Origin of the sequence: Pseudomonas sp. SbOxS1 (genome assembly GCF_013416725.1) — a bacterium.
Classification (GTDB): Bacteria; Pseudomonadota; Gammaproteobacteria; order Pseudomonadales; family Pseudomonadaceae; genus Aquipseudomonas.
On the sequence record NZ_JAAVXC010000015.1, the window covers coordinates 56,032 to 112,154 of the forward strand.

Sequence of the window (56,123 nt, forward strand, 5' to 3'; positions counted from 1 at the left end):
ACACCTGTAGCTCGCCGCGCTTGAGCCGCTGTTCGGCGTCCAGGCGAAACTCCTTGGCCAGGCTGCCGTGGTGGGCGGCCACGGCGCCCTTGCCCAGGCGCTCGCTAAGATGCCGGCTCAGGCGTTCGGCCAGGCGCCGGGTGTTGACGAAAATCAGCGTGGTGCGGTGTTCGCGGGCGAGGGCGGCAAGACGGTCGTAGACCAGTTCCCAGACATCGTTGGCCATCACCGCCGAGAGCGGCACGGGCGGTACTTCGATGCCCAGGTCCCGTGGGCGGGCGTGGCCGATATCGACGATCTCGCAAGGGCGCTCGTGGCCCACCAGGAAGCGCGACACCGCCTCGATGGGTTTTTGCGTGGCCGACAGGCCGATGCGCACCAGCGGTTCGGCGCACAGTGCCTGCAAGCGTTCCAGGCTCAGGGCCAGGTGGCTGCCGCGCTTGCTGGCGGCGATGGCGTGTATTTCGTCGACGATCACCGTGCGTGCGGTGCCGAGCATTTTTCGGCCTGAATCGGAGCCGAGCAGCACGTAAAGCGATTCCGGGGTGGTGACCAGGATGTGCGGCGCGGTCTTGCGCATCGCCGAGCGGTCTTTTTGCGGGGTATCGCCGGTGCGCAAGGCGGTGTTGATCCGCAGCTCGGGCAGGCCCATCACCCGCAACTGTTCGGTGATGCCGGCCAACGGGTCTTGCAGGTTGATCTGGATGTCGTTGGACAGCGCCTTGAGCGGCGAGACGTACACCACCAGGGTTTCGTCCGGCAGGCCTTCAGTGGTTTCCAGGCCACGGTGGACCAGGTCGTCGATGACGGCGAGGAAAGCGGTGAGGGTCTTGCCGGAACCGGTGGGCGCGGCAATCAAGGTCGAGCGGCGCTGGCGGATCAGCGGCCACGCCCGGGCCTGGGCGGCGGTGACCGTCGCGAAAGTCTTGCTGAACCAGGCGCTGACGGCGGGGTGGAAGCCGCTCAGGGCACTGTCTGCGGGGATGGGCAGGTTCATGTTCTGATTTATGCGGGTGACTCAGTGAAGATGCAAGTACCGCTCAGGATCTCCGTTGACTGGCAAGGCCTCTTCGCTGGCAAGCCAGCTCCTACAGGGCCGGCGGTGCTCTTGTAGGAGCTGGCTTGCCAGCGAAGGGGCCAGTAGCAGCACTACAAAACCGGGACATCTACACTTTACGGATGACGGTTGCGCACTAAACCCGCAAAATGCAACGATTCCGGCAACTATCGACGACATCGCCCGCGGGCGCTGTCGATAAAGCCATCGTTCCAATCAGACTGGGCCTGCTGACTCTATGCGAATGCGCCTTATGTTACTGGGCGGCGGAAATGCCCTTGGGCAGGCGCTGATTCGCCTCGGTGCGGAGGAAGACATCGGTTTCCTCGCCCCCCGCCCACCGCAAGACGGCTGGGATGCCGCGAGCCTGACGCAACTGCTCGACGACACCCGTCCGGACGCGTTGATCAACCTTGCCTACTACTTCGACTGGTTCCAGGCGGAGGCGGTCAGCGAACAGCGCCTGGCCGGGCAGGAGCGGGCGATCGAGCGCCTGGCCGAACTGTGCCAGCATCACAACATCGTTTTGCTGCAACCCTCGAGTTATCGCGTGTTCGACGGCTCCCGGGCCACGGCCTACAGCGAAAAAGACGAGCCAATGCCGCTGGGCCTGCGTGGCCAGGCCTTGTGGCGAATCGAGAAAAGCGTGCGCGCCACCTGCCCGCAACACGTGTTGTTGCGATTCGGCTGGCTGCTCGATGACAGTCCCGACGGCACCCTCGGGCGCTTCCTTGGTCGCGCCGAGCAGGCCCAGGAACTGTTGATGGCCGACGACCGCCGGGGCAATCCGACACCGGTGGACGACGCGGCTCGCGTGATCATTTCGGTGCTCAAGCAACTGGACTGCAGCGCGCCGCTGTGGGGCACCTACCACTACGCCGGGCACGAGGCGACCACGCCGCTGGCCCTGGGGCAGGCGATTCTCACTGAAGCCCGCGCCCTGCACCCGCTAGCCATCGAAGCGCCGACCGCCCAGGCTCACGCCACGCGACCGGACGCCGCGGAAGAACCGCAGCACGCGGTACTGGCCTGCAAGAAAATTCTGCACACCTTCGGAATCAAGCCACGCGCCTGGCGTGCGGCCCTTCCGAGTCTTCTGGACAGGTTCTATCGTCATGGCTGATCGCCCCGTTTTGATTACCGGGGGTGCCGGCTTCATCGGCTCCCATCTCACCGATGCCTTGCTCGCCAAGGGCTATTCGGTACGGATTCTCGATGATCTGTCTTCCGGTAAACGCAGCAACCTGCCGCTGGACAATCCCAAGGTCGAGCTGATCGTCGGCGACGTGGCCGATGCCGCCTTGGTCGCCCGTGCGATGGCCGGTTGCAGCGCCGTGGCGCACCTGGCGGCAGTGGCGTCGGTACAGGCATCGGTGGACGACCCGGTGAAGACCCACCAGAGCAACTTCATCGGCTCGCTGAATGTCTGCGAAGCCATGCGCCAGACGGGCGTCAAGCGCGTGCTGTTCGCCTCCAGTGCCGCGGTCTACGGCAACAATGGCGAAGGCGAGTCGATCGATGAAGACACGCCCAAGGCACCGTTGACCCCCTACGCGTCGGACAAGCTGGCGAGCGAGCAATACTTCGACTTCTACCGGCGCGAGCATGGGCTGGAACCGGTGATTTTTCGCTTCTTCAACATCTTCGGCCCACGTCAGGATCCGTCATCGCCGTACTCCGGGGTGATCAGCATTTTCAGCGAGCGCGCCCAGAAAGGCCTGCCGATCACCGTGTTTGGCGACGGTGAGCAGACGCGGGACTTTCTCTACGTCGAGGATCTGGTCGATTGGCTGGTGCAGGCCATCGAGAAACCACAGGTGGAGGATGGCGCGGTAAACGTCGGCTGGAACCAGGCGACCAGTCTCAAGCAAATGCTTGCAGCCCTCGAGGTGGTCGTTGGCAAGCTGCCACCGGTGAGCTACGGCCCGGCGCGCTCCGGTGACATTCGTCATTCACGGGCTAACAACCAGCGTTTGCTTGCGCGCTTCAGAGCGCCCGAGCCGACACCGTTGAGTGTCGGGCTGGCGCGGTTGCTGGGACAATAGAAAAAGGCGCCTGTAGAGGCGCCTTTTTTTGTTGCTGGATCGTTCCCACGCTCTGCGTGGGAATGCCTCAATGGACGCTCTGCGTCTGCTCTTTGGACGCGGAGCGTCCCTGGCTGCATTCCTTTGCTGCGCATGGGAACGATCAATTCACCACCACGTGAATATTGCTTAGAACTTGTAACCCAGACCGACCATGTAGATGAACGGATCGACATCCACGTTCACCCGTGCCCGGGTGCCCGGCGCCACGGCGTCGTTTTCCACGGTGGCGCGGGTATCGATGTCGATGTAACGCACCTGGGCGTTGAGCATGATGTGGTCGGTGATCATGTAGTCCGCACCGACCTGGAACGCCATGCCCCAGGAGTTTTCTGCCTTGAAGTTACTGAAACCGTTGGCCTGGGCTTCGCTGCCGACATGCTCGTCGTAGATCCAGGTGTAATTGATACCGGCGCCGAGATACGGCTGGAAGTCGGATTTTGCATCCAGCGGGTAGTACACGACGCTGAGGGTCGGTGGCAGGTGTTTCAGCGTACCGAGTTTGCCATTGGCTGCGCCCAGGGCGGTGCCTTTGAGTTTCACGTCATGCTCGAACGGCGTGGCCGCGAGCAGTTCGATACCCCAGTGGTTGGTGAGCATGTAGGCGACGTTGAGGCCCAATTGCGTGTCGCTGCTCATGGTCGCCTTGCCACCCAGGTCGGCGCCGCTCAGCGGGCCTTGGTCGACCTTGACCGTGGAACTGTCGGCCTTCGGGTTGACGGTGATGGCACCGGCACGAAGGATGATGTCGCCGGCTTCGTGGGCATGGGCGAACGGGGCAGCGAGCGCCAGCGCTACCAGCGAGGCGCCGAGCAAGGACTTGTTCATGGGGGCTCCAGAGGACGTTAAAAATGTTCGATGTCCAATGGTAAGCCGGCTAACGATTCGGTCTTTTGACTCAGCTCAAGGAAAGTGGGATGGAATTGGTTTTTGTAGCCGATTCCCTGTGGGAGCGAGCCTGCTCGCGATGACGATCGATCAAGCAACACATGAATACCGGACTCACTCCGGCAATTCATACAAGTAGATCTTGTCCGCCTCCATCTGGTAACCGGCATCCGCCAACTCGCTGGTGGATGGCTTGACCTGCATCGCACCCTCGATCCAGTACGGCTGATACAGCTCGTCGAGCTTCACGCCGACTGCGCTTTTGACATGCACGATCTGGTTCGACGGCGGTGGCGGAACGTGAATGCAGGCGCCGAAATACGGCACCAGCAGAAAGTCCGTGGTACGGCCTTCCTCGCTCACTTCCAGCGGCACGATGTAGCCCGGCAAGCGAATATTCTGCCCGTCGAGGGCCTTGACCACCGGCGCGTTGGGCATGTCCTGCTTCGCTGCCGGCGCCGATTCGGCGGACAGGGCATCGCTCATTTTCGACAGGTCATGCAGCGGCGTCATGTTCGGCACTTCCGGCGCCGCATCCGGCGGGATCATTTCCGACCAGGTCAGCTCTTTCGGCGCATCTGCCCACAACGGCAAGGTGACCAGCATCAACAGCGCAAAGACAGCGCGGCGCATTTCAACATCCTCATAAACGGATCGACAGGCCATCGGCCAGGGATTGGCGATAGGCGCGCCAGGCAGGCACGCTGCCCATCAGCAACGCAGCGATCAGGATGCCACCGAGTAGCGTCCATTCATATTCACTTGGCCACGCCAGTGGCAGAAACAGGCCGTAATTGGCTTGCACATAACCCTGGGCCGCCGCGATGCACACGTACAGCAGCGCCACGCCGGCCAACACGCCGGCCAGCGCCAGGGCAAACGCCTCCAGCACCAGCAGCGTCGCGACATGCCACGGCCGCGCGCCCACCGAACGAAGGATCGCCATCTCGCGCCGGCGTTCGTTGAGGCTGGTGAGAATCGCCGTGAGCATGCCGATCAACCCGGTCAGCACCACGAACAGCGACACCACGAACAAAGCTTTTTCCGCCGTGCTCATCAAACTCCACAACTCCTGCAGCGCAACGCCCGGCAGGATCGCCAGCATTGGTTCGCCACGGAATTCGTTGATTTCGCGCTGCAAGGCAAAGGTTGAAATCTTGCTGTTGAGGCCGAGCATGAACGCGGTGATCGCCTGGGGCGTCAGGTCCATGTTGCGCGCCTGATCGGCGCTGATCCGCCCGTTGCCCCGGGCCGGCACGCCGTTGTGCCAATCGATGTGAATGGCCTCCATGCCGCCGAGGCTGATGTGCAGCGTGCGGTCCACCGGGGTGCCGGTACGCTTGAGGATGCCAACCACGGTGAATGGCTTGTCGTCATGCTTGACCAGGCTGATCACGGCCACGCCGTGGGCCAGCACCAGCTTGTCGCCGAGTTTGTAGTGCAGAGCATCTGCGACTTCGGCACCGAGCACCACTTCGAACGGGTCGGTGGCGAAAGCACGGCCATCGGCCAGTTCCAGGTGTTGCTGGCGGCCGTACTGGTAGTGTTCGAAGTACGCCTCGGTGGTGCCCATCACCCGATAGCCGCGATGGGAATCGCCGAGGGACATGGGAATGGCCCACTTCACTTTCGGGTTGTTGGCGAAGTGTTCGAAGCTGTCCCAGCGGATGTTGTTGGTGGCGTTGCCGATGCGGAATACCGAGTACAGCAGCAGGTTGACCGAACCGGAACGCGCGCCGACGATCAGGTCGGTGCCGCTGATGGTGCTGGCGAAGCTGGCCTTGGCCTCGGTGCGCACCCGTTCCACGGCCAGCAGCAGGCACACCGACAGGGCAATGGCGAACGCGGTGAGGATCGCGGTGAAACGGCGGTTAGCCAGGCTGGCCATGGCAAGACGGAACAGATACATCTCAGACCTCTGCAGATGTGGCGGCGCGATTGAGTTCGGCCAGCGACAGGTGGCGATCGAACAGCGGTGCCAGGCTCTGGTCATGGCTGACGAACAACAGGCTCGAACCGGCTTCGCGGCATTCGGCGAACAGCAGGCGAATGAAGTTCTCCCGGGCGTCGTAGTCGAGGGCCGAGGTCGGCTCATCGGCGATCACCAGTTCCGGTTGACCGATCAACGCGCGCGCGGCGGCCACTCGTTGTTGCTGGCCGATGGACAGGGAGTCGGCGCGGCGAGCGAGGATATTGTCATCCTTCAAACCCAGGTGGGCGAGCAGGGTGGCGGCGGCCTGATCAATGCTGCCATGGCGCTGTTTCGCCCGCTGGGCGCGCAATTTGGAGAAGTGGCAGGGCAGCTCGACGTTCTCGCGCACTGACAGAAACGGCAACAAGTTGAACTGCTGGAAGATGTAGCCGGTGTGATCGACGCGAAAGTGATCGCGGGCGCCGGCCGAAAGTGCGGTCAGCTCCTGGCCCAGCAGGCGGATGCTGCCGCGATCGGGCTTTTGCACTCCGCCGAGCAGGCCGAGCAGGGTGGTCTTGCCGCTGCCGCTGGGGCCCTTGAGGAACAGGGTTTCCCCGGGCTCCAGGCGAAACGCCGGGATATCCAGCAAAGGCGGATGACCGGGCCAGCTAAAGCCCAGGTCGGACAGTTCGATGAGTGCTTGGGTCATGTGAAACCGGTCAGGTAGATGGTGAACTCTTGTAGGAGCGAGCTTGCTCGCGAAGGTATATCAGCTGCATTGATGTCGACTGACACACCTTCGCGAGCAAGCTCGCTCCTACAAGGGGATCTTCGGTGGATCAGAGTTTGAGGGCGGCAGCCTTCGCCGTCACTTCAACCCCTTGCTGCCCGCTCGGGCCGATCAGTTGTACCTGAATTTTCTGTGTGGCCGGGAATGTGTTGAAAATATTCGCCAGGTCCAGCGTCTTCAGCGCGCCGGGCGTGGCGCAGGTGAATCGGTAGTGGGCGTGGATTTCGCTGTGGTCGTGGTGATGTTCGTCCTTAGCGTCTTCGTCGTGATCGTCATCGGCATCCGGTTTGTCACCGAACAGCGGGCTCTCCAGTTCCTGGCTCGCGACCACGCAACCGGCGGCTTTCGCCAGGCTGAACAGCGCCAACGGCTTCTCGAGTTGAGCGCGGACTGCGGCGACCTTGGCTTTGTCTGCATCGGTGGTGGCGGCATGCTCGAACCCCACCAGGTTCATCGCCGGACTCTCCAGTTCCAGCTCCAGGGTCTGGCCGTCCAGCGCCGCGTTCAGGCGACCGACGCCATGCTCGTGGGCGCCGAGGCTGCCGTGCTCATGGTCGTGATCATGTTCGTCGGCGGCATGGGCGACAGTCAGCGGCAACAAGGCAAACGGCAGAGCGAGAAGCAGGCGACGCATGGCGAGTCTCCGAAAGACAAGATGAAAAAAATGTTATGTAATCTTATAACGTTAGTGCGCGGATTGTGACTGCCAGCTTGGCGTTGCACAAGCCCCATGGGAGCATGGGCATGAAGAAATGTTCGGGAGCTGACTCATGTTGCGAATTCGCGGAAGCATCGGCGACTGGCCGGTGGATTTGACGCTGGAGATGGATGACGCCGATTGGGCGCGGCTGGGTGCGCAGTTGCAGGTGGAAAAAACCGAGGTCAGTGCGCCGGCGGCGAAACCGCTGACTCAGGACGATGCGCTGTGGCAGGTTGCCAGGGATTTGCTGCGCAAGGCCGGGCAATTGAGCGGGCCGGATCTGCTCGATCAACTGGAAGGGCTGACCGGTAGTGCGGCGTCGGGAAAACGTCTGTTGGTGCGTTTGCGCCATAGCGCGGATGTGAAAGTCGAGAGCGGCGGCGATACGCCTATCTTTCATTGGATCACAAAACTGTAGGAGCACAGCTTGCTGGCGAAGCGATCTCAAGGACGCCATCGCCGGCAAGCCGTGCTCCTACAGGTGGTTAATCAATACAACGCAGCAAATAGCTTGCGGCGGTACGTCGTCACCAGCGGGTGATCGTTACCCAGCAATTCGAACACCTGCAGCAAGGTCTTGTGCGGCAAGCCTTCGCTATAGCTGCGGTTGCGGATGAACAGTTTGAGCAGCCCATCCAGCGCCGCGTCGTACTGCTGGCGGGCCAGTTGTTGCACGGCCAGTTGGTAGACCGCTTCATCGTCCTGCGGGTTTTTCGCCAGGCGTGCTTTCAGGTCGGCGGCATCGGGCAAATCCTTGGCCTGGCCGAGGAACTTGATCTGCGCCTTGGCGCCGGCCAGGGCGGCCTTGTGTTCATCGCTCTTGACCGCGTCGAGCACGGTTTGCGCTTCGCCCAGCTCACCACGCTCGGTGAGGCAGCGGGCGTAAAGAATCAGCGCCTTGGCGTTGGTGTTGTCTTCGCCCAGCAGCACTTTGAGCAGGGCTTCGGCATCGGCGAAGCGGCTGTCGTCGAACAAGGCCTGGGCCTGTTCGAACGGATCGGCGGCGGCCGGTGGCGGCATTTGTACATGGGGCTCGAGCAGCGCCCGTACGGCCGACTCCGGCTGCGCACCGGCAAAACCATCCACCGGCTGGCCATCCTTGAACAGCACCACGGTCGGCAGGCTGCGAATACCGAAGCGGGCGACGATGTCCTGTTCGAGGTCGCAGTTGACCTTGGCCAGCAGCAGCTCACCCTGATAGCTCTCGGCAATGGTCTGCAGCATCGGCATCAGCACCTTGCAGGGCGCACACCATTCGGCCCAGAAATCCACCAGCACCGGTTTGTGGAAGGAGTTCTCGATCACCGACTGGTCGAAATCGGCAGTCGTGGCGTCGAAGATGTACGGCGTTTGCTGACTCATGGGGGATCTCTTGGAAGCGTGAATGGGGCAACTATACGGCCTGGCGGGGGGCGGCCGGAAGTATGGGCAGTCTGAGAGAATGCCTTCGCGGGCAAGCCTCGCTCCTACAGGTCCGTTATCCGTTTTGAAATCGGCGCGGACCTGTAGGAGCGAGGCTTGCCCGCGAAGCTTCTAAGCGCGGCTTGCGTGGTAGAGGCTCACATGCCGAAACTCTTCGGGTTCACACAGATCCGGCAGGGTCATGGCCTCCAGCATTTCGATGCGCCGATACAACGGATGCCGGAAGTCCCGTACCCGTGAATCCGCCACCAAGGCTTCGCGCCCACGACTGAGGAACTCATCGAGCAGCGGCAGGTTCGCCCGGTCGTACAACACATCTGCCACCAGAATCAGATCAAAGCGATCGGCCTCGGCGAAAAAATCCGTCGAGTAAGTGAGCTCTACGTCATTGAGTTCGGCATTCGCCCGGCAGGCGGCAATTGCCAGCGGGTCAAGGTCGCAGGCCACCACTTCCAGCGCCCCGGCCTTGACCGCGGCAATCCCGGCCACGCCAGAGCCGGCTCCGAAATCCAGCACCCGCTTGCCTTCGACCCAATGCCGGTTCTGCGCCAGGTAACGGGCCACGGCCAGGCCGCTGGCCCAGCAGAAACTCCAGTACGGCGGCTCATGCAGAATGCGCCGGGTTTCTTCCGGGCTGAAGGCGCGGTCCATGTTGTCGCCATCGATCAGCCACAGCTTCAGATCAGTCTGCGGCAACCCGCAGGCGACCAGTCGCGCATCTCCGAGCAATTCACCCAACGCCTGTTGCAGGTCCAGCGGCGTCTTCATGGGGCTTTGACGAATTGCAGCTGGCCCAGCACCTGGGTGGTCGGCTGATAGATCCGCTGTGATGGCAGGTGCAGGATCAGTTGGCCCGACTGGCTGGCGCGGCCGCGCAGTTCAACACGGGCACCCGCCGGGAACGAGTCTGGGTTGAAACGCAGATGAAACGGCAATACCTGGTTGGTGCCGATCAGGTTGGAACTGGCGAGCAATTGTTGCGGGCGGTCCCTTTCGTCGATCACCAGCAGGGCCAGCTCGACTTCGGCGCCGTCCGGTACGCCTTGCAGGGTACCGCTCAATTCCCGTTGATAGGCCGGCAGCGGGCCGAGGTTGGCCGACTCCCGGGCTTTCTTCTGCGCTTGCTGTGGCGCCGGGCCTGGCGTTGGTGGCTGGGGGGCATCGCTGCTGCAAGCCACCAACAGGCTGAAAAGGCTGAGCAAAACGAGCGGTCGTAACGGCATTGGCAGCTCCGGAAGGGTGAAATCCATGGATCATGTGATCATCCCGTCTGTATACCGCAAACCCTATGGCTTGTCTTGCCACCCGGATGCGCTACCATGGCCCTCCCTTTTTTTGTTGCCTGCCACCATGCACTGTCCCTTCTGCGGTGCCAACGACACCAAGGTCATCGACTCGCGTCTGGTCGCCGAGGGCGAACAGGTGCGCCGCCGGCGTGAATGCCTGGCCTGCGGCGAACGTTTCACGACGTTCGAAACCGCTGAACTGGTGTTGCCGCGCCTGATCAAAACCGACGGCAGTCGCCAGCCGTTCGACGAAGAAAAACTCCGCGCCGGCATGCAGCGTGCGCTGGAAAAGCGCCCGGTGAGTGTCGAGCGCCTCGAATCGTCGCTGGTGCACATCAAACACAAACTGCGCGCCACCGGCGAACGCGAGGTCAAGTCCCTCGTGGTCGGTGAGCTGGTGATGGCCGAGCTGCAGAAGCTCGACGAAGTCGCCTACATCCGCTTCGCCTCGGTGTATCGCCGCTTCCAGGACCTCAATGAGTTCCGCGAAGAGATCGATCGCCTGGCCCGGGAACCGGTGAAAGAATGACCACGCCAGCAGAGCTTGCCATCCTTGACGCCCACTACATGGCCCGCGCGCTGGAGCTGGCGCGCAAAGGTCATTACACGACTCACCCCAACCCGCGGGTCGGCTGCGTGATCGTGCGCGACGGGCAGATCGTCGGTGAAGGCTGGCACGAGCGCGCCGGTGAGCCCCACGCCGAAGTCCACGCCTTGCGCGCCGCCGGTGAGCTGGCCCGTGGCGCCACCGCCTACGTGACCCTCGAGCCCTGCAGCCACCACGGTCGCACGCCACCGTGCGCCGATGCGTTGGTCAACGCCGGCGTGGCACGGGTCGTGGCGGCGATGCAGGACCCGAACCCGGAAGTGGCCGGTCGTGGCCTGCAACGCCTGGCCCAGGCCGGCATCGCCACCGAAAGTGGTGTGCTGGAGGGTGAGGCGCGCAAGCTCAATCAAGGCTTCCTCAAGCGCATGGAACAGGGCTTGCCGTTCGTGCGGGTCAAGTTGGCCATGAGCCTGGACGGTCGCACGGCGATGGAAAGCGGCGAAAGCCAATGGATCACCGGGCCCGCGGCGCGTTCGGCGGTGCAACGCCTGCGTGCCCAGGCCAGCGTGGTGCTGACCGGTGCCGACACCGTGCTGGCGGACAACGCCCGCCTGACTGTGCGTGCCGACGAGCTGGGCCTGGATGCCGAGCAAACCGCTTTGGTGATGAGCCGTCCGCCACTGCGCGTACTGGTCGACGGGCGTTTGCGCGTGCCGCTCGATGCCCCGTTCTTCAAGGCCGGCCCGGCGCTGGTTGCCACCTGTGTGGCGGTGGAGGAGCAATACGCCAATGGCCCGGAATGCTTGATCGTGCCCGGTTACGATGGCCAGGTCGATCTGCGTCAGCTACTGGTCGAGCTCGCCAACCGTGGTGTCAACGAGGTGCTGGTGGAGGCCGGTCCGCGGTTGGCCGGTGCTTTCGCTCAACTCGGTTTAGTGGATGAGTTCCAGATTTTCATTGCCGGCAAGTTTTTGGGCTCTTCGGCACGGCCGCTGCTGGACTGGCCGCTCGCGCAGATGAAGGATGCACCCGAGCTCAAAATCACCGAAATTCGCGCGGTGGGCGATGACTGGCGAGTCACTGCCATTCCTTCACCGGCAGCGAGCGTATAATTTCCGGCCATCGCTATAGCGCTGGCCCTGTTCTCGAGGAGAACCCCATGTTCACCGGCATCATCGAATCCATCGGCAGTATTCGTGCATTGACCCCTAAAGGCGGAGATGTGCGGGTCCACGTCGAAACCGGCAAGCTCGACCTGAGCGACGTCAAACTGGGCGACAGCATTGCGGTCAACGGCGTGTGCCTGACCGCTGTTGAACTGCCGGGCAATGGCTTTGCGGCTGACGTCAGTCGCGAAACCCTCGACTGCACCGCCATGAATGACCTCAAAAGCGGCAGCCCGGTCAACCTGGAAAAAGCCCTGACCCCGACCACTCGCCTTGGCGGGCACCTGGTCAGTGGCCATGTGGATGGCGTGGGCGAAGTGGTTGCCCGCACCGAAAACGCCCGTGCCGTGGAATTTCGCATCCGCGCGCCCAAGGAGCTGGCCAAGTACATCGCCCATAAAGGTTCGATCACCGTCGACGGCACCAGCCTGACCGTGAACGCGGTCGATGGCGCCGAGTTCCTGTTGACGATCATTCCGCACACCCTGAGCGAAACCATCATGGCGTCGTACCAGCCAGGTCGCCGGGTGAACCTGGAAGTGGACTTGCTGGCCCGTTATCTGGAGCGCCTGCTGCTGGGCGACAAGGCCGCTGAGCCTACCTCCAGCAACATTACTGAAAGCTTTCTGGCCGCCAACGGCTACCTCAAATCCTGAAACTCAATTTTTAAAAGAATGGGGGTGCCTTGTGGCGCTCAATAGCATCGAAGAACTGGTTGAAGACATCCGCCAAGGCAAGATGGTCATCCTCATGGATGACGAAGACCGCGAGAACGAAGGCGACCTGATCATGGCCGCCGAGTGCTGCCAGGCCGAACACATCAACTTCATGGCCAAGCACGCCCGTGGCCTGATCTGCATGCCGATGAGCCGCGAGCGCTGCGAACTGCTCAAGCTGCCGCTGATGGCCCCGCGCAACGGTTCCGGTTTCGGCACCAAGTTCACCGTATCGATCGAAGCGGCCACCGGTGTGACCACCGGCATCTCTGCCGCCGACCGCGCGCGCACCGTGCAAGCGGCTGCCGCCCGTGATGCCAAGGCTGAAGACATCGTCAGCCCCGGCCACATCTTCCCGCTGATGGCCCAGGCCGGCGGCACCCTGGCCCGTGCCGGCCACACCGAAGCCGCGTGTGACCTGGCGCGCATGGCCGGTTTCGAGCCGAGCGGCGTGATCTGCGAAGTGATGAACGACGACGGCACCATGTCCCGTCGCGCCGAGCTGGAAGCTTTCGCCGCTGAACACAACATCAAGATCGGCACCATCGCCGACCTGATTCACTACCGGATGATCCACGAACGTACCGTTCAGCGGATTGCCGAGCAGCCTCTGGACAGCGAACTGGGCCAATTCAACCTGGTGACCTATCGTGATTCCGTGGAAGGCGACGTGCACATGGCCCTGACCCTGGGCACTGTCTGCGCCGAAGTACCGACCTTGGTGCGCGTGCACAACATGGACCCGCTGCGCGACCTGCTGATGGTCAAGCAACCGGGCCGCTGGAGCCTGCGCGCCGCCATGTCCGCGGTTGCCGAGGCCGGCAGCGGTGTGGTGCTGTTGCTCGGCCACCCACTGGATGGCGATGTATTGCTGGCGCACATTCGCGAAACCGCCGACCACCTGGCGGTGAAAAAGCCGACCACCTACAGCACTGTGGGTGCCGGTTCGCAGATCCTGCGCGACCTCGGTGTGCGCAAAATGCGCCTGATGTCGGCACCGATGAAATTTAATGCGATATCCGGTTTCGATCTGGAAGTTGTAGAATACGTGCCCTCCGAATAATGACCGGTCGTTTCCGGACTTGAATTCGCGGCAAATAAATCACCGAGGGACGCGTACGAGACGCGTCCCGGCTCTTTAAGAGATCTATCGAATGACCCTGAAGACCATCGAAGGTACCTTCATCGCCCCTAAAGGCCGCTACGCTCTGGTAGTGGGCCGTTTCAACAGCTTCGTCGTTGAAAGCCTGGTCAGCGGTGCAGTTGATGCCCTGGTTCGCCACGGCGTGAGCGAAAGCGACATCACCATCATCCGCGCACCTGGCGCCTTCGAAATTCCGCTGGTTGCGCAGAAAGTCGCCCAGAAAGGCGAGTTCGCGGCAATCATCGCCCTGGGCGCGGTCATTCGTGGCGGCACTCCGCACTTCGAATACGTGGCTGGCGAGTGCACCAAGGGCCTGGCCCAGGTGTCCATGGAGTTCGGCGTTCCGGTCGCTTTCGGCGTCCTGACCGTTGATTCCATCGAGCAAGCCATCGAACGTTCCGGCACCAAGGCCGGGAACAAAGGTGCCGAAGCTGCCCTGTCCGCTCTGGAAATGGTCAGCCTGCTGGCGCAGTTGGAGGCCAAGTGATTAGCGACGAAAGCGATCGTTTCAACCCGCGCGATCCAAAACCTGCGGATGCTGGCAAGCCATCGAAAAGCGTTAAGCGTCGCGAAGCCCGTCAGCTCGCGACCCAGGCGCTGTACCAATGGCACATGGCCAAGCAGTCGCTGAACGAGATCGAAGCGCAGTTCCGGGTCGATAACGATTTCACCGATGTCGATGGTGCGTACTTCCGCGAAATCCTCCACGGGGTTCCGCAGTTCAAGACTGAAATCGACACCGCGCTCAAGCCTTGCCTGGACTTGACCATCGAAGAGCTGGACCCGGTTGAGCTGGCGGTTCTGCGCCTGTCCACCTGGGAACTGCTCAAGCGCGTCGACGTACCGTACCGCGTTGTGATCAACGAAGGGATCGAACTGGCCAAGGTCTTCGGTTCCACCGACGGCCACAAGTTCGTCAACGGCGTGCTTGACAAGCTGGCCCCGCGCCTGCGTGAAGCTGAAGTTAAGGCGTTCAAGCGCTGATCGGCGCTTGAACACTTTGTCTCAGCCATGGGCGAGTTTGAGCTGATCCGCAATTTCTTCGCCGCCGCGCCTTGTGCGCAGGGCGGCGAAGGCGTTGCCCTCGGAATTGGCGATGACTGCGCCTTGCTGGCTGTTCCTCCCGGGGAGCAGTTGGCGATTTCCACCGACACCCTGGTGGCCGGCGTGCATTTCGCCGACCCCTGCGATCCGTTTCTGCTCGGTCAGCGCTCGCTGGCCGTGGCCGTCAGCGACCTGGCTGCCATGGGCGCCACACCCGTTGCCTTTACCCTTGCCCTGACCTTGCCGACGGTGACCGCCGAATGGTTGCAAGCCTATGCCCGTGGTTTGAACCTGATGGCGCAAAGCTGCGGCGTGGCACTGGTCGGCGGCGACACCACCCGTGGGCCCCTGAGCCTGACCATGACCGTGTTCGGGCGCGTGCCGGGCGGTCTGGCGCTGACCCGTAGCGGTGCGCAACCGGGCGATCTGCTGTGTGTGGGCGGCGATCTGGGCAATGCCGCCGGTGCCTTGCCATTGGTGCTCGGCCAGCGCACGGCCCAGGCGCGCATTGCCGAGCCGCTGCTGGCGCATTACTGGTTTCCGCAACCGCAGCTCGGCTTGGGCCAGGCGCTGCGTGGCAAGGCCACGTCGGCCATGGATATCTCCGATGGCCTGCTCGCTGATTGCGGGCATATCGCGCTGGCCTCGAAGGTCGGAATCGAAGTCGAGCGGGATCGTTTGCCGCTGTCGCAGAGCCTGGTCGATTTTCTCGGCCAAGCGAACGCGCAGGTTGCGGCCCTGAGCGGCGGCGACGATTACGTCCTGGCCTTCACCCTACCGTCCGTCGAGTTACCACTGTTGCTGGCCGACGGCTGGCCGATTCATGTGATTGGGCGGGTGGTGACGGGGCAGGGCGTGACGCTGCTGGACGCCGAGGGCAAGGACATCACCCCGCAAACCCGGGGCTATCAACATTTTCGGGAGACACCGTGACAGATCACCCCAAACAGGTTCCGGCGGAGTTCGTACCGCCTTCGGTCTGGCGCAATCCCTGGCATTTCCTCGCGTTTGGCTTTGGCTCGGGCACCTTGCCAAAGGCTCCGGGCACCTGGGGGTCGCTGGTTGCGCTACCCTTTATCCCGTTATGGCAGATGTTGCCCGACTGGGGTTACTGGTTGATGCTGGGCATCACCATGCTGTTCGGCTTCTGGCTGTGCGGCAAGGTGGCCGATGATTTGCGGGTGCATGACCACGAAGGCATCGTCTGGGACGAGATGGTCGGCATGTGGATCACCCTGTGGCTGGTGCCGGAAGGTTGGCAATGGCTGCTGGCGGGATTCCTGATGTTCCGCTTCTTCGATATCCTCAAGCCGTGGCCGATTCACTGGGTTGACCGGCATGTGCATGGAGGCGTCGGCATCATGCTCGATGATGTGTTGGCCGGGGTGTTTGCGTGGTTGGCGATGCAGGGGCTGGTATGGATTTTCGCCTGAGGGATTAATTGGGAGAACTAGGGATGGCTCGACGCTGGTTGGTAGCGATGGTGTTTGCGGTGTTCGGTGCACTCGCCCAGGCGGAGGAAGCAACCACCGCGCCGTCGGTGATTCATCTGGCCAGCGAAGACTGGGAAGACTATACCGCTGCCGACGGCCACGGCCTGGGTTGGGACGTATTACGCAAAGTCTTCGAGCCGGCGGGGGTCAAGCTGGACATCCGCAGCGAACCCTATGTGCGCTCGATGGGCCTGGCCGAACGGGGTGAAGTCGACGCCTGTGTCGGCTCCTACCATGAAGAATCCAGCGATGTGCTGTATCCGCGCTGGAACTTCGATACCGATCATATCTATGCCCTGGGCCTGGCCAGCAGTCCGCAGCCGACCCCGCAAACCCTGGGTAATTACCGCCTGGCGTGGGTACGTGGCTACGACTATCAGGATTATCTGCCAAATATTCGCCGCTACAACGAAGTGTTAAGGCGGACCGGCATCGTTTCGATGCTGACGCAGAACCGCGCCGACTTCTACATCGACGCACTGACCGAAGTCGATTGGGTGCTCAGTCGGGCCAAGGATCCTTCCCAGTTCCGCCGCACGCATATCGCCGAATTACCGCTGTACCTGTGCTTTGCCAAGACCCCGGCGGCCCGCAGCCTGATGGCGTTGTTCGACCAGCGCATGGCGCAATTGGTGAAAAGCGGTGAGCTCAGGCCGATCTTCGAACGCTGGAAGCAACCCTACCCATTCGATGAGAATGAGCAGCTGAGCGGCCAGTAATCAAACTTTTTGATAGTTATGGCCGATAATTCAGCCTAAGCGTCGGTTGGAACCTGCTGTTACAATGCCGGCCTGCGAATCTTCAGACTTTTAGATCAGGAGCACACCGGTGCCTGTCGTTTTTGTCGCCGCTTCCAAGCTGCCAACGCCTTTTGCGCAATTCATCATGCACGGCTTTCTCGATGAGGCCACCGGTCGCGAGCACGTCGTGCTGAGCCTGGGTGAGATCGCCGACGGTGCCCCGGTACTCGGTCGGTTGCACTCCGAATGCCTGACGGGCGATGCCTTGTTCAGCCAGCGTTGCGACTGCGGCTCGCAACTTGAGGCCGCGCTGCAGGCCATCGCCCGTGAAGGTCGGGGCGTATTGCTGTATTTGCGTCAGGAAGGCCGTGGCATTGGCCTGCTGAACAAGATCCGCGCCTACGAGCTTCAGGACGGCGGTGCCGACACCGTTGAAGCCAACGAGCGCCTGGGCTTTGCCGCCGACCAGCGTGATTACGCCATGTGCCTGCCAATGCTGGAGCACCTGGGGGTGAAATCCCTGCGCCTGATGACCAACAACCCACGCAAGGTCAAAGCCTTGACCGACATGGGCATCGCGGTTGCCGAGCGCGTGCCGCTGCACACAGGCCACAACCCGCACAACAAGCTCTACCTGGCGACCAAGGCCAGCAAACTCGACCACATGATGGGCAACGAACATCAGGGCGAGGTAGGCCGGGCGTGACCCGCGGTCAGGTACGGCGGCGACTGTCCGTCAACTGGTGGCAATACCTGGCGTTGGCCTTGTTGCCGCTGTTCGTGATCAACGCCGTGTTCGGCCAGGGTGAAGCCATCCTGCCGGTGCTGGCGATGCCGTTGTTCATCGCCGGTGTTGCCTCGATGTTTGTCAGCCTGAAATTTTTTGGCGGCTACAAACATGCGCTGATCGCCACCCAGAAAGCCCTCGATACCCCTGAAGAACCTGGCGCATGGATCCACCTGGCGGCCAAGCGGCGCACGGCGTTCCTCGCGGCTGGCCTGCCGGCCTGGATCGGTGCACTGGCGGTGTTCGTCGGCCTCGAAGCGGTGCCGCTGATGCTGCTGGCGCTGTCGACCGCGGTGCTGTTCTACCTCTACCGTATTCCGCGTCAGCTCGGTTGATGCGTCTTGCCTGGCTGGCGCTGTTGCTGCTGGCCACCAGCGGCTCGATCGGGGCGGTGGAACGGGTTGTCAGCCTTGCCCCGTCCCTCACTGAAATGGTTGTTGAACTGGGTTCGGCCGACTTGCTGGTCGGCGTGCTAGACGCCGGTGAGCGTCCTGCCGAACTCAAGGACTTGCCCTCCGTGGGCCGCTACGGTCAGCTGGACATGGAGCGCTTGCTCAGCCTCCAGCCTGATTTGCTGCTGCTCTGGCCCGGCAGTGTCGGCCCGGCCCAGCGTGAGCAACTCAAGCGCTTGAACATCCCGACCTACGTCGCCGAACCCCACGATTTCCAACAACTCACCGCGCAGATCGAAGCGATCGCCTTGCAGCTTGGCCGGCCTGAGCGTGGGGTCGCCTTGGCTGGCGGTTTGCGCCAGCGGTTGGCTGAGCTGCGCAAGCGTTACCGGCGCGACCAGCCGTTGCGGGTGTTCTATCAGGTCTGGGATCGGCCGCTCTATACCGTGGGCGGTGGGCAGATCATCAGTGCTGCGCTTGACGTCTGTGGGGCGCAAAACGTGTTTGCCGATCTGGCGCTGCCGGCACCGCAAGTCAGCGTTGAAGCGGTGTTGCAGCGCAATCCCGAGGTGATCCTGGCCGGCGATCAGGCGCAGCTGAATGCGTGGAAGGCGTGGCCGCAGGTGGCGGCGGTGCGGCAGGGGCAGTTGCGATTGGTGGCTGACAAGGGCCTGGAGCGGCCGAGCGGGCAGATGGTCGAGGCGACGGCCAAGTTGTGCCAATTGATCGCGCCCGAGCGCTGAGACCGAGGTGCATTCATCGCGGGCAAGCCCGCTCCCACAGGAATCACTCTGACCCTGTGGGAGCGGGCTTGCCCGCGATGAGGCCGGCCCAAACACCGGAATTCTTGGTCAGATCTCCGGGGTCCAGGTCACCCCAAACATCCACGCCCGACCTTCCTCGCGATACCCGTACTGGCTGCCTTCATGGCTGTACAGCGCCCGGCTGTACCCCTTGTCCAGCAAGTTATCGACCTTCAGCTCCAGGCTGACCTCAGGGTTGAGCGCCCAACTGCTGCGCAATCCCAGCAACCCATAACCACCCAATGGCTGTTGATTCTTCAAGTCGTCATAGCTGCTGCTCACCGCTTGCCAGCTGGCGCCCAGGCCCAGGCGGTCGAACTGTCGATCCAGGTCCCAGCTCAACGTACGACGTGCACGACGAGCCAGGGTATGCCCCGTGTCGCGGTCCCGGGGGTCGATAATCGCCACGCCGAGGTTGCTCTGCCAGCCGAACAGTTGCTGTTTCAACGCCGCTTCAAAGCCGTTGATGCGTGCCGAGGCCACGTTTTCGGGCCGGTAGTTACTGCCGGGGATGATCGCGTCTTCGAGGTCCGTGCGGTACAGCGAGGCCTCCAGGCGACTGCTCTCGGTCAATTGGCTGCGCCATTGCAGTTCATAGCTCTTCGAGGTCTCGGGTTTCAAGTCCGGGTTGCTGAAGTCCGGGTAGTACAGGTCGTTGAAGGTCGGTGCACGGAAACCTTCGCTGTAGGTTAGCAGCACATCGTTGTCCGGGTTCAGCGGCAGGGTGAAGGTGCCGCTCCAGCTGTTCTGGCCGCCGAACTGCTGGTTCTGGTCGCGCCGCAGGCCCAGTTCGGTAGAGAAGCTATCAGCCTGGTAGCGATGCTGGATAAATGCCGCGCGGTTCCAGCGACTGTCCTCGTCGAACGGCGTGCTGCTGTTGACCCGGTCTTCGTACCAGTCGCCGCCGAGGATCAGGCTGTTGCGCTCGTTGAGCGTCAGGTCGTTCTGCCAGTTCACCGAGTTGCGGTAGGTGTTGAACACGCTGCGCTCATCGCTGAGCTTGTCGAACGTCTTCTCGCGGTTTTCGCTGTGGCCGAACTCGACGCGGGTTTTCCACAGGTCGTTGACCCGTGCGTCGACGTAGTTGCTGACACTGCTCACGTCGAATTCGTTGTAGGGCTGCTGCTGAAAGGGGCCGAACGGATTGTCGAATTCGCTTTTGCCACGGTTATCCAGCAGGTTGGCGCCGATCTCGACGTCGTCGGTGAGGGCGTGACTCAGGCTCAGGCTCAGGGACTTATTGCGGTACGCGTCGTGATCGCCGTCGCTGGGATACGACTCATGGGTGCGATCGATCCCGGCGGTTTCGTCCAGGCTGGCGCCAAGGTTGAAGCGGGTCTGCTCATCGCCGCCGGACACGCCGAGGCTGCGTTCCCAGGTCTGGTTACTGCCAAACCCCATATGCAACCTCGGTTGCAGGCCGGGCTCGCTGCCACGTCGGGTGAAGATCTGGATCACCCCGCCAATCGCATCGCTGCCGTAGATCACCGAACGGGAGCCGCGCAGCACTTCCACGCGCTCGACCTGGTCGATGTTGATGTGTTGCAGGTTGCTGTCGCCGGAGGACGAGTTGCCGATCCGTTGGCCGTCCACCAGCACCAGGCTCTGGGCCGATTGCGTGCCGCGAATGTAAATCCCCGGCAGGCTGCCACGCCCACCCAATTGTGCCACTTGCACCCCCGGTACACGGCGCAGCAGATCAGTGATGCTATTGGGTTGCAGTCGGTCGATGTCTTCGCGGGTGAAGACCGTGTTGGCGGCGCTGCTGTCGTTGCGCGCCTCGACCTGGCGGTTGGCGCTGATCAACACGTCGGGCAGCTTCAGGGCCTGGTCGCGTTCGAAAGTGTCGGCCAGCAGCGGGCCGGCTGGCAGCAGGGTCAGCGTCAGGGCCAGGCGAGTGAAGTTCATGGTCAATTCTTGTGTATCAAGGACGGTGCGGTCCTTGTAGGAGCTGGCTTGCCAGCGAAGCTTCTGGCGTCCATGAGGGCGCCTTCGCCGGCAAGCCGGCTCCTACAGGGGATGGTATTTAGATGGCGAGCAGTTGCAGGCGTTCGCGAATCGAAGCCTCGATCCCGGCTTCATCCAGGCCACACTCAGCCAGCATCTGCGCAGGCTTGGCGTGTTCGACGTAAATGTCCGGCAAGCCCAGGTGCAGCACCGACTTGAGGATGTTTTCGCGAGCGAGGAATTCGCTGACCGCACCGCCGGCACCGCCCATGATGGCGTTTTCTTCGACGGTCACCAGCAGGTCGTGGCTGGCGGCAATCTCGCGAACCAGTGCTTCATCCAGCGGTTTGACGAAACGCATGTCGACCACGGTCGCGTCCAGCGTCTCGGCAACCTTCAGCGCCTCGGCCAGTTGCACGCCGAACACCAGCAGGGCGACCTTGCTGCCCTGGCGGCGAACCACGCCCTTGCCGATTTCGATCGGCTCGAGGTCTTTCTCGATGGTCGCATTCGGGCCGTTGCCGCGCGGATAGCGCACGGCTGCCGGGCCTTCGTACAGATGGCCGGTGGTGAGCATCTTGCGCAGTTCGTTTTCGTCGCTCGGGGTCATCACCAGCATGCCCGGGATGCACCGCAGGAACGACAGGTCGAAGCTGCCCGCGTGGGTCGGACCGTCTTCGCCGACCAGGCCGGCACGATCGATAGCGAACAGCACGTCGAGGTTTTGCACCGCGACGTCATGCACCAACTGGTCGTAACCACGTTGCAGGAAGGTCGAATAGATCGCCACCACCGGCTTCGCGCCTTCGCAGGCCATACCGGCCGCCAGGGTCACGGCGTGTTGCTCGGCAATCGCCACGTCGAAGTAGCGCAGCGGGAAACGCTCGCTGAAGGCCACCAGGTCCGAGCCTTCCTTCATCGCCGGGGTGATCCCGACCAGGCGCGGGTCGGCAGCCGCCATGTCGCACAGCCATTCACCGAACACGCCGGAGTACTTCGGCCCGCTGGCCTTTTTCGGCGCAGCGGCCGGAGCGTCCAGGGGTTCGAGCTTGGTGATGGCGTGGTAACCGATCGGGTCGACTTCCGCCGGGGCGAAGCCTTTGCCTTTCTTGGTGACGATGTGCAGGAACTGCGGGCCCTTGAGATCGCGCATGTTGCGCAGGGTGGCGATCAGGGTTGGTAGGTCGTGGCCATCGATCGGGCCGATATAGTTCCAGCCCAGCTCTTCGAACAGGGTGCCGGGTACCAGCATGCCTTTTGCGTATTCTTCGGTACGACGGGCGATTTCCCAGGCGCCGGGCAGGCGCGACAGGACTTTCTTGCTGCCCTCGCGCATGCTCGCGTAGGTGCGGCTGGAAAGGATCTTCGCCAGGTAGTTCGACAAGCCGCCGACGTTGCGCGAGATCGACATGTCGTTGTCGTTGAGGATCACCAGCATGTTGGCGTCCACTTCCGGCGCATGGTTCAGCGCTTCGAACGCCATGCCGGCCGTCAGGGCGCCGTCGCCGATCACGGCAATCGCCTTGCGATCACTGTTTTGCAGGCGGGCGGCAATGGCCATGCCCAGGGCTGCGCTGATCGACGTGCTGGAATGGCCGACGCCAAAGGTGTCGTATTCGCTCTCGGAACGGCGCGGGAAGGCGGCAACGCCGTCCTTCTGGCGCAGGGTGCCCATGCGCTCGCGACGACCGGTGAGGATCTTGTGCGGATAAGCCTGATGACCCACGTCCCACACCAGCCGGTCGTCCGGGGTGTCGAAAACGTAATGCAACGCGATGGTCAGCTCGATGACGCCCAGACCTGCACCGAAATGCCCACCGGTCTGACCGACCGTGTAGAGCAATTCCAGGCGCAACTCATCGGCCAGGGTTTCCAGCTCGGCTTCGCCTAACCGGCGCAGGCCGTCCGGCGTGTTCGCGCGGTCGAGCAGGGGCGTGGTCGGGCGCTTGCGGGGAATCTCATGAAACGTCGTGGGCATCAGGCGAATCGTTATAGGTATAAAAGATGCGGCAGTTTACCTGATGCATCGGCCCCTGCCCACGCGTTGGTCTTTTTTGGCGCATACGCCGTCAGCTACGTCGCTCGACGATGTAGCGGGCCAGTTCACGCAATGGCTCGGCAGCCGCGTCAAACGGTCGCAGCGCATGCAGCGCCTGATCGCGCAGTTCCAGGGCGTAGGCCTTGGCGGCGTCGAGGCCGAGCAGGGCCGGGTAGGTTGGCTTGTCGCGGGCAATGTCGGCGCCCTGGCGTTTACCGAGGGTTTCGGTATCGCTTTCGACGTCGAGAATGTCGTCCTGGACCTGGAAGGCCAGGCCGATGGCCTGTGCATAAGTCTGGAGGGACTTGAGTTCGTCCTTCTCGGCGTGGCCACTGGCCAGGGCGCCAAGCTTGACGCTGACTTCGATCAGCGCGCCGGTCTTGTGCCGGTGCATGTATTCGAGGGCTTTCTGGTCGAGCTTCAGGCCGACGGAGCCAAGGTCGATGGCCTGGCCGCCAACCATGCCCGCCGGACCTGCCGCCAATGCCAGCGCACTGACCATTTGCAGGCGGATCTCTGCGTCGGCATTGCTCAGGCGTGGGTCGAGCAGGGCGCTGAACGCCAGGCTCTGCAAGCCATCGCCAGCGAGGATCGCGCAGGCTTCATCGAATTTCTTGTGGGTAGTCGGCTGGCCGCGACGCAGATCGTCGTCGTCCATGGCCGGCAAATCGTCGTGCACCAGCGAATAGGCGTGGATCAGCTCCACCGCACAGGCCGCGCCATTGGCTTGCTCGGCCTTACCGCCCAGCGCTTCGCAGGCGGCGTAGGCCAGCAGCGGGCGCACGCGTTTACCGCCGTTCATCACGCTATAGCGCATGGCTTCGTACAAGCGCGCCAGCTCAGGGCCAGGCGCGACAAACAGGGTTTCCATGGCGGCGTTGACGCGGGCCTGGCTGGTCGCCGAATACGCTGCAATCATTCTGGTTGATCCGCGTCGAAGGGTTCCTCGGCCAACTCGCCATCACGCTCGAGCAGCACCTGAACCTTTTGCTCGGCCTGGGCCAGCGCCGCCTGGCAATCGCGGGTCAGGCCGATGCCTTGCTCGAAAGCGGCCAGCGAGTCTTCCAGCGATAATTCGCCATTCTCCAGACGCTCTACCAGCGTTTGCAGGTCAGCGAGGGACTGTTCGAAATCCAGTGCAGCTTTTTTGCGGGCCATGGCGGCGATTTCCGGTTGACGTTAAACCGGCGCGACACTAGCAGATAGGGGGTTTATGGGCAAATGAGCGGGGTGCTCGGAACCATGGATTCGGGGTTCAGGTGAGCGCGTCATCGGGGTGTCTGATCCGATACCGGGTGCTGCGCCCGCCGCCGGGCAGGCGCTGCAGGCAGCCCTTTTCCAGCAGTTCAGCCAGATGGCGAGTCGCGGTGGCTTTGGATACTTTCGCCACAGTTTGATATTGCGCGGCGCTGATCCCGCCTTCGAATCCACGCTCCCCACCATCGAGCAAGCGATTGAGCACCTTGGTCTGCTCGGCCAACAGCCCGGATTGCCGGTGCGCCTGCCAGAAGCGGGCCTTGCCCAGCACCGACTCGATCCGCGTCATGGCCTGCTGCAAACTGCGCAACAAGGTCTGGAGAAACCACGCCAGCCATTCGGTGATGTCGAGGGTGGCTTTCTGGCTGTTTTCCAACACGCGGTAATAGCCAGACCGATCTTCCAGGATGCTCGCCGACATGGCGTAGAAACGAATCGCCTGAGCCTCGCCCTGAGCCAGTGCTAGGTCGGTAATGGTTCGAGTCAGTCGGCCATTGCCGTCATCAAAAGGGTGAAGCGTGACGAACCAGAAATGCGCGACCCCGGCCCGCAGTAACGGGTCGAGTCCCGTCTGATTCCGGCTGCTTTCAAACCAGTCGAGGAAACTGTCGACCTGGCGCTCGAGGCCATGGCGTGGTGGCGCTTCGAAGTGAACGGTCGGCCTGTCGAGGCGGCCGGACACCACTTGCATTGGATCATCTCCGCGCAATGTACCAACACGCATGCTCCGGGTGGCGAGGGCGGTATCCTGATCAGGAAACAACCACGCATGCCAATCCAGCAATCGTTCCAGTGTGAGTGGTTCCTCGAAGTGCTGTGTAGCATCGAGCATCAATTGCGCCAGGCCTTCGCTGCGTTGGCTGACATGATTGCCATCAAGCTGCTCCAGCCCTAGGCGCCGCGCCAATGAAGAGCGCACCGAGCCAACATTCAGCTGCTCACCTTCAATCGCGGACGAGGTGACGATATTTTGCAGCAACGCATCCAGTTCGCTCTGCGCACTGAGCGAGGCGCCCACGGAACTGGCCATGCCCATCAATCGACCTTGTGCCTGGACGCACTCGCGCAGCAACGGCGCCAAATGCTCGGCATTCCAGGAAAAATTCGGCCAATCGGGCTGTTGCCAGATCCAGAAAGGTGCCATGAACTCGCTACTCTTGGGGGGTGTGAGCCGATTAGAGAGGCTAATCGGCTCATGTTATGAGCCGAATATGATCGTTATTCGGCTCATCGTCCAGCCATGTGCGTGATTCCCACCGCATTTTCAGACAGATCTGATTGTTAGGCGCTGACTGAGCGTCTAACCTTCGCGCCATCTACGACCCGAACGTCATGGGTCTTTCAGACGAAACGCAGTATCCCCATCTGTAACGCGCCGAGGATCAGGCGCAAGGTTTCGTCATGCATGGCAGGAGGCGTCACATGCGCTCATTTCTTTTGCTGCTGATCGGGTGGGTCTGTGCGCCCGCCCTGGCCGCGCCGAGTGCCGAGTTGTCGGACCCGGTGGGCGGCTGGCGTTTCAACGGTTTGTTGGACCGCACGGAAAACCCGCAAGTCGCCTATCCCACGCCGCCCATCGACCGCGGTGTGCAGCGCAATCGCACGATGATCCAGGGCCAGCTCAAGGCCATCGGCACGCAACGTGGACCCCACACGTTGGCGGTCAACGGAAATCCTCTGAACCTGTACACCGACGACCAGGGTCGTTTCGCCCGGCCGTATGCGTTCGGCGCTGGTTCCAACAGCGTGGAAGTGCGCAGTGCCGAGGGCCAGTCGCTCAAGCGTGTGCAGTTCTATGAAGCCAACAACCTGCGCACCCCGGCGCGGATTCGCGTGGTGCTGGGCTGGGATGATCCGAAAGCCGAACTCGACCTGCACATCGTGACCCCCGACGGCCAGCACGCGTTCTGGGCACGGCCGGCGATGAGCAATGGCGGTGGCCTGGACCCGGACGGCGTCGATGGCCCCGGTCCGGAAATGTTCACCATGACCGCGCCGCTGCATGGCACCTATCTGGTTTACGTCAACTATTGGGGCAACTTCGGTAGCGGCGGCTATAACTTCGATGAGACCAGCAACCAGAACGAGGTCATCACCTCGCAGATCAACCTGGTGCTGAACGAAAACACCGTCGACGAAAAACGCGAAACCTTCATCGTGCCCCTGCGCGCAATCGGTGACCTGCTGCTGGTCAAGACTTTCAACTATTAAGCATCCCGCTCCACGGATGACTTCGGGTTTTGTGAAATGAGCGATAACACTGTTTCCCCAGCCGCCGACACACCGAGCGCCAAGCCGTCCCGCCGTTGGCCGGCCATTGTCGCGGGCTTGTGTCTGGTCGTGGGCGTGGCCGCCGGCTTGGGCTGGCTGATGCAGAAAAGCAAAGCCCCGGCACCACAACTGGCGGCGGAAAAACTCGGCATGAGTCGCCCCGATGGCTTGCTCGAAACCCACTCCCTGAGCCAGTTGCCCAAGGACCTGCTGGCGGTGCCGTTCCTCAAGGAAACCCTGACCGAAGATTTCGTCTTCTATTACGAAACCCACGCCGATCGCCTCGGACTGATCGGCAGCCTGCGGCGGATCATCTACGAGCACGACCTGAAGTTGCAGGACACGCTGATCGAGCAACTGTTCGATCAACCGGCGGATGTTGCGTTATGGCGCGGGGCGGATGGCCGGCTCAAGGATTTCCTGCTGGTGATGGATCGCGGTGGCTTGGCCAAGGTGCTGGAGCCGCTGGCCAAGGTGGCGCTGGATGATTCGCAGTTGAGCAAGCTCGCAGACGTCAAAGTCGGCAACGACGACGTGGCGCTTTATCAACTCACCTACAACGCCAGCAAGGCGCTGCTGTTTGCCTCCCATGGCGACAAACTGGTGGTGTTGTCCAATCCGGTCAAACTCTACGATCCGCAAAGCGGGGCGACGCAGGAATCGGGCAGCGTCTCGACCCAAGCCATCGCCGCGCTGCTCAACGGTGACAAACTGTTCCCCGAAGCCTTTGGCCTGCAACCACGCGCGCCAGAGGTGAAACAGCGGCTATCGGTCAATGCCAGCGTGCTGGCGATGGGGTACCAGCGCTTCATCCCGAATTTCGCCGGGCTGCGCTTCGACATGGATGACAAGGGCTGGCACAGCTTCCTGGCCATGGATGAACTGGACGACCAACCGGACTTCGATTTCAAACCGATCTGGCAAGCCATGCCCATGGGCGCCAGCGCTTGCGTGGCTCTGCCGCTGGCCGCCGAACAACAGAAACCGTTGCTGCTCAAGCTCGGTGCTGATGATACTGCGGCCCAGGCGTTGACCGAGCACATGGCCGGCGCGGCGGGCCTGTGCTGGTACGCCGATTCGCGGCTGTACACGCCATTGCTGGTGGCCAGCCTCAAGGATGAAGACAGCGCGAGCCTCGATGGCGAACTGGGCAAGCTGTTCGGCTCGATGGTCGGCGCTTATGAAAGCAAGGTCGATGAGCACGCGTTCCCGGTGGTCGAGAAGCAGCTTGGCAACAACCGCCAGTGGCAGCGTCAGGTCAGCTCCAGTTTCGGTCCCTATGCGGCCAAGGATGCCGAGAATCCCGATGCGATCACCGGCAAGGCATTCATGAACGTCAGCCTGGCGCGGCACGGTTCGACGCTGCTGTTTTCCCTCGATGACAAGCTGCTGGACAAGGCCCTTGGCACCCTCGACAAACGCTTCCCGCCGATGGCCGACGTGGTGCCCAAGGATCTGCTGATGCCGGTGTACTTCGGCCCGGACGCCATGGCGCAACTGATGCAGCGCGAAACCCTCGACAGCCTGCCACAAGACATGGAACCGGTGTTCTACAACGCGGCGCAAACCTACCTGATCCCCAAACTGCACAAGCTCGGCGGATACGGCAAGTACGCCCTGACCCTGCCCGAGGGCAGCGAGCCCGATGGCCACTGGCAATGGTTGCCGCTGCAATGGAAAGCCCTGTGAACGTATTGATCCGCAGCCTCGGCGTGCTCGTTTTGCTGTTGAGCGCGGGCGCCCGGGCGATCGAAACGCCGGCGCTCGATCCGCAGCAATCCCAGGTGTTCCGGGCCTGGTTCGTGCGCATCGCCCAGGAGCAACTGAGCCGGGGCCCAAGCCCGCGCTGGTATCAGCAGGACTGCGCGGGGCTGGTGCGTTTTGCCGCCAACGAAGCGCTGAAAGTCCATGACGACAAATGGCTGCGCAGCAATGGCCTGTCCAACCGCTACCTGCCGCCGGAGCTGCAATTGAGTGCGGCCCAGCGCGGCCTGGCCCAGCAGTGGCAACAGGGTGGCGGCAAGGTCGGACCCTACGTCAACGCAATCAAGCTGATCCAGTTCAACAGCCGGCTGGTTGGCCGCGATGTCGCACAGGCGCGCCCCGGCGACCTGATGTTTTTCGACCAAGGCGACGACCAGCACCTGATGATCTGGATGGGCCGCTACATCGCCTATCACACCGGCACCACGACTCCCACCGACAACGGCATGCGTTCGGCAAGCCTGCAACAACTCATGACATGGAAGGACACCCGATGGATACCCGATGCAGCCAACCCCAACTTCATCGGCGTCTATCGACTGAATTTTCTCTCCCAATGATGGGTGCCCGCATGCTGCGTCTTCTGCCTCTGCTGTTGGTTTTGCTGCTGCCATTTTCGACGGTCAACGCCGACGACACCGTGGAGCCCAGCGGCTACACGCCGGTGGCCGGTGAAAGTTTTTTCCTGCTGGCCGACAGCAGTTTCGCCAGCGACGAACAGGCGATGGTTCGCCTTGAAGCGCCGGGTCGCGACTACCGTCGCCTGCGCATGGAACCCTACGGCGGCGCCGACATTCGCGTGTATCGCATCGACAAGCCGCTGGACTTCCTCAAGCGCCAGAAGAACCTGCACCGGGTCGTCAGTGACGGCCAGTTCAAGGGCGAAGGCCTGTCGAATACGCTCGCCTACCTGTGGGACAACTGGTACCGAAAATCCCGTCGGGTCATGCAGCGGGCGTTTTCCTACGAGTCGCGTAAACAAGTCACCGAGGAAGTACCGGAACTGAAGATGGGTAGCGCCATGGCCGCGCCAACGCCCTACGACGCACAGCCACAATTCGCACTGATTCCGGGCCTGCCGGTGGTCAGTCAGTTTCGTTATCCGCTGTGGCAAGCCAAACCCATCCAGCCGCCTGAAGGCGTGAACCTCGCCGGGTCTTCCAGTGAGTTCGTCAGTGTTGCGCCGGGCAACGTCTACATCCCGTTGGGCAACTTGAAACCGGGGCTGTACCTGGTGGAAGCGCTGATCGGCAAGTACCGCGCAACCACCATGGTCTTTGTCTCCAACACCGTGGCGGTGAGCAAGATTGCCGGGGATGAATTGCTGGTGTGGACCGCGCGCAAACACGAGGGCAGTTCGGTGCCCAAGGTCAACGTGCTGTGGACCGATGGCCTGGGTGTGATGAGCAGCGGCGCGACCGATGCCGATGGTTTGTTGCGCCTGAAACACGTCAGTCCCGAGCGCTCGTTCGTGATTGGCGAGGACGAAGAGGGCGGCGTTTTCGTCTCGGAAAACTTCTACTACGACAGCGAAATCTACGACACCAAACTCTTTGCCTTCACTGATCGCCCGCTCTACCGGCCGGGGGATTGGGTGTCGCTGAAAATCGTCGGGCGCGAGTTCAAGAATGCCCGGGATTCAGTGCAGCCCGTCGCGGCCGACGTTAACGTGACCGTGCTGGATGCGACCGGTACGGCGCTGCAAACCCTCGATTTGAAGCTCGATTCCAAGGCCGGCACCCAAGGCCGTTTCCAGTTGCCCGACAATGCGGTGGCCGGTGGCTACGAGTTGCGTTTCAACTACAAGGACCAGGCCTACAGCAGCGCCTTTCGCGTGGCTGAATACATCAAGCCGCACTTCGAGATTTCCCTGAACCTGGCCAAGCAGGATTACCGCACTGGCGAGCCGGTCAAGGGCAACCTGGTGCTGCTCTATCCGGACGGCAAACCGGTGGCCAACGCCAGGCTGACCTTGAGCCTGCGCGCCCAGCAACTGTCGATGGTCGACAACGAGCTGCAATACCTCGGGCAATTCCCGGTGGAGCTGACCAGCACCGAACTGACCACCGACGCCAAGGGCAATGCCGTCCTCGATTTGCCGGCCGCCGAGAAACCGAGCCGCTACATGCTCACCGTGTTCGCCAGCGATGGCGCGGCGTTTCGGGTCAAGACCACGAAGGAAATCCTCATCGACCGCGGTGCGGCGAATTTTCGCTTGAGTGCTCCGCAGCGCTTCAGTGCGGTGGGCGACAAAGTTGTGTTCAGCTACGTCAATGAAAGCGAGCAGGCTGAGGCGGTCACGCCCAGCAGTTATGGCTGGGTTCGCCTGGAAGACCAGAGCACTGGCGAAAGCAGGCTCGCGGCAACCGACAAGGGCTTCACCCTGGCTTTCGAGCGCCCGGGCACCTACAACCTGACGCTCAAGGATGCCCATGGCCGAACGCTCGGCGCCACGGGGCATTCCGTCACCGGCGAGGGCGTCAAGGCGGTACCCGGAACCGTGGAAATCGTCCTCGACAAACCCGAGTACAAGGCCGGCGATGAAGCACTGGCGCTGATCACCTTCCCTGAGCCGATCAGCGATGCGCTGCTGTCGCTGGAGCGCGACAAGGTCGAGGCCACGGCGCTGCTGTCCAAGGGCGGCGACTGGCTGAAGCTGGAAAAACTCAGCGACACCCAATACCGCGCACGCATTGCGGTGCAGGACAGCTTCGCGCCGAACCTGACGTTCTCGGTGCTGTACACCAAGGGTGGTCAGTACAGTTTCCAGAACGCCGGCATCAAGGTGATCACGCCGCAGATAGACGTGGCCATCGCCACTGACAAAGAGACCTACCGACCCGGCGACACCGTGTCGGTGGACCTGACCACGCAGTTCGCCGGCAAGCCGATCCCGGCGCATCTGACGGTCAGTGTGGTCGACGAAATGGTCTACGCCTTGCAACCGGAAATCGCGCCGACCATCGACCAGTTCTTCTACCATCCGCGACGTAACAACGTGCGCACCAGCGCCAGTCTTTCGTTCATCAGCTACGACGTCGCGTTGCCCGGCAGCCCTGGCGCGCCCGGCAAAGCCAACCGCAGCGAGCGCGGTGTGAAAGTGCTGGAGCGTCCCCGTCGCGAAGACGTCGACACCGCCGCCTGGCAACCGGAGCTTGTGACCGACGCCAACGGCAAGACCCGTTTCACCTTCAGGATGCCGGACTCACTGACCCGCTGGCGCATCACCGCCCGGGCCATCGCCGATGACGGCCAGGTCGGACAGAAGAAGCAGTTCGTGCGCTCGGAGAAACCGCTGTACCTGAAGTGGAGCGGGCCGACCCGTTTCCGCGATGGCGACAAACCGGATCTCGGTGTGTTTGCTTTCAGCCAGGCGCAAAACCAGGTCAAGGCTGAGCTGGTCATTCATTACGCGGGCAGCGAACAGCGGGTTCCCGTCACGCTCGACAGCGGCATCAACTACATACCGTTGCCCGCGTTCGGGTTGGTCAATGGCGACTGGAGCGCGGAACTCACGCAGGACGGCAAAACCGTCGATGCTTTGGCCGTGCACCTCAATGCAACCGGCGAAGGTTGGCAAGTCACGCAAAGCCAGCGCCTGGACGTGACCAGCGCAGACACGCCGTTGAGCCTGCCGGCGGATGCATCGGATATTCGTCTGCGCCTGGATGACAGCCCGCAAGCGCTGTTCCGTTCTGCCCTCGATGATCTGCTGGGCTACCCGTACGGCGGCGTCGAGCAAACCGCCAGTCAATTGCTGCCGCTGAGCATCGCCTATCCAGCCTTGTCGTCGAACCCGCAGGTTCGCGATCGCCTGCGCCTGATCATGCAGAACAGCCGCCTGCGCCTGGTGCAAATGGCCGGCCCTTCGGCGAGCTTCACCTGGTGGGGCATGGACGGCGAACCGGACGCGTTTCTCACCGCCTACGCGTACTACGCCGACTGGCACGCCAGCCGGGTGCTGCAACTGAACCTACCGCCGGAGCACTGGCAGCGGGTGCTGGAGGTGTACGCGAAACAGGCGAAGAACACGCCGCTGTTGCAACGGGCGCTGATTCTGTCGTTCGCCAGGCAGATGCAATTGCCGGTTGACACTTTGCTCAGCGGATTGATGGAAGACCTGATGCGCGCCGGTGAGGGCAGTGCCGCAAACGTCATGGATGTGGCTGGCGATAGCCTGGTCATGACTGATCCGGACTCGGCGCTGGGCCTGGCCGCTGCGCGGGCATTGAGTGCTTCACTGGCCGGGCAATCGAAGGTCGCTCTGCCGGCCGCATTCAAACGGCAATTGGCTGACGCACAGCAGCGACTGGCCACCAGCTCCGAGCCCTTTGCCGAAGCGCTGAATGCATCGCTGCAGCCGTTCGATCAGGCGCATGCGCAAGCGTTGTTGCTGCGTTTGCTGCCACAGCAATCCACGCTGGAACGTGCATTGGCACTGACCTGGTTGCAACGCAGCATTGAACAGGCCGCACCGGCTGTAGCCCTGAAACCGGGCGATGGCTGGAAGCAGGAGCTGGGCGCGACGGGTGAAGTCTATTGGACATGGCAAGGCGCGCAGGTCCCCGGCGTGTTGTCGCTGAGCGGTGCGCAGGAGCGTCCGCTGAGCGCCGCGTTGAGTTTCCAGAGCAAACAGCCAGCGGTCGATCCGCTGCCTGTGACCATAACCCGTCGCCTGTCGCGTCTGGTGCCGGGCGATGAAGCCTTCACCTTCAAACTGCAGCCGGTCGGCAGTGCTCCCTTGTCCAGCGACAACCTGTATCTCGACGAAGTGATCCTGACCAGCAAAGCCGCCAGGCCCTTGCGTTATGGCCTGCTCGAAGTGCCGCTGCCACCGGGCGCGGATGTCGAACGCACGACCTGGGGCATCAAGCTCATGGGCAAGGCCGGGACCGAACCGACAGCGCTGGAGAAGGCCCGTTTCGAACCGGGACAAATGGCCTATGCAGTGCCGGTGGATGCCTTGAGCGGTGAACTGCGCTTGCGTCATCTGGTGCGTTTTTCGCAGAAAGGCCAGTTCAGCCTGCCGCCAGCGCGCTTCACCCAAGTGTACGCGCCACAGCATCAAGCCCAGGAGCAGAAACCGGCGCTCGGTCAGGTGACGGTTCACTGATATGCGTCGGCCTTGGGTCTGGTTGCTGCTGAGTCTGATTCCCGCGCTGGCCACCGCGCAGGAAGAACCGTTGCGGCTGGCGTTCAAGGATCAATTACTGACGTTGAGCCGCACGCAGCTGATATCCCGCGAACCGTTATCCGACAGTCTGCAGGCACCCTTGGGCAGTGTCTGGAAACTGTTTGTTTACGACTGGCTGGTGGATACCGGTGCGCGTGAGCCGGCGTATAACTGTCACGGGCAGTCGAAAGAGGAAGTCTATTGCTGCGCCGCCGGTGGCACGATCGAACGGGATCAGGCGTTGGTGAAGTCCTGCGGGCTGTATTTCGAACCGGCGCGTCTTGCGCTCGACCCTGGCGCCTGGCGTGAATATTGGCAGGCACGACAGGCACCAGAGTGGCTGCTGGACTTGCCATCTTTGCAGCCCGCCACCCGGGTTCCGGTGGTGGAATTGTTGCGTATGTTGGCGGCGATGCCGGCGCAGGACCAGGCGCGTCGCGTGTTGCTGGATGTGTTGTTGAACGCGGCGGATGGCAACGTCGTGGGCGAGCTCGGCAGCCGCTTGCGGGTAAAGACCTGGAGCTGGCTGGGGGATCGGGATGCGGCGTCGCGCCAGGGTGGGTTCGCCGGTTGGACGGCGGATGGCACGCCGATCTGGGCGGGAGGGCGCGGAACCAGCCAGCGGGTCCTGCGCGATTACGCCCAGGCGTTGGCGAGGGTGCTGCCGACATCCTGGCCGGCGGAGGCGGGGAAGTGCGTCGAGGTCGACCTGTTCTCCCGCTATCCACTGCAGCGGGTGGTGTCAGGTGACCCTGTCATGTCGTCCCGCCAGTTGCAGGGCGACTACCGTGTCGAGTTCGTCAACGGCAACCAACTGGATATCCACAGTGACGGCGAACTGTTTCTGCTCAACGACGGCCCTTCACCCAAACTGGTTGCGCGCCTGGACCGTGAAGAGTATGTCGCCCGTGTGCTGCAGCGTGAAGCCAGTGCCGAACCCGCTGAAGCCGCCAAGGCCCTGGCCGTGGCCATCCGCACCTACCTGCTGCAAAACGCCACGCGCCGCGGTGATTGCCTGAGCATCGACGACAGCAGCCAGCGCCAACGCGTCGCGCCACGCCCGGCCTCGGCGCAGGCGCGCAGCATTGCCTCGTGGACCAGCGACCTGGTGCTCGCCGGCAGCAGCGTGACCTACCACTCCAACCAACCAGGTCTCGACAGACTGTCCTGGCAACAAGCTGTGGAGCAAGCCAACGCCGGTCAGCGCTACGACGCCATCCTGCTCCACGCGTACCCAAGGGCCAACCTCAGCCGCTGGGACAATCCTGTTGCCTCCTGCGAAGGGCTGCCCGCCGCGCAAGACTGGCTGCAAAAGCAGCGCCGCGGATGGCGACCCCGTCTTGAAAGCGAAGTCGGCTACAACGAAGTCAGCACCTTCGCCGTATGCCGCCTGGCATTCGGCCGGCCCTTCGTCGACCGCGAACGCCAGCGTATTTACGCACGCGGCGTGCTCTCGCTGCAGGACCGCCTCGACCTGACCCACGAATACCTGCACCTGGCCTTCGAAGCACACCCCAACGGCCAGGATGAAACCTACATCGAAGGGCTCGCCCGCCACCTCTTGCTGGAATAGGCCATGACAGATCGTTATCCACAGGTCTTGCTGCTGCTCTGCGCGTTCGCCGTGCTATCGCCGGCAACCGCCGCCGACAGTGTCAAACTCGACACCCCCTCTGGCGGCTGGCGAACCGGCGCTCCTGAAGGCGAGGGGGAAAGCTTCCGCCAGACCGTCAACTACCCGGCTTCATCGGTGAACACCCCGGCGGGGCAGGCCAACACCGCGCGCATCAAAGGCCAGATCAAGGCAGCACCGAAAAACGGCGAACCCGGACGGCTGATCGTCAACGGCGTCAGCATGCCCCTGAAAATCGATCCAGCGGGCGGCTTCGATCGGCCATTCTCATTCCCCAACGGCAGCAACAGCGTCGAAGTCCGCAGCCCTGACGGCCAGCAGCGCCGCCGAACCCAGTTCCTCAACACCAGCGTCGGCGCCACACCCGCCAAGCTGCGCGTCCTGCTGGCCTGGGACAGCGACGGCACCGACCTCGACCTGCACCTCATCACCCCCGACGGCGCCCACATCTGGTACGGCGACCGCGCCGTGCCAAACGGAGCCGCCCTCGACGTTGACGTCACTACCGGCTACGGCCCGGAAATCTTTGCCATGCCGGCGCCGATCAAGGGGCAGTATCTGGTGTATGTGAATTACTTTGGCGGTGGGTATCGCAGTGATGAGGAAGGGCAGGAGGATGCGGTTCAGCCGCTGACGACGGCGCAGGTGACGGTGATAACGGAGGAAGGGACGCCGAGCGAGAAGATGGAGACGTTCTTGGTGCCGATGCGGGCGGTGGGGGAGTTGACGTTGGTGAAGTCGTTTAGTTATCCGTGAGGGGAATCGTTGGACCACGTTCTTGCGGGCATTAAAAAGCCGGCTTGTGGCCGGCTTCTCGGGGACTGGCTTGGTTCATTTTTGGTAAACCGCGCCAGCCTTCAAAACGTACACCCGGATCTTGCGTCCGGCTGTGGGACTTGGCGAGAAAGTCATCTGCCTTGTCGGTGCGATCAGGGCCGCTTGGCGGGTCGATACGCAAATGTGGGGCGCAGCATACTGATTTTTTTGTGAAATTCCCAGTCTGGTGTGTGAGAAGGGGTTTCCTGGATGTTCGGGTTGGGGGGGATCGGGTTGGCGATTTTTGGTGAATCGACTGGCGTATTCGCGGGCAAGCCTCGCTCCTACAGTGGTACGTCATACCTGAGGGAGCGATGAAAACGCCTGGGTGCTACAGAAACGGCAGCGGTGGCCGTCGTTTGTTCAGGGTCGACCACCAGAACACCCAGCCCAGCACCCTGATGTTTTGCTCTTCGATTTGCGCGGGCCTGAAGATTTCATCCGGGTAATCCGCGCGGTTATGGCTGCGCAAGCGCAGGGAGTTGCCCGGCAATCGGTGCAGGTATTTGATGCGCAGCATGCCGTCATGTTCGATCGCGTAGATCTCGCCATCGATAATCTGGGTTAGCCCGCGATCGATCGCGAGGGTGGAGCCATCATCGATTTTCTCGGCCATGCTGTTGCCGATCATGGCGGCTGCGATGGCGTCGGTGTGATTGATTTCCAGGGAGTCGAGGTGGCTGCGGGGTAGGCGCAGGCATTGTTCACGGTCTTCGATGACGTGGGTCTTGTTGGAACCTGGGGCCGTGATCACTTCCTTGTAGAAGGGCAATTCGATGTCGGTGGGCTCAACCACCGTGTAGACGCCTCGGATCGCCTGGGCGTCGAAGGTGTAGCCGGTGTCGTCGACCAGGCGCAGGTGCCTGGCGTCTTTCGAGCCTTCGCCGGTTTTCAGCCAGTCGCTGTTGACCGAGAGTTTCCGGGCGACTTCTTCCATGCAGTGAGCGGGTACACCGCGGGTGTACCAGTTGTGTACATTTTGCGGAGCCGTATCCAGGAATTCGGCAAATCCTGTAGTCGTGATGTTCGCTGCTTCAAGGAGCGCTTTAAACCGTGGGCCGCTAGTGTTCTTTTTCATGAACGGGAGTCTACTGGCGCCGGTCAGGGCTTTGAATAAACGACTCGTTCAAATTTCGCGGGAAATTTACGACTGGATGTGAGACGTGTTGGGTAAAAAATAAACATGAAAACCTGGGAGTGCAGCGAGATAAACGAATTGTTTAAATCGGCTTTACAGGCGTCCAAAAAAAACCCCGGATAACCGGGGTTCTTCTTGAAGCGGGAGGCTCAAGGCCTGCAGCTGCGCTTAGCCTTTATAGGCGGCAACCGACTTGGTGATCGCTTCGCGGGCGGCGTCTGCACCGGCCCAGCCTTCGATCTTCACCCATTTGCCTTTTTCGAGATCTTTGTAGTTCGCGAAGAAGTGCTCGATCTGCTGGATCAGCAGCGCTGGCAGGTCGGTGTATTCCTTCACGTCGACGTACAGCTGGGACAGCTTGTCGTGTGGGACCGCGATCACTTTGGCATCGCCGCCGCCATCGTCGGTCATGTTCAGGATGCCGACTGGACGCGCGCGGATCACCGAACCTGGAGCAACCGGGTAAGGGGTCACGACCAGCACGTCGAGGGGATCACCGTCGTCTGCCAGGGTGTTCGGGATGTAACCGTAGTTGGCCGGGTAGAACATCGGGGTGGCCATGAAACGGTCAACGAACAGGCAATCGCTGTCTTTGTCGATTTCGTATTTGATCGGCGCGTGGTTGGCCGGAATCTCGATCGCGACGTAGATGTCGTTCGGCAGGTCTTTGCCAGCCGGAATCTTGCTGTAGCTCATTGGGCGTTGCCCCCGTTAGTTGACCAGAAACACTTGGCCGGATTGACCAAAAAGTGGCGGCGATTATAGGCATATTCCTACGGCGACGCCACGTACCAGAAGTCGTGTAGACCTTAGTCGTGTGCCTGATAGACAGGGTTTTCGGCCAGAAGTTGCCGCAGCCTTGCCAGTGGGTCTTGGCGATAGAACAGCTTGAGTTGCCCGTAGACCTGTGGATAAGCCTCGTGCAGCAAATCCGGGGCACTGAAGAAGTATTCGCTGGTGACGGCGAAGAACTCGGCCGGGTTTTCCGCGGCGTATGGATCAATGGCGGTCTCGGCGTGCGGGTTGCGGTCCAGTTGGCGGTCGAGGTCGTCGTAGGCTTCTTGCATGACCCGGGCCCAGTCACTGACCCGCATGTCGGCGTGCAGCGGGGGCAGGCCGTTGGCGTCGCCGTTGAGCATGTCGAGCTTGTGCGCCAGTTCGTGGATCACCAGGTTGTAGCCTTCCCAGCCGCCGCTGGCCATGACGCCGGGCCAGGCCAGGATGATCGGCCCTTGTTGCCAGGCTTCGCCGCTGTGCTCGCCGTCCCATTCGTGCTCGACCCCGCTGGCGTCACGATGGCGTTGGGGGCTGAGGAAGTCGTCGGGGTAGAGAATGATTTCGTGAAAACCCTGATACCAGTTCAGGTCACCCAGATGCAGCAGCGGCAGTTGCGCCTGGGCGGCGAGCAGCAGGCGTTGTTCCTGATGCAGTTCGACACCGGGGAGGGCGGTCAGGTGCTTGTCCTGTAGAAACAGTACGCAGGCTTCGCGCAGCCACTGGTCTTCGGCGACACTGATGCCGTCCAGGAAACTCAGGTGATGGCGCACCCGCTGCCACATGTCGTCGGCTATCGGGTGCTTGGCCAGGATGCGCCGGCGTCGCCAGGCGCCAAGGGACCACATCGTTCAGCGCGAGGCGGTTTTGGAGTTCGAACTGCCAAAACGGCTGCGCACAACGCCAATGATCATTGGCACCAGCGACAGCAGGATGATGCCAACCACCAGCAGCGACAGGTTCGATTTGATGAAGGGCACATTACCGAAGAAGTAGCCCAGGGTGACCAGGCCACCGACCCAGAGAATCGTGCCCAGCACGCTGAAGGCGAAGAAGCGCGGGTAAGGCATTTTCGCGACGCCGGCGACGAAGGGGGCAAAGGTGCGGATGATCGGCAGGAAACGCGCCAGGGTTACGGTTTTGCCGCCGTGTTTGTCATAGAAGTCGTGGGTTTGCTGCAGGTAGTCGCGTCGGAAGATCTTCGAATTCGGGTTGCTGAACAAGCGCTCGCCGGCCGTTCGTCCGATGATGTAGTTGGTGCTGTCACCGAGGATCGCTGCGAGCATCAGCAATCCGCCCAGCAAAACCGGGTCCATGCCGCCACCGGCCGCGACGGCGCCAGCGATGAACAGCAGTGAATCGCCCGGCAGGAAGGGCATGACCACCAGGCCGGTCTCACAGAAGATCACCAGAAACAGAATGGCGTAGATCCATGGCCCGTAGTTGGTGACCAGCAAATCGAGGTAGACATCGAGATGCAGGACGAGATCGAGCGGGTTGAAATCCATGGACGGCACCTGTGGTAACGGCCCGAAACGGCAGGCCTGCGGATGACTTCGCGTAAGACTACAGACGGGAGGTAGTTTTCTTACAAGCCGGAAAGAAGGGAATTATACGGGCTGGGAAGTGAAAAGCGCGTAGGGTTTGTAGCAGGGAATTTCGGAATGTATTGAGTACAAGATCGCAGCCTTCGGCCGAAAGCTGCGATCTTTTTTGACCTTACAACTCGTCGCTGATCGGCAACACGTAGTTCTTGAACTCGGTGTCTTCCTTGAATCCGATGGATTCGTAGGTTTTTTGCGCCACTTCGTTATTGCTGCTGGTGGACACGCGCATGCGCACGGCGTTGGTTTCCTTGGCCATTTTTTTCGCGGTGCGGATCAGGTTGTCGGCCACCAACTGGCGGCGGGACTCCTCGGCAACGTAGATGTCGTTGAGGATCCACACGCGTTTCAGCGAAAGCGAAGAGAAGCTGGGGTACAGCTGACAGAAACCCAACAGTTTGTTGCTGTCGTCATCGGACAGGGCCAGGTAGATCACCGACTCCTTGCGACGCAGGCGTTTCTCGAGGAACGCCCGGGACGAGTCCGGGTATGCCAGGGAGCCATAAAACTCGCGATATTTGACGAACAATGGGGTGAGCAGGTCCAGGTGTTCGAGGGTCGCTTGAATAATCCGCATGGTAGGTCTCGTCTTCAAGTGGCTGTCTTCACGTGCTTTGGCGGCAAAGGGTACTCACTGGCAGCCGTTCGTCGATCCTGCCTGAAAAAGGTGAGAAAGCGCAATGCGGAAGCGGTTCAGGCTTGCGGCGAATCAAGTAGGAAATTTCCTTTAATGTCCGCTCCTGCGTCTGACGCCAGCGTTTGCACCTGCGCTTCGTCCTTCAGGTTGACTCCGGATAACTGTCGCCGGCATGCCTCGCGCATCAAATAAAGCAAACGGTGTGCCGCCATGCAATAAGTCAGGCCCTCAAGGCGCACATTCGAGATGCAGTTGCGATAGGCGTCGGTCAGGCCGACCTTTGGATTGTAGGTGAAATATAGTCCCAGGCTGTCTGGAGAGCTCAGGCCAGGGCGTTCGCCGATCAGGATCACGGTCATCTTTGCGCCCAACAGTTCGCCGATCTCGTCGGCTACCGCGACCCGGCCCTGTTCCACCAATATTACAGGTGCCAGTGACCATCCGTCGGCTGAACTCTGCTCAGCAAAGCGCGCCAGGAACGGCAGTGTGTGGCGATGCACGGCCAATGCCGACAAACCATCGGCGACCACGATGGCCAGGTCGACCCCGGCAGGATTGGCCGCGGCGTATTCGCGCAGTGTTTTTGCCGACTCCCCGCTCAATTTGCGCCCCAGATCGGGGCGTTGCAGGTAGCTGTTGCGGTCAGGCGCGGCGCTATGCAGCAACAGGCTGTCACGACCGCATTCGGCCAGTTGGTCTCTGAGGGATGCATGATCAAACGGCAGGTGCACCGCGTCTCGCGCCTGGGCGTGGGCAAACTGAAAGTCCAGCTGGGCGCGGGTGGGCAGGCTGGTGCCGGTGCGACCCAGGGCAATGCGCGCGGGGGTCAGGCGTCGCAGTTCCAGCCAGGGGTTGTGCGGATCAAAGGGTGGTTTTTCCATATCGACACTCATCCCAATTGTGCCAAGGCCTGGCGGAAGGCCGGCGGCAGGCTGTTACCGAAGAGGACCTTGCCGTCCGGCTGCGTGAAGATGCCCATTTTCGCCAGCCATTGCTCGAACTCCGGTGCAGGCTTGAGCCCCAGCGTCTGGCGGGCGTAAAGCGCATCGTGGAACGAGGTGGTCTGGTAGTTGAGCATGATGTCGTCGGAGCCGGGGATGCCCATGATGAAGTTGATCCCGGCGACCCCGAGCAGGGTCAACAGGGTGTCCATGTCATCCTGGTCGGCCTCGGCATGGTTGGTGTAGCAGATATCACAGCCCATCGGCACGCCCAGCAGCTTGCCGCAGAAGTGATCTTCGAGGCCGGCACGGATGATCTGCTTGCCGTTGTAGAGGTATTCGGGGCCGATGAAGCCGACAACGGTGTTGACCAGGAACGGATTGAAATGGCGGGCCACGGCATAGGCCCTGGTTTCGCAGGTCTGTTGATCGACGCCGTGGTGGGCGTTGGCCGACAGTGCGCTGCCCTGGCCGGTTTCGAAATACATCAGGTTGTTGCCGAGGGTGCCGCGATTGAGGCTTAACCCGGCGTCATAGCCTTCCTTGAGCACATTCAGATTGATCCCGAAGCTGGCGTTGGCCGCCTCGGTGCCGGCAATCGACTGGAACACCAGGTCCAGGGGGACGCCGCGATTGACCGCTTCGATCGAGGTGGTGACATGGGTCAGCACGCAGGCCTGGGTCGGGATTTCGTAGCGCTGGATGATCGCATCGAGCATGTCCAGCATGGCGCAGATTGAGGCGATGCTGTCGGTGGCCGGGTTGATGCCGATCATGGCATCGCCGTTACCGTGCAGCAGGCCATCCAGGATGCTCGCGGCAATGCCGGCCGGTTCGTCAGTGGGGTGGTTGGGTTGCAGGCGGGTGGACAGGCGGCCGCGCAGACCGAGGGTGCCGCGGAACTGCGTGACGACACGGATTTTCTGCGCCACCAGCACCAGGTCCTGTACGCGCATGATCTTCGAGACGGCGGCCGCCATTTCCGGGGTCAGGCCGGGGGCGAGGGCGCGCAGGACCTGTTCGTCGGCGGCGTCGCTGAGCAGCCAGTCGCGAAAACCGCCGACGGTGAGATGGCTGACCACCGCGAACGCCTGTTTATCGTGGATGTCGATGATCAGGCGAGTGACTTCATCGGCCTCGTAGGGAATCAGGACCTCCTGCAGGAAGTGGCTCAGGGGGATGTCGGCCAACACCATCTGCGCAGCGACGCGCTCGCCGTCATTGAGGGCGGCGATGCCGGCCAGGTAGTCCCCGGAGCGTGCCGGGGTGGCCTTGGCCATCACTTCCTTGAGGTTTTCGAAGCGGTAGGTCTGGGCGCCGACGGAATGGGCATAAACGGCCATGGGGCGGGGCCTCCTTTTATGTAGAAGTCTGCGGTTCACGATCGACCCTTGTGGGAGCGAGCCTGCTCGCGATGCGGGCGACTCGGTCTGGCATCTACACTGCGGTGATGCATTCGCGAGCAGGCTCGCTCCCACAGGGAATCGGTGTGCACTTCAATAATGCAGGCGCCAGCCTCATGGCTCGGCGCCGGTGCAACTAGATACCTTCGAGCATAGCGTCCGCCGGTGCTTCGGAGCGTTGCCGCGCGGTCAGCTGGAAATACAGGTAACCGGCAACCATGAAACCGAGGAAGATCAGGCCGATCAAGGTGTTGAACCACGCCATCGCCACCAGGCACACCACCGCCAGGAACAGCGCAATCCCCGGTACGATTGGATAACCCGGTGCGCGGAAGGTGCGCTCCAGATTCGGCTCGGTCTTACGCAGTTTGAACAGGCTCAGCATACTGATGATGTACATGACGATGGCACCGAATACCGACATGGTGATCATTGCCGCCGTCAGCGACATGCCTTGCAGGTTGACCAGGCCATCGCTGTAGATGGCCGCAATGCCGATCACGCCACCGGCCAGGATAGCCCGATGCGGTGTCTGGAAGCGCGAGAGCTTGGCCAGGCTGCGCGGCAGGTAGCCGGCGCGGGCCAGGGCGAAGAACTGCCGCGAGTAGCCGAGGATGATCCCGTGGAAACTCGCCACCAGGCCGAACAGGCCGATCCAGACCAGCATGTGCATCCAGGTCGAATTGTTGCCGACCACCGCTTTCATGGCCTGGGGCAGTGGGTCGTTGATATTTGCCAGTTGACGCCAATCGCCGACGCCACCGGCCATCACCATTGTGCCGATGGCCAGGAACACCAGGGTCAGGATGCCGCTCACGTATGCCCTGGGAATCGTGCGTTTCGGGTCCTTGGCTTCCTCGGCGGCCATGGCCGCGCCTTCAATGGCGAGGAAGAACCAGATCGCAAAGGGAATGGCGGCGAAAATGCCGGGAATCGAGCCCATGGTGAATTCGTTGGCGCCCGACCAGCCATTGAGCACGAAGTTACTGAAGCTGAAGCCTGGCGCGACCACGCCCATGAACACCAGCAGTTCGGCGACAGCCAGCACGGTCACCACCAGTTCGAAGGTGGCGGCGATGCTGACGCCGAGAATATTGAGGGTCATGAACACGAAGTAGGCGCCAACGGCGGCGATTTTCGGGTCCAGTTCCGGGTATTGCACATTCAGGTAGGCGCCGATGGCCATGGCGATGGCCGGGGGTGCGAAAACAAATTCGATCAGGGTGGCGATGCCGGCGATCAATCCGCCTTTTTCACCGAAGGCTCGCCGACTATAGGCAAACGGCCCGCCGGCATGGGGAATAGCGGTGGTCAATTCGGTGAAACTGAAGATGAAACAGGTGTACATCGTTGCCACCATCAGGGCGGTGACGAGGAACCCGAGGGTCCCGGCGGTGCCCCAGCCGTAACTCCAGCCGAAGTACTCGCCGGAGATCACCAGGCCAACGGCAATGCCCCAGAGATGCAGGGTGCCGAGTGTGGGTTTGAGCTGTGTGGTAGTTGTCATAAGTCCTCGCTGTTTTTTTATTTTTTGATCTTGTTGGACTTTCGGGTGCTGCGTTTGCGTGAACTGCGGGCACGCAAAGCCCGTGCCAGAGCGGCCAGGGTAGTTGTGCGGTGTCATTAAGGACGCCTTCGCGAGCAGGCTCGCTCCCACAGGGGAGCGCGGTGCAAATGTGGGAGCTAGCCTGCTGGCGATAGCGGTAGAAAGGGCGACACAGGTATACCTGCATCGCCCCAGGTTTTTAGAAGAAACCCAGCGGATTGATGTCGTAGCTCACCAGCAAATTCTTGGTCTGCTGATAGTGGTCAAGCATCATCTTGTGGGTTTCACGGCCGACGCCGGACTTCTTGTAGCCACCGAACGCGGCGTGCGCCGGGTACAGGTGGTAGCAGTTGGTCCACACGCGACCGGCCTTGATCGCGCGGCCCATGCGGTAGGCGCGGTTGATGTCTCGGGTCCACAGGCCGGCGCCGAGGCCGAACTCGGTGTCGTTGGCGATGGCCAGGGCTTCGGCTTCGTCCTTGAAGGTGGTGATGCTCACCACCGGGCCGAAGATTTCTTCCTGGAACACGCGCATTTTGTTGGTGCCCTTGAGCAGGGTCGGCTGGATGTAATACCCGCTGGCCAGGTTGCCCTCGAGTTTTTCCACCTTGCCGCCGGTCAGCAGCTCGGCGCCTTCGCCCTTGGCGATTTCCAGGTACGAAAGGATTTTGTCGAACTGCTGCTCGGACGCCTGGGCGCCGACCATGGTGTCGGTGTCCAGTGGGTCGCCGCGTTTGATCGACAGGACTTTTTTCATCACCTCTTTCATGAAGTCGTCGTAGATCGACTCCTGCACCAGGGCGCGGGAAGGGCAGGTGCAGACTTCGCCCTGGTTGAAGAACGCCAACACCAGGCCTTCCGCGGCTTTCTCGATGAAGGACGGTTCGGCTTTCATGATGTCTTCGAAGAAGATGTTCGGCGATTTGCCACCCAGCTCCACGGTGGACGGAATGATGTTTTCCGCCGCGCATTTCATGATGTGCGAGCCGACCGGGGTCGAGCCGGTGAAGGCGATCTTGGCGATGCGTTTGCTGGTGGCCAGGGCTTCGCCGGCTTCTTTGCCGAAGCCTTGCACAATGTTCAGCACGCCGGGTGGCAGCAGGTCGCCGATCAGCTCGACCAGCACGGTAATGCCCAGCGGGGTCTGTTCCGCAGGCTTGAGCACCACGCAGTTGCCAGCGGCCAGTGCCGGGGCGAGTTTCCAGGCGGCCATCAGGATCGGGAAGTTCCACGGGATGATCTGCCCGACCACGCCCAGGGGTTCATGGATGTGATAGGCCACGGTGTTGCCGTCGATTTCGGCAGCGCTGCCTTCCTGGGCGCGGATGCAACCGGCGAAGTAGCGGAAGTGGTCGGCGGCCAGCGGGATGTCGGCGTTGAGGGTTTCACGCACGGCTTTGCCGTTGTCCCAGGATTCGGTGATTGCCAGCAGTTCCAGGTTTTGCTCGATGCGGTCGGCGATTTTCAGCAGCACCAGCGAGCGCGCCTGGGCGGACGTGGCGCCCCAGGCATCGGCGGCCGCGTGGGCGGCGTCCAGGGCTTTGTCGATGTCTTCAGCCGTGGAACGCGGGAATTCGGCAATCGGTTGGCCATTGACTGGCGAGGTATTGGTGAAGTACTGACCTTTGACAGGCGCGACGAACTCGCCGCCGATGTAGTTACCGTATTTGGCTTTGAACGAAACGATAGCGCCTTCAGTACCGGGGTGAGCGTAACGCATGATGGTTTCTCCTTGGGTTCTTGTGCTTATAAGGAAGACGCGCATGTGCGCTTGCTTTAAGCGTAGAGCAAAGGTCGGGCCACTGCCTTACAGGTCAGGTAAATCAAGACCTTGCGTGGTTTTTGTCGGACGGGCGGGTGGTGTCTGTGACGCTTTCGGTACAGTCCATGTGACACTTTGTACCGGTTATGGCACAGCCTGTGACTGAACGGTCTTGCCAGCATTGCAATGCGGTCCAGGCTGGAGGATGCTCGGCATCACCGCATGCACGGGTCGCCGAGCCCCGGGGAGAATAATAAGAAATGCACGACAACCATTTGAGTCGCCATGCCCAGCAAGTGTTGACCGTGACCCAGGGTAAAACCCACCTGCACGGCCCTGGCAGCGACCCGTCCATTGCCCGTTCCTGGCTGCGCTGCCTCGAGGACTATCATCTCGACCCGGCCCAGAACATGGCGCCGACGGTGCTGGAGCATGGCCGCGTCCTGGAAAGCCGCGAGCGTTTGCAGCAGGTGCTGCACATCGCCGGCAATGAAATGACCAGTCTTCATCAGCAGCTCTCCGGAGCCGGCCACGCCGTGCTGTTGACCGATGCGCGCGGCGTGATCCTCAACTGCGTGACGGCACCGGCCGAGCGCAAGATTTTCGAGCGAGCCGGCCTCTGGCTGGGTGCCGACTGGAGTGAGGCCTGTGAAGGCACCAACGGTATCGGTACCTGCCTGGTGGAGCGCCAGTCGCTGACCATCCATCAGGACGAACATTTCCGTGGTCGACACACCGGCCTGACCTGCTCGGCCAGCCCGGTATTCGATCCGCACGGCGAGCTGCTGGCGGTACTCGACGTGTCCTCTGCCCGGCACGAGGTATCGCGCCAGAGTCAATTCCACACCATGGCCTTGGTCAATCTGTCGGCGAAGATGATCGAGAGCTGCTATTTCCTGCGTTGTTTCGATAATCAATGGCTGCTGCGTTTTCACCTGCAGGCCGAGTCCGTCGGTTTGTTCAGCGAGGGTCTGCTGGCGTTCGACGGCGAAGGGCGGATCTGCGCGGTCAACCAGAGTGCGCTGAACCTGCTGGGGCATATCCGTGGTGGCTTGCTGGGCAAACCGGTGGAGGCGTATTTCGACTGCTCGCTGGACGAACTGCTCGGCCGCGCGAGCGTCAATGCCAGCGCCAGCTGGCCACTGCGTACCCGGGACGGACGTCACCTGTTTGCCGTATTGCGCGGGCAAGCGCGAAAAGTACCGGTACCGCTGGTGCCGAGCCCAGTGGTTGAAGAGCGCCCGCGCTTGTCGGGCATCTGCCTGGGTGATCCGACGTTGCAAGCGGATTTTCGCAAGGCCCTGCGTGTGTATGAGAGGGACGTGCCATTGCTGATCAACGGCGAAACCGGTTCGGGCAAAGAAGCTTTCGCCAAGGCCGTGCATCAGGCCAGCCTGCGCGCGGAAAAAGCCTTCGTCGCCCTCAATTGTGCGGCCATCCCCGAAAGCCTGATCGAGAGTGAGCTGTTCGGCTATCGCGGTGGCAGCTTCACCGGCGCGCGCAAGGAGGGCATGCGCGGCAAGCTGCAGCAGGCCGATGGCGGGACCTTGTTCCTCGACGAAATCGGCGACATGCCCCTGGCCTTGCAGACCCGTTTGTTGCGCGTGCTGGAAGATCGGCAAGTGGTGCCGATCGGTGGCGAACCGGAGGCGGTCAACGTGCGGATCATCAGTGCCACACACCGTAATCTGCTGGAGCGGGTGCAGGACGGCAGTTTCCGCGAGGACCTGTATTACCGGCTCAATGGCCTGGAAGTCGCGTTGCCGGCGCTGCGCGAGCGCGGTGACAAATCGCAGTTGCTCGACTTCTTGCTGGCCGAAGAGGCGCGCGGGGAAACCGTGCTGATCGACGGACCGGCGCGAGAGGCGTTGTTGGGATTTGCCTGGCCGGGCAACGTGCGGCAGATGCGCAATGTGTTGCGTACGTTGGCGGCGCTGTGTGACGGCGGTCGGATCGGCCTGGAGGATCTGCCGGCGATGATTCGCCAGGCACGGCCGGTGGCCATGCCGAAAATTGAAGAGCCTTGCGAACATTCCCTGGAAGATGCCGAGCGCCTGGCGCTGTTGAATGCGCTGGAGCACACGCGGTGGCATATGACGAATACGGCTGAGCAGCTTGGGGTTAGCCGCAATACCTTGTATCGAAAATTGCGTAAACACGGTATCGCCCGGTAGATCGTGTCGCGCCCAATCGCGGGCAAGCCCGCTCCCACAGGATAACGGGATGAATTCACAATTCGGGAGCTGACCCAGATCTACTGTGGGAGCGAGCCTGCTCGCGATGGCGTCCGCGAGGGCGAAACAAAGGTGCGAATTTTTCCCCCCTACGCTAACCTGCGGCCATGTTTTACGAGGTCGACTATGCACATTCATATTCTGGGTATCTGCGGCACTTTCATGGGTTCGATGGCGGTTCTGGCCAAAGAGCTCGGCCATCACGTGACCGGCTCCGATGCCAACGTCTACCCGCCGATGAGCACTCAGCTCGAGGCGCAGGGCATCGAGTTGACCCAGGGCTACGACCCGGCGCAACTGGACCCGGCTCCTGATCTGGTGGTCATCGGCAACGCCATGTCGCGAGGCAACCCGGCGGTCGAGTACGTGCTGAACAAAGGCCTGCCCTATGTCTCCGGCCCGCAATGGCTGGCCGACCACGTGCTGCAAGGTCGTTGGGTACTGGCGGTCGCCGGTACGCATGGCAAGACCACCACCAGCAGCATGCTCGCCTGGGTGCTGGAGCACGCGGGCATGAGCCCGGGCTTCCTGATCGGCGGTGTGCCGCAGAACTTCTCGGTGTCGGCACGCCTGGGTGACACGCCGTTTTTCGTGATCGAAGCCGATGAATACGACAGCGCGTTCTTCGACAAGCGCTCCAAGTTCGTTCACTACCGTCCGCGCACGGCGATCCTGAACAACCTGGAATTCGACCACGCTGATATCTTCCCGGACCTGCTGGCGATCGAGCGACAGTTCCACCATCTGGTGCGGACCATTCCGAGCGAAGGCCTGGTGATTCATCCGACCACCGAACCGGCCTTGTTGCGCGTCATCGAGATGGGGTGCTGGACCCCGGTGCAAACCACCGGCGCGGGCGGGCAATGGCAGGTCAAGCTGCTCAGCGACGATGGCTCGAAGTTCGAAGTGATGTTCGAAGGCGTCGCCCAAGGTGTGGTCGAGTGGGACATGACGGGCCAGCACAACGTGGCCAACGCATTGGCCACCTTGGCCGCGGCGCGCCATGTTGGCGTGGTGCCGGCCATGGGCATCGCTGCCTTGAGCGCCTTCAAGAGCGTGAAGCGACGGATGGAAAAAGTCGCCGAGGTGCGCGGCATTACCATCTATGACGACTTCGCCCACCATCCGACGGCCATTGCCACCACGCTCGACGGCCTGCGCAAGCGCATTGGCGATGCGCCGTTGATTGCGATCATCGAACCGCGCTCAAACTCCATGAAGCTTGGCGCGCACCGTGACGGCTTGCCGGAGAGCGTCGTCGATGCCGACCAGGTGATCTGGTATGCACCGGCCAATCTCGGTTGGGACCTGGCAGGCACCGCCGCGCTCTGCACGGTACCGTCGATAGTCAGCGACTCGCTGGAAGGCATCATCGAGCGGGTCAAGAGTCAGGCCCAGCCGGGCACCCATGTGGTGATCATGAGCAACGGCGGCTTCGGCGGCCTACACGGCAAACTGGCCGAGGCGCTTAAATGAGTAACGGCCCGGACCGCATCACGCTGGCGATGACTGGCGCTTCCGGCGCCCAGTACGGCTTGCGCCTGCTCGATTGCCTGGTGCGCGAAGATCGCGAGGTGCACTTCCTGATTTCCAAGGCCGCGCAACTGGTGATGGCCACGGAAACCGACGTCACGCTGCCGGCCAAGCCCCAGGCGATGCAAGCCTTCCTCACTGAATACACCGGGGCTGCCGCCGGGCAGATCCGGGTCTATGGCAAGGAAGACTGGATGTCGCCGGTGGCTTCGGGCTCTGGCGCGCCGGCAGCGATGGTAGTCGTGCCGTGCTCCACCGGGACTCTGTCGGCCATCGCGACGGGGGCCTGCAACAACCTGATCGAACGTGCCGCCGATGTCACCCTCAAGGAGCGCCGCCAGCTGATCCTGGTGCCCCGTGAGGCGCCATACTCGAGCATCCATCTGGAGCACATGCTCAAGTTGTCGAACATGGGCGTGACGATTTTGCCGGCATCGCCGGGTTTCTATCATCAGCCGCAAACCATCGACGACCTGATCGATTTCGTCGTGGCGCGGATCCTCAATCTGCTGAACATTCCCCAGGACATGCTGCCGCGTTGGGGTGAGCACCATTTGGCCAGCGATGAATAAGTGGTGGGTGATCGTGCTGGCGCTACAGCTGGCGGGATGTGCCACGGCGCGTACGCTGGATGCGGCCAAGCCGGGAGCGCCCGTGGTGTACTCCGGGACGCGGCTGGATCTTTATGCGCTCAATGGCGGTTGTTGCGCGATGGACCGTTTTGGCGCCGAGGCGCCGAGCTATCCTGGCGTTGATTTGCCGGCCAGTGCGTTGCTCGACACGCTGCTGTTGCCGTTGTCGTTGCTGACAGTGATCGGCGTGAGCTTTCAGGCGACAGGGGGGTTGTAAGAGAGCGCTTTGCGCTCTATCGTCGGAACGCCGCCCGGAGCCGGCTCGCTCCCACATTTGGTCTGTGTCGTTCACAGTTCCAATGTGGGAGCGAGCCTGCTCGCGATGGCGCCCTCCCGGACACCGCCATTTATTTGCCTAGCTTCCTCAACTCATCCGACTCGACAATCCGCACCCCATCCTGCTCCTCCAGGGCGAGGCGCCACATCGCGCGGGCCAATTGGCAGGCTTCTATGCCTCGGTACTTGCCGGGAATCAGTTTCGACAAGGGCCCGGCGAATTGCTCGCCCAGGCGTGGCTCGGTGCGTTCACCCAGCAGCAATGATGGGCGGCAGATGGTCAACTGCGGCCAGTCCTGCGCGCGCAATGCATGCTCCATCTCGCCTTTGACCCGGTTGTAGAAAATCGACGATCTGCGATCGGCCCCCAGGGCGCTGATCACGATCAGGTGCCGGGCACCCATCTCCCGGGCACGTTTGGCGAAAGCCACCACCATGTCCAGGTCCACCGCGCGAAACGCCTGCTCCGAGCCCGCCTGTTTGATGGTGGTGCCCAGGCAGCAGTAGGCGATGTCGACGCGGCCGTTCAATTGCGGCAGAAATTCAGAGGGATCGCCCACCGGGTTTTCCAGGTGGGGATGCTCGGCCAGCGGGCGGCGCGAGGGGGCCAATACTCGCGATATCGTTGGCTCGTTGAGCAAGCGATCAAGTAAGTGTTCACCGGTCAATCCGGTGGCTCCGGCAAGCAACACGTGCTGAGGCGTCAAGTACATAGTGTTTCTCCCTTGATACTGTTCAGCTTAGTTGTTCTTTGCATCCTTGCTGTCAATGGAGACACTTTGCAGGGCTTTTCTTGCCTGCTGCTTACGTAACAGTTGCCAGTGCGAGAGCACGGTTTTAGGTGCCCAGATCTGCGGTTCGGAGGCTTCGAAATTGTCCGCCAGCTCGCGCTCGGCGACGGTGGCCTTGGCCAATTTGAAGGCTTGCTCCAGGTCGTCGGTCTGGTTCAGCGCCCGGGCGAACAGGGCATCGCCGAAGTAGGTGAAGTTGGCTTCTTCGGAGCAGCCGAAAGACACGCGATCCGCGCGCGAGGCGGTCATGATCAGGGTGCGTTCGTCTTTCAGGGCGGGGATGAAACCGCCGGAGTAGCAGGACGAAATCACGATGATCTTGTCGCGGTTTTTCAGTGGCGCCAGCACGGCGGCCAGCTCGTCGGCCGGTAGATCGGCCAGTTCCATGCGCGGCTGGTCGAGCACCAGTTCATGCTCGCTGGTGCCGTGGCTGGTCAGGTAGATGAAAATCAGGTCTTCCGGGCCACTGCGTTCGGCCAGCGTCTGGGCGGAACGCCGCAGGCTTTCCCGGGTGGCCATCGGTCGGTCGCCGAGGTGGTCGCGATGGTTCACCAGGCGGATCTGGCCATAGGCGCCGAAACGGCTGGTAAGCATGTTGGCGACATAGTCGGATTCGCGCAGGAACACGCTCTGCTTGCCGTCGCCGCCAAGGGTCAGGGTGTAGAGCTCCACCGCCGGGGTCGAGGCAGGAACGTTGGTGAACGCTTCTTCGAGCAAGCGCCCTTGGGCCAGCAAGCCAAGCTCGAGGGTGTCGGGGAGCAATTTGCCCTCGGCGTCGCGCACGCGTTGGCCGTTGATCCAGGTGCCACTGAGCACGGTGCCGTCGGTGAGGACCAGGGTGCCGCGTCCGGAATAACTGTCGTTGTCGAACTGGCCGGTGTAAAAACTGCCGTCGGCCAGGTTCAGGCGGCCTTGGCCGGTGAAGCGCCAATCGCTGAAATGGCCGATGTAATGGCTGCCGTCGGCACCGATCAATTCGCCCTTGCCGTTGAGCGAGCCTTCCTTGAATTGGCCCAGCCATACATCGCCGTCGGCATTTTCATAACGACCCTTGCCGTGCAATTGGCTGTTTTTGAACCCGCCGACATAGATGTCGCCTTCAGCGCTGTTGAAGGTTCCGTTACCTTCGAGCTGACCGTCGACGAAGTGTCCGGTGAATTGATTGCCGCTGCCATCGCTGCGCTGGCCTTCGCCATTGGGCTTGCCGTGGGCGAACTGGCCCTGATAGGCGCTGCCATCTTCGAGCTCCAGGCGGCCGAGCCCCGAGTATTGATCGGCCTTGAATTCGCCGCGGTAGATCATACCGTTTTCTTTGAGGGTGCCTTCGCCGTCGCGTCGGCCAAGCTTGAAGCCGCCGGTATAGCTGCCAGTGCTGGTGGTCAGGCTACCTTGACCATCGAACAGGCCTTGCTTGAACTGGCCGCGATAGACCTCGCCATTGCTGCCATGCCACTCACCCTGGCCATGCCATTGGCCCTGGTCGAACGCGCCGGCGTACCAGCTGCCGTTCGGGTAGTCGATGCGACCCTGGCCCTGCAGCAATCCATTGACCAGGTCACCGCGATAGCGTCCACCGTCCGGCAGGCGGGCGTCCGCGGGCAATAGCGATTCGCCGTCGCCGCAAGCGGTGAGCATCAGGGTCAAGGCGAGGAGTGCAAGTGGGCGCATAGCGGGTTCCGGGCAATTAGGCGACCGAGTATGCCGCAGCTATGTGTCCATATACAGCCGGTAGAAAAGCAGCTGGTGCGAAACAGCGTGTGCTGCTTCGCATCCGGGAGGGCTTACACGAAGCAGAGCGACAGGGATTCGGCGACATACGCCGGTTTGTCCATGCCTTCGATTTCCAGTGTGGCGATGGCCTTGAGCAACAATTGACCGGGTTTTTTCTCGGTGACCTCGGACAGTTCGACCTTGAGGCGCACCTTCGAGTCGACCTTGACCGGCTGAATGAAGCGCACGCTGTCCAGGCCATAGTTGACCACCATCTTCAAGCCTTCTGGCATGACGAGGATGTCTTCCATCAGTTTTGGAATCAGCGACAGCGACAGGAAACCGTGGGCAATGGTGCCGCCAAATGGCGTTTGCGCGGCCTTGACCGGGTCGACATGGATGAACTGGTAGTCCCCTGTGGCTTCGGCGAACAGGTTGATACGCTCCTGGTCGATGGTGAGCCAGTCGGAACTTCCGAGTTCCTTGCCGACATAATCTTTGAGCTCTGCAACAGGTACAAAGGGCATTGAGACTCTCCTTGCGTTCATCGGTTTTATAGTTTTTAGGGTGGGGGGATCTGACCTCCCGGATTACCACTTTAGATCAACATGGCAAAACGCTGCGGTCAACTGACCATGCTTATGGCGAATGCCGGTCCATAGCGCAAGCGTGCTTATAATGCGTGGGCCAATGCGGGTGACGGATTTTTGCGGGAGATCATCGATGTTGTTACGTGGCCTGACCTGGCTGGTGCTGTTCCAATTGCTCGGCACCGCGATCAACCATTTGTTTTTACCCTTCCTGCCGGGACCGATCATCGGCCTGCTGCTGTTACTGATATTCCTGATCGGTCGTGGCCAGGTCGGCGAGCCGCTGAACCTTGCAGCCAGCAGCCTGCTGCGCTACCTGCCATTGCTGCTGGTGCCACCGGCCGTGGGGGTGATGGTGTACGCCACGGATATCGCCGCCGATTTCTGGGCCATTGTTGGCGCGCTGGTGTTGTCATTGTTGCTGTCGATGGCGTTCGCCGGAGTCCTCATGCAGCGCATGGTCAAGCGCCATGTTCACCCTGAGGACGGCCAATGATCCTTGACTGGCACGGCGCCTGGACGTCGGTGATTCACCATCCATTGTTTGGCATCGGCATCACGCTCGGCGCCTATCAGCTGGTGCTGGCGGCGTTCGAGAAAACCCGCTGGATCTTTTTGCAGCCCGTGCTGGTCTCCATGTTGCTGGTGATCGGTGTGCTGGTGGGCTGCGGCCTGACCTACGCCGAGTACCGCAAGAGCACCGAGATCCTGAGCATTCTGCTCGGCCCCGCGACGGTCGCGCTGGCCGTGCCGCTTTACCTCAATCTGCGGCGGATTCGACAGTTGTTCTGGCCGATATTTACTACGCTGGTGATAGGTGGTGTGGTCGCCACGTGCATGGGGGTGCTGTTGGGCTGGTGGTTCGGGGCCGAACACATGATCCTGATGACCATGGCACCGAAATCGGTGACATCGCCTATCGCCATGCTGGTGGCCGAGCAGATTGGCGGGGTCGCCGCGCTGGCGGCGGTGTTCGTGCTGATAACCGGGGTGATCGGGGCGATCTTCGGCCCGAGTCTGTTGACCCGGCTCGGTGTCCACAGCCCCGAGGCCCGCGGCATGGCACTGGGCATGACCGCCCACGCGGTTGGCACGGCGGTGGCGATGCAGGAAAGTGACGAATGTGGCGCCTTCGCGGCGCTGGCGATGAGTTTGATGGGCGTGGCCACGGCGGTCTTCCTGCCGTTGGCGGTGTCGATGGTGGTGTAAGGAATATGTCTATGAGTCTGCCGCTTTTTCCGCTGAACACGGTGCTGTTTCCTGGTTGCATCCTCGACCTGCAGATTTTCGAGGCGCGTTACCTGGACATGATCGGTCGCTGCATGAAACAGGGCGGCGGCTTCGGCGTGGTGTGCATCCTTGAGGGGAGCGAAGTCGGTATCGCGCCGCAGGGCTTTGCCATGGTCGGTTGTGAAGCGCGTATCACCGATTTCCAGCAGCAGGACAATGGCCTGCTGGGGATTCGGGTCGAGGGCGGGCGACGGTTCAAAGTGTTGACCACCGAAGTCCAGCGCGACCAGCTGATCGTTGCCGAGGTCGAATGGCTGGAAGACGAACCCGAGCAACCGCTGCAGGACGAAGATGCCGACCTGGTGGCCTTGCTCAAGGCCCTGGCCGAACACCCGATGGTCGAAGCGCTGAACATGGGCACTGAAGCGGCGGGGCAGCAATCACTGGCCAATCAGCTGGCGTACCTGTTGCCCTTCGCCGAAGAGGACAAGATCGACCTGTTGCAACTCGATGATCCGCAGCAGCGCCTGGATGCGATTCAGGCGTTGCTGGATGAGTTGCAGGGCGAGTTGTTTGCCTGACTCTGCTGGCTAATACGCGTACCGCAACATCGTATGCGGCAAATGCCTCAATACGAAGAACCCGAACAATGCCACCAGCGACGGCAGCACCAGCCACCAGACTTTTGGCGGCAGGGCGTTGAGTGAGGTTTTACGCTGGCTGAGCCACAGGCTCGCCGCGCAGATGCACGACGCCAGCATCGCGCCCGCCAGCACATCCGTCGGCCAGTGGGCGCCGAGATATACCCGCGACAGGGAAATTGCCAGCGCCGGCAGGCACGCCACCAACAGCCAGGTCAGGCGCATGCGCGGGGGTTGGCCGCGGCCGGCCAGTACGGCGAGGGTCAGGAACAGCGCAAACGACCCGGAGGCGTGGCCACTGGGCATGCTGTAGCTGGTCAGCGGGTCGCTCAAGACCTCCGGGCGCACCCGGGCAAAGAAGTGTTTGGTCAGGGTGTTGCCCAAGGCGGTGCAGAGCAGGGTGCTGGTGGCGAAGATCAGCTGTCGCCATTGCCGCGTGATCAGCAGCAGCACCACCAGCAAGGCGCTGAAGATCAGCATGTTGCGGAATTCGCCGATGAGGGTGAAGACCACCGCCACTTCATCGAGCATCGGGCTGCGGTGTTCCTGCACCAGGGTCATCACCCCCTGGTCGAGGGCATTGAGGTGCGGATAGCCGATAAACAGGCCCGCCAGAATCAGCAAGCTCATGCCGGCAATGAACACCGTGGCCTTGCGATGGCGGCGCAGGCTGCTGGTTGCGCTCAGTCCGATCATGAGCGCGATGCTGCCGGCAACGATGCCGGCCTCAGGCCAGAAGCCTTCGGGCAGCGGCAGGCGAATCGCCGCGCCCGTGGCCCAGCCCGGTAGTAGGTAGGCCACCGACCAACCC

At 62.0% G+C, this 56,123-nt stretch carries 55 protein-coding genes (2 of these 55 only partly in view); 28 read left to right on the top strand and 27 right to left on the bottom strand.

Features of this window, described 5'->3' with window-relative positions:
* On the bottom strand, window positions 1-997 hold the 5' portion of the coding sequence (locus HFK74_RS16730) for a DEAD/DEAH box helicase (RefSeq protein ID WP_180204426.1). It extends 3,308 nt beyond the left edge of the window; 997 of the gene's 4,305 nt are visible here — the first part of the coding sequence; the start codon lies at window positions 995-997; its stop codon lies beyond the left edge, outside the window.
* A gap of 298 nt (window positions 998-1,295) precedes the next feature.
* Here HFK74_RS16730 and HFK74_RS16735 point away from each other — a divergent pair, with 298 nt between their 5' ends.
* Window positions 1,296-2,180, top strand: a complete 885-nt coding sequence (locus HFK74_RS16735; protein ID WP_180204427.1) for a sugar nucleotide-binding protein — start codon at window positions 1,296-1,298, stop codon at window positions 2,178-2,180.
* On the top strand, window positions 2,173-3,102 hold the full coding sequence (locus HFK74_RS16740; RefSeq protein WP_180204428.1) for an NAD-dependent epimerase/dehydratase family protein: 930 nt from the start codon (window positions 2,173-2,175) through the stop codon (window positions 3,100-3,102). The genes HFK74_RS16735 and HFK74_RS16740 overlap by 8 nt, the downstream gene beginning before the upstream one ends.
* A 168-nt stretch (window positions 3,103-3,270) precedes the next feature.
* On the opposite strand, the gene HFK74_RS16745 is transcribed toward HFK74_RS16740, so the two are convergent.
* From HFK74_RS16745 to HFK74_RS16765, 5 genes are all read right to left on the bottom strand, one after another.
* Entirely contained in the window at window positions 3,271-3,969 is a 699-nt protein-coding gene (locus HFK74_RS16745; RefSeq protein WP_180204429.1) for an OmpW family protein, read from the bottom strand.
* Window positions 3,970-4,143: 174 nt separating this feature from the next.
* Window positions 4,144-4,662 carry a DUF3299 domain-containing protein gene (locus tag HFK74_RS16750; protein WP_180204430.1) on the bottom strand — a complete coding sequence of 173 codons (519 nt, stop codon included), beginning with the start codon at window positions 4,660-4,662 and terminating at the stop codon, window positions 4,144-4,146.
* Between the two features lie 10 nt (window positions 4,663-4,672).
* Complete coding sequence (locus HFK74_RS16755; protein ID WP_180204431.1) at window positions 4,673-5,938, bottom strand: ABC transporter permease; 1,266 nt, start codon at window positions 5,936-5,938, stop codon at window positions 4,673-4,675.
* A gap of 1 nt (window position 5,939) precedes the next feature.
* Window positions 5,940-6,650: an ABC transporter ATP-binding protein gene (locus HFK74_RS16760; protein ID WP_180204432.1), complete on the bottom strand. Its 711-nt coding sequence runs from the start codon at window positions 6,648-6,650 to the stop codon at window positions 5,940-5,942.
* Between the two features lie 130 nt (window positions 6,651-6,780).
* Complete coding sequence (locus HFK74_RS16765) at window positions 6,781-7,365, bottom strand: DUF2796 domain-containing protein (protein WP_180204433.1); 585 nt, start codon at window positions 7,363-7,365, stop codon at window positions 6,781-6,783.
* Window positions 7,366-7,501: 136 nt separating this feature from the next.
* On the opposite strand from HFK74_RS16765, the gene HFK74_RS16770 reads away from it, so the two are divergent.
* A complete protein-coding gene (locus tag HFK74_RS16770; protein ID WP_180204434.1) occupies window positions 7,502-7,849 on the top strand; it encodes a hypothetical protein in 348 nt (115 codons plus the stop codon).
* 71 nt (window positions 7,850-7,920) lie between these two features.
* Here HFK74_RS16770 and trxA read toward each other — a convergent pair whose 3' ends face one another.
* The 3 genes from trxA to HFK74_RS16785 form a co-directional block, all read right to left on the bottom strand.
* Complete coding sequence (trxA, locus tag HFK74_RS16775; RefSeq protein ID WP_180204435.1) at window positions 7,921-8,793, bottom strand: thioredoxin; 873 nt, start codon at window positions 8,791-8,793, stop codon at window positions 7,921-7,923.
* A gap of 171 nt (window positions 8,794-8,964) precedes the next feature.
* Complete coding sequence (locus tag HFK74_RS16780) at window positions 8,965-9,621, bottom strand: methyltransferase (RefSeq protein WP_180204436.1); 657 nt, start codon at window positions 9,619-9,621, stop codon at window positions 8,965-8,967.
* Entirely contained in the window at window positions 9,618-10,076 is a 459-nt protein-coding gene (locus HFK74_RS16785; protein ID WP_180204437.1) for a YbaY family lipoprotein, read from the bottom strand. Before HFK74_RS16785 ends, HFK74_RS16780 begins: the two co-directional genes overlap by 4 nt.
* A gap of 127 nt (window positions 10,077-10,203) precedes the next feature.
* On the opposite strand from HFK74_RS16785, the gene nrdR reads away from it, so the two are divergent.
* The 12 genes from nrdR (at window position 10,204) to HFK74_RS16845 (ending at window position 18,911) form a co-directional block, all read left to right on the top strand.
* Window positions 10,204-10,668, top strand: a complete 465-nt coding sequence (nrdR, locus tag HFK74_RS16790; protein ID WP_003228656.1) for a transcriptional regulator NrdR — start codon at window positions 10,204-10,206, stop codon at window positions 10,666-10,668.
* Window positions 10,665-11,798, top strand: a complete 1,134-nt coding sequence (ribD, locus tag HFK74_RS16795) for a bifunctional diaminohydroxyphosphoribosylaminopyrimidine deaminase/5-amino-6-(5-phosphoribosylamino)uracil reductase RibD (RefSeq protein WP_180204438.1) — start codon at window positions 10,665-10,667, stop codon at window positions 11,796-11,798. Before nrdR ends, ribD begins: the two co-directional genes overlap by 4 nt.
* 47 nt (window positions 11,799-11,845) lie before the next feature.
* Window positions 11,846-12,508, top strand: coding sequence for a riboflavin synthase (locus HFK74_RS16800; protein ID WP_008033746.1), 663 nt, complete (start codon window positions 11,846-11,848; stop codon window positions 12,506-12,508).
* 31 nt (window positions 12,509-12,539) lie between these two features.
* On the top strand, window positions 12,540-13,631 hold the full coding sequence (gene ribBA, locus HFK74_RS16805; protein WP_180204439.1) for a bifunctional 3,4-dihydroxy-2-butanone-4-phosphate synthase/GTP cyclohydrolase II: 1,092 nt from the start codon (window positions 12,540-12,542) through the stop codon (window positions 13,629-13,631).
* 91 nt (window positions 13,632-13,722) lie between these two features.
* Window positions 13,723-14,199 carry a 6,7-dimethyl-8-ribityllumazine synthase gene (gene ribE / locus HFK74_RS16810; RefSeq protein ID WP_003228649.1) on the top strand — a complete coding sequence of 159 codons (477 nt, stop codon included), beginning with the start codon at window positions 13,723-13,725 and terminating at the stop codon, window positions 14,197-14,199.
* Window positions 14,196-14,696, top strand: a complete 501-nt coding sequence (gene nusB, locus HFK74_RS16815; RefSeq protein ID WP_008000432.1) for a transcription antitermination factor NusB — start codon at window positions 14,196-14,198, stop codon at window positions 14,694-14,696. The genes ribE and nusB overlap by 4 nt, the downstream gene beginning before the upstream one ends.
* Before the next feature lie 27 nt (window positions 14,697-14,723).
* Window positions 14,724-15,689: a thiamine-phosphate kinase gene (gene thiL, locus HFK74_RS16820; protein WP_180204440.1), complete on the top strand. Its 966-nt coding sequence runs from the start codon at window positions 14,724-14,726 to the stop codon at window positions 15,687-15,689.
* Window positions 15,686-16,189, top strand: a complete 504-nt coding sequence (locus HFK74_RS16825) for a phosphatidylglycerophosphatase A (RefSeq protein ID WP_008059518.1) — start codon at window positions 15,686-15,688, stop codon at window positions 16,187-16,189. The genes thiL and HFK74_RS16825 overlap by 4 nt, the downstream gene beginning before the upstream one ends.
* Before the next feature lie 23 nt (window positions 16,190-16,212).
* Window positions 16,213-16,968, top strand: coding sequence for an ABC transporter substrate-binding protein (locus HFK74_RS16830; RefSeq protein WP_180204441.1), 756 nt, complete (start codon window positions 16,213-16,215; stop codon window positions 16,966-16,968).
* A gap of 109 nt (window positions 16,969-17,077) precedes the next feature.
* Window positions 17,078-17,695 (top strand): GTP cyclohydrolase II, encoded by a 618-nt coding sequence (ribA, locus tag HFK74_RS16835; protein ID WP_180204442.1) that lies wholly within the window; start codon window positions 17,078-17,080, stop codon window positions 17,693-17,695.
* Entirely contained in the window at window positions 17,692-18,111 is a 420-nt protein-coding gene (locus HFK74_RS16840; RefSeq protein WP_008059514.1) for a hypothetical protein, read from the top strand. Before ribA ends, HFK74_RS16840 begins: the two co-directional genes overlap by 4 nt.
* The gene (locus tag HFK74_RS16845) at window positions 18,111-18,911 is read left to right on the top strand and encodes a cobalamin-binding protein (protein WP_180204443.1); all 801 of its coding nucleotides are present in this window, start codon (window positions 18,111-18,113) and stop codon (window positions 18,909-18,911) included. Before HFK74_RS16840 ends, HFK74_RS16845 begins: the two co-directional genes overlap by 1 nt.
* 108 nt (window positions 18,912-19,019) lie before the next feature.
* Here HFK74_RS16845 and HFK74_RS16850 read toward each other — a convergent pair whose 3' ends face one another.
* The 5 genes from HFK74_RS16850 to HFK74_RS16870 form a co-directional block, all read right to left on the bottom strand.
* The gene (locus HFK74_RS16850; protein ID WP_180204444.1) at window positions 19,020-20,879 is read right to left on the bottom strand and encodes a TonB-dependent receptor; all 1,860 of its coding nucleotides are present in this window, start codon (window positions 20,877-20,879) and stop codon (window positions 19,020-19,022) included.
* 118 nt (window positions 20,880-20,997) lie between these two features.
* Complete coding sequence (gene dxs, locus HFK74_RS16855; protein WP_180204445.1) at window positions 20,998-22,896, bottom strand: 1-deoxy-D-xylulose-5-phosphate synthase; 1,899 nt, start codon at window positions 22,894-22,896, stop codon at window positions 20,998-21,000.
* 91 nt (window positions 22,897-22,987) lie between these two features.
* A complete protein-coding gene (gene ispA, locus HFK74_RS16860) occupies window positions 22,988-23,875 on the bottom strand; it encodes a (2E,6E)-farnesyl diphosphate synthase (protein ID WP_180204446.1) in 888 nt (295 codons plus the stop codon).
* Complete coding sequence (locus tag HFK74_RS16865; RefSeq protein ID WP_007970180.1) at window positions 23,872-24,114, bottom strand: exodeoxyribonuclease VII small subunit; 243 nt, start codon at window positions 24,112-24,114, stop codon at window positions 23,872-23,874. The genes ispA and HFK74_RS16865 overlap by 4 nt, the downstream gene beginning before the upstream one ends.
* Before the next feature lie 97 nt (window positions 24,115-24,211).
* The gene (locus HFK74_RS16870; protein ID WP_180204447.1) at window positions 24,212-25,357 is read right to left on the bottom strand and encodes a Fic family protein; all 1,146 of its coding nucleotides are present in this window, start codon (window positions 25,355-25,357) and stop codon (window positions 24,212-24,214) included.
* Window positions 25,358-25,635: 278 nt separating this feature from the next.
* Here HFK74_RS16870 and HFK74_RS16875 point away from each other — a divergent pair, with 278 nt between their 5' ends.
* From HFK74_RS16875 to HFK74_RS16900, 6 genes are read left to right on the top strand one after another with little or no spacing between them, the layout of a single operon-like run.
* Window positions 25,636-26,424: a YfaP family protein gene (locus HFK74_RS16875; protein ID WP_180204448.1), complete on the top strand. Its 789-nt coding sequence runs from the start codon at window positions 25,636-25,638 to the stop codon at window positions 26,422-26,424.
* A gap of 36 nt (window positions 26,425-26,460) precedes the next feature.
* Window positions 26,461-28,173, top strand: coding sequence for a DUF2138 domain-containing protein (locus HFK74_RS16880; protein WP_180204449.1), 1,713 nt, complete (start codon window positions 26,461-26,463; stop codon window positions 28,171-28,173).
* A complete protein-coding gene (locus HFK74_RS16885; protein ID WP_180204450.1) occupies window positions 28,158-28,808 on the top strand; it encodes a DUF1175 domain-containing protein in 651 nt (216 codons plus the stop codon). Before HFK74_RS16880 ends, HFK74_RS16885 begins: the two co-directional genes overlap by 16 nt.
* Window positions 28,805-33,361 carry an alpha-2-macroglobulin gene (locus HFK74_RS16890; RefSeq protein ID WP_180204451.1) on the top strand — a complete coding sequence of 1,519 codons (4,557 nt, stop codon included), beginning with the start codon at window positions 28,805-28,807 and terminating at the stop codon, window positions 33,359-33,361. Before HFK74_RS16885 ends, HFK74_RS16890 begins: the two co-directional genes overlap by 4 nt.
* A 1-nt stretch (window position 33,362) precedes the next feature.
* Window positions 33,363-34,994, top strand: a complete 1,632-nt coding sequence (locus HFK74_RS16895) for a DUF2300 domain-containing protein (protein ID WP_180204452.1) — start codon at window positions 33,363-33,365, stop codon at window positions 34,992-34,994.
* 3 nt (window positions 34,995-34,997) lie between these two features.
* Complete coding sequence (locus HFK74_RS16900; protein WP_180204453.1) at window positions 34,998-35,810, top strand: YfaP family protein; 813 nt, start codon at window positions 34,998-35,000, stop codon at window positions 35,808-35,810.
* A gap of 391 nt (window positions 35,811-36,201) precedes the next feature.
* Here HFK74_RS16900 and HFK74_RS16905 read toward each other — a convergent pair whose 3' ends face one another.
* The 9 genes from HFK74_RS16905 to HFK74_RS16945 form a co-directional block, all read right to left on the bottom strand.
* Window positions 36,202-36,948 (bottom strand): S24 family peptidase, encoded by a 747-nt coding sequence (locus tag HFK74_RS16905; protein ID WP_008059465.1) that lies wholly within the window; start codon window positions 36,946-36,948, stop codon window positions 36,202-36,204.
* A gap of 228 nt (window positions 36,949-37,176) precedes the next feature.
* A complete protein-coding gene (gene ppa / locus HFK74_RS16910; protein WP_007990564.1) occupies window positions 37,177-37,704 on the bottom strand; it encodes an inorganic diphosphatase in 528 nt (175 codons plus the stop codon).
* A gap of 113 nt (window positions 37,705-37,817) precedes the next feature.
* Entirely contained in the window at window positions 37,818-38,630 is an 813-nt protein-coding gene (locus HFK74_RS16915; RefSeq protein ID WP_180204454.1) for a zinc-dependent peptidase, read from the bottom strand.
* Window positions 38,631-38,633: 3 nt separating this feature from the next.
* Window positions 38,634-39,290: a DedA family protein gene (locus HFK74_RS16920; RefSeq protein WP_180204455.1), complete on the bottom strand. Its 657-nt coding sequence runs from the start codon at window positions 39,288-39,290 to the stop codon at window positions 38,634-38,636.
* A gap of 211 nt (window positions 39,291-39,501) precedes the next feature.
* The gene (locus HFK74_RS16925) at window positions 39,502-39,963 is read right to left on the bottom strand and encodes an N-acetyltransferase (protein WP_008059461.1); all 462 of its coding nucleotides are present in this window, start codon (window positions 39,961-39,963) and stop codon (window positions 39,502-39,504) included.
* Window positions 39,964-40,079: 116 nt separating this feature from the next.
* Entirely contained in the window at window positions 40,080-40,904 is an 825-nt protein-coding gene (gene eutC, locus HFK74_RS16930; protein WP_180204456.1) for an ethanolamine ammonia-lyase subunit EutC, read from the bottom strand.
* A gap of 8 nt (window positions 40,905-40,912) precedes the next feature.
* Entirely contained in the window at window positions 40,913-42,307 is a 1,395-nt protein-coding gene (locus tag HFK74_RS16935) for an ethanolamine ammonia-lyase subunit EutB (protein ID WP_180204457.1), read from the bottom strand.
* Window positions 42,308-42,503: 196 nt separating this feature from the next.
* On the bottom strand, window positions 42,504-43,874 hold the full coding sequence (gene eat / locus HFK74_RS16940) for an ethanolamine permease (RefSeq protein ID WP_180204458.1): 1,371 nt from the start codon (window positions 43,872-43,874) through the stop codon (window positions 42,504-42,506).
* 238 nt (window positions 43,875-44,112) lie between these two features.
* Window positions 44,113-45,633: an aldehyde dehydrogenase family protein gene (locus HFK74_RS16945; RefSeq protein ID WP_150773279.1), complete on the bottom strand. Its 1,521-nt coding sequence runs from the start codon at window positions 45,631-45,633 to the stop codon at window positions 44,113-44,115.
* Window positions 45,634-45,935: 302 nt separating this feature from the next.
* On the opposite strand from HFK74_RS16945, the gene HFK74_RS16950 reads away from it, so the two are divergent.
* The 4 genes from HFK74_RS16950 (at window position 45,936) to HFK74_RS16965 (ending at window position 50,291) form a co-directional block, all read left to right on the top strand.
* On the top strand, window positions 45,936-47,849 hold the full coding sequence (locus tag HFK74_RS16950) for a sigma-54-dependent Fis family transcriptional regulator (RefSeq protein ID WP_180204459.1): 1,914 nt from the start codon (window positions 45,936-45,938) through the stop codon (window positions 47,847-47,849).
* A gap of 186 nt (window positions 47,850-48,035) precedes the next feature.
* Complete coding sequence (gene mpl, locus HFK74_RS16955; protein ID WP_180204460.1) at window positions 48,036-49,385, top strand: UDP-N-acetylmuramate:L-alanyl-gamma-D-glutamyl-meso-diaminopimelate ligase; 1,350 nt, start codon at window positions 48,036-48,038, stop codon at window positions 49,383-49,385.
* Complete coding sequence (gene ubiX / locus HFK74_RS16960) at window positions 49,382-50,014, top strand: flavin prenyltransferase UbiX (protein WP_180204461.1); 633 nt, start codon at window positions 49,382-49,384, stop codon at window positions 50,012-50,014. The genes mpl and ubiX overlap by 4 nt, the downstream gene beginning before the upstream one ends.
* Window positions 50,007-50,291, top strand: a complete 285-nt coding sequence (locus HFK74_RS16965; RefSeq protein WP_008065942.1) for a YceK/YidQ family lipoprotein — start codon at window positions 50,007-50,009, stop codon at window positions 50,289-50,291. Before ubiX ends, HFK74_RS16965 begins: the two co-directional genes overlap by 8 nt.
* Before the next feature lie 130 nt (window positions 50,292-50,421).
* On the opposite strand, the gene HFK74_RS16970 is transcribed toward HFK74_RS16965, so the two are convergent.
* The 3 genes from HFK74_RS16970 to HFK74_RS16980 all read right to left on the bottom strand — a co-directional run bounded on the left by HFK74_RS16970 (window position 50,422) and on the right by HFK74_RS16980 (window position 53,378).
* Window positions 50,422-51,063 carry an oxidoreductase gene (locus tag HFK74_RS16970; RefSeq protein ID WP_180204462.1) on the bottom strand — a complete coding sequence of 214 codons (642 nt, stop codon included), beginning with the start codon at window positions 51,061-51,063 and terminating at the stop codon, window positions 50,422-50,424.
* A 27-nt stretch (window positions 51,064-51,090) separates the two neighbouring features.
* A complete protein-coding gene (locus HFK74_RS16975) occupies window positions 51,091-52,809 on the bottom strand; it encodes a C13 family peptidase (RefSeq protein ID WP_180204463.1) in 1,719 nt (572 codons plus the stop codon).
* A gap of 113 nt (window positions 52,810-52,922) precedes the next feature.
* Window positions 52,923-53,378 carry a MaoC family dehydratase gene (locus HFK74_RS16980; RefSeq protein ID WP_180204464.1) on the bottom strand — a complete coding sequence of 152 codons (456 nt, stop codon included), beginning with the start codon at window positions 53,376-53,378 and terminating at the stop codon, window positions 52,923-52,925.
* A 196-nt stretch (window positions 53,379-53,574) separates the two neighbouring features.
* Between HFK74_RS16980 and HFK74_RS16985 the strand changes: the two genes are divergently transcribed.
* From HFK74_RS16985 to HFK74_RS16995, 3 genes are read left to right on the top strand one after another with little or no spacing between them, the layout of a single operon-like run.
* Window positions 53,575-53,937: a CidA/LrgA family protein gene (locus HFK74_RS16985; RefSeq protein ID WP_180204465.1), complete on the top strand. Its 363-nt coding sequence runs from the start codon at window positions 53,575-53,577 to the stop codon at window positions 53,935-53,937.
* Window positions 53,934-54,650: an LrgB family protein gene (locus HFK74_RS16990; protein WP_008065952.1), complete on the top strand. Its 717-nt coding sequence runs from the start codon at window positions 53,934-53,936 to the stop codon at window positions 54,648-54,650. The genes HFK74_RS16985 and HFK74_RS16990 overlap by 4 nt, the downstream gene beginning before the upstream one ends.
* An 11-nt stretch (window positions 54,651-54,661) precedes the next feature.
* Window positions 54,662-55,252 carry an LON peptidase substrate-binding domain-containing protein gene (locus HFK74_RS16995; RefSeq protein WP_180204466.1) on the top strand — a complete coding sequence of 197 codons (591 nt, stop codon included), beginning with the start codon at window positions 54,662-54,664 and terminating at the stop codon, window positions 55,250-55,252.
* 9 nt (window positions 55,253-55,261) lie between these two features.
* On the opposite strand, the gene HFK74_RS17000 is transcribed toward HFK74_RS16995, so the two are convergent.
* On the bottom strand, window positions 55,262-56,123 hold the 3' portion of the coding sequence (locus HFK74_RS17000) for a bifunctional DedA family/phosphatase PAP2 family protein (RefSeq protein WP_180204467.1). It continues 455 nt past the right edge of the window; 862 of the gene's 1,317 nt are visible here — the last part of the coding sequence; the start codon falls outside the window, past its right edge; it ends in the stop codon at window positions 55,262-55,264.

Bases quoted from the DNA above. Each gene is read 5' to 3' on its own strand.
- HFK74_RS16735 (WP_180204427.1), top strand. From the start codon at position 1,296: ATGCGAATGCGCCTTATGTTACTGGGCGGCGGAAATGCCCTTGGGCAG.
- HFK74_RS16740 (WP_180204428.1), top strand. From the start codon at position 2,173: ATGGCTGATCGCCCCGTTTTGATTACCGGGGGTGCCGGCTTCATCGGC.
- HFK74_RS16745 (WP_180204429.1), bottom strand. From the start codon at position 3,969: ATGAACAAGTCCTTGCTCGGCGCCTCGCTGGTAGCGCTGGCGCTCGCT.
- HFK74_RS16750 (WP_180204430.1), bottom strand. From the start codon at position 4,662: ATGCGCCGCGCTGTCTTTGCGCTGTTGATGCTGGTCACCTTGCCGTTG.
- HFK74_RS16755 (WP_180204431.1), bottom strand. From the start codon at position 5,938: ATGTATCTGTTCCGTCTTGCCATGGCCAGCCTGGCTAACCGCCGTTTC.
- HFK74_RS16760 (WP_180204432.1), bottom strand. From the start codon at position 6,650: ATGACCCAAGCACTCATCGAACTGTCCGACCTGGGCTTTAGCTGGCCC.
- HFK74_RS16765 (WP_180204433.1), bottom strand. From the start codon at position 7,365: ATGCGTCGCCTGCTTCTCGCTCTGCCGTTTGCCTTGTTGCCGCTGACT.
- HFK74_RS16770 (WP_180204434.1), top strand. From the start codon at position 7,502: ATGTTGCGAATTCGCGGAAGCATCGGCGACTGGCCGGTGGATTTGACG.
- trxA (WP_180204435.1), bottom strand. From the start codon at position 8,793: ATGAGTCAGCAAACGCCGTACATCTTCGACGCCACGACTGCCGATTTC.
- HFK74_RS16780 (WP_180204436.1), bottom strand. From the start codon at position 9,621: ATGAAGACGCCGCTGGACCTGCAACAGGCGTTGGGTGAATTGCTCGGA.
- HFK74_RS16785 (WP_180204437.1), bottom strand. From the start codon at position 10,076: ATGCCGTTACGACCGCTCGTTTTGCTCAGCCTTTTCAGCCTGTTGGTG.
- nrdR (WP_003228656.1), top strand. From the start codon at position 10,204: ATGCACTGTCCCTTCTGCGGTGCCAACGACACCAAGGTCATCGACTCG.
- ribD (WP_180204438.1), top strand. From the start codon at position 10,665: ATGACCACGCCAGCAGAGCTTGCCATCCTTGACGCCCACTACATGGCC.
- HFK74_RS16800 (WP_008033746.1), top strand. From the start codon at position 11,846: ATGTTCACCGGCATCATCGAATCCATCGGCAGTATTCGTGCATTGACC.
- ribE (WP_003228649.1), top strand. From the start codon at position 13,723: ATGACCCTGAAGACCATCGAAGGTACCTTCATCGCCCCTAAAGGCCGC.
- thiL (WP_180204440.1), top strand. From the start codon at position 14,724: ATGGGCGAGTTTGAGCTGATCCGCAATTTCTTCGCCGCCGCGCCTTGT.
- HFK74_RS16830 (WP_180204441.1), top strand. From the start codon at position 16,213: ATGGCTCGACGCTGGTTGGTAGCGATGGTGTTTGCGGTGTTCGGTGCA.
- HFK74_RS16845 (WP_180204443.1), top strand. From the start codon at position 18,111: ATGCGTCTTGCCTGGCTGGCGCTGTTGCTGCTGGCCACCAGCGGCTCG.
- HFK74_RS16850 (WP_180204444.1), bottom strand. From the start codon at position 20,879: ATGAACTTCACTCGCCTGGCCCTGACGCTGACCCTGCTGCCAGCCGGC.
- dxs (WP_180204445.1), bottom strand. From the start codon at position 22,896: ATGCCCACGACGTTTCATGAGATTCCCCGCAAGCGCCCGACCACGCCC.
- ispA (WP_180204446.1), bottom strand. From the start codon at position 23,875: ATGATTGCAGCGTATTCGGCGACCAGCCAGGCCCGCGTCAACGCCGCC.
- HFK74_RS16865 (WP_007970180.1), bottom strand. From the start codon at position 24,114: ATGGCCCGCAAAAAAGCTGCACTGGATTTCGAACAGTCCCTCGCTGAC.
- HFK74_RS16870 (WP_180204447.1), bottom strand. From the start codon at position 25,357: ATGGCACCTTTCTGGATCTGGCAACAGCCCGATTGGCCGAATTTTTCC.
- HFK74_RS16875 (WP_180204448.1), top strand. From the start codon at position 25,636: ATGCGCTCATTTCTTTTGCTGCTGATCGGGTGGGTCTGTGCGCCCGCC.
- HFK74_RS16880 (WP_180204449.1), top strand. From the start codon at position 26,461: ATGAGCGATAACACTGTTTCCCCAGCCGCCGACACACCGAGCGCCAAG.
- HFK74_RS16885 (WP_180204450.1), top strand. From the start codon at position 28,158: ATGGAAAGCCCTGTGAACGTATTGATCCGCAGCCTCGGCGTGCTCGTT.
- HFK74_RS16890 (WP_180204451.1), top strand. From the start codon at position 28,805: ATGATGGGTGCCCGCATGCTGCGTCTTCTGCCTCTGCTGTTGGTTTTG.
- HFK74_RS16895 (WP_180204452.1), top strand. From the start codon at position 33,363: ATGCGTCGGCCTTGGGTCTGGTTGCTGCTGAGTCTGATTCCCGCGCTG.
- HFK74_RS16900 (WP_180204453.1), top strand. From the start codon at position 34,998: ATGACAGATCGTTATCCACAGGTCTTGCTGCTGCTCTGCGCGTTCGCC.
- HFK74_RS16905 (WP_008059465.1), bottom strand. From the start codon at position 36,948: ATGAAAAAGAACACTAGCGGCCCACGGTTTAAAGCGCTCCTTGAAGCA.
- ppa (WP_007990564.1), bottom strand. From the start codon at position 37,704: ATGAGCTACAGCAAGATTCCGGCTGGCAAAGACCTGCCGAACGACATC.
- HFK74_RS16915 (WP_180204454.1), bottom strand. From the start codon at position 38,630: ATGTGGTCCCTTGGCGCCTGGCGACGCCGGCGCATCCTGGCCAAGCAC.
- HFK74_RS16920 (WP_180204455.1), bottom strand. From the start codon at position 39,290: ATGGATTTCAACCCGCTCGATCTCGTCCTGCATCTCGATGTCTACCTC.
- HFK74_RS16925 (WP_008059461.1), bottom strand. From the start codon at position 39,963: ATGCGGATTATTCAAGCGACCCTCGAACACCTGGACCTGCTCACCCCA.
- eutC (WP_180204456.1), bottom strand. From the start codon at position 40,904: ATGGAAAAACCACCCTTTGATCCGCACAACCCCTGGCTGGAACTGCGA.
- HFK74_RS16935 (WP_180204457.1), bottom strand. From the start codon at position 42,307: ATGGCCGTTTATGCCCATTCCGTCGGCGCCCAGACCTACCGCTTCGAA.
- eat (WP_180204458.1), bottom strand. From the start codon at position 43,874: ATGACAACTACCACACAGCTCAAACCCACACTCGGCACCCTGCATCTC.
- HFK74_RS16945 (WP_150773279.1), bottom strand. From the start codon at position 45,633: ATGCGTTACGCTCACCCCGGTACTGAAGGCGCTATCGTTTCGTTCAAA.
- HFK74_RS16950 (WP_180204459.1), top strand. From the start codon at position 45,936: ATGCACGACAACCATTTGAGTCGCCATGCCCAGCAAGTGTTGACCGTG.
- mpl (WP_180204460.1), top strand. From the start codon at position 48,036: ATGCACATTCATATTCTGGGTATCTGCGGCACTTTCATGGGTTCGATG.
- ubiX (WP_180204461.1), top strand. From the start codon at position 49,382: ATGAGTAACGGCCCGGACCGCATCACGCTGGCGATGACTGGCGCTTCC.
- HFK74_RS16965 (WP_008065942.1), top strand. From the start codon at position 50,007: ATGAATAAGTGGTGGGTGATCGTGCTGGCGCTACAGCTGGCGGGATGT.
- HFK74_RS16970 (WP_180204462.1), bottom strand. From the start codon at position 51,063: ATGTACTTGACGCCTCAGCACGTGTTGCTTGCCGGAGCCACCGGATTG.
- HFK74_RS16975 (WP_180204463.1), bottom strand. From the start codon at position 52,809: ATGCGCCCACTTGCACTCCTCGCCTTGACCCTGATGCTCACCGCTTGC.
- HFK74_RS16980 (WP_180204464.1), bottom strand. From the start codon at position 53,378: ATGCCCTTTGTACCTGTTGCAGAGCTCAAAGATTATGTCGGCAAGGAA.
- HFK74_RS16985 (WP_180204465.1), top strand. From the start codon at position 53,575: ATGTTGTTACGTGGCCTGACCTGGCTGGTGCTGTTCCAATTGCTCGGC.
- HFK74_RS16990 (WP_008065952.1), top strand. From the start codon at position 53,934: ATGATCCTTGACTGGCACGGCGCCTGGACGTCGGTGATTCACCATCCA.
- HFK74_RS16995 (WP_180204466.1), top strand. From the start codon at position 54,662: ATGAGTCTGCCGCTTTTTCCGCTGAACACGGTGCTGTTTCCTGGTTGC.